The following is a 57,671-nucleotide window of genomic DNA, read 5'->3' as shown; positions in this document are numbered from 1 at the left end:
TCGTCGCTACGCTGGCGCAACAGCGCCGCGACGGCGGCGACATTGGCATGCTGGAACAGCTCGGCCAGGGACACCGGCAACCCCGCTTCTTCCAGCACGTTCACCAGGCGGATCGCCAGCAACGAATGCCCGCCCAGCTCGAAAAAGCTGTCATGCCGCCCCACCTGTTCCAGCTTCAGCACCTCGGCCCAGTGTTGCGCCAAGGCGTGCTCCAGGGCATCGGCCGGCGCTTCGAATTCACGGCTGATCAGCGCCTGCAACGGCGGCACGGGCAAGGCTTTGCGGTCCACCTTGCCATTGCCGGTCAACGGCAACCGCGCCAGCGCTACATAGGCCGACGGCAGCATGTACTCCGGCAATTGCTCGAGCAGATGGGCGCGCAACTGGTCGATCTCCAGGGGCTGCGCCGCCCAGGTGAAATACGCCACCAGGCGCTTGTCTCCCGGCACGTCCTCGCGGGCCAGCACCACCACGTCCTGGATACCCGCCAAGGTGCCCAGGCGCGCTTCAATCTCACCCAGTTCGATACGGAAACCGCGGATCTTGACCTGGTCGTCATTACGCCCGATGCACTCCAGCAGGCCATCCGCCGTCCAGCGGCCGAGGTCGCCGGTGCGGTACAGCAGCGCGCCGCCGTTGAAGGGGTCGGCGACAAACTTTTCGGCAGTCAGCGCAGGGCGATTCAAATAGCCCAGGGCCACGCCATCGCCACCGATGCAGATCTCACCGGCCACGCCCAACGGCACCGGCTGCAAGTGCGCATCCAACACGTGCACCTGGGTGTTGGAAATCGGTCGGCCGACGGGCACGCTGTCGGCGTCATCGGCCAACGCGCGCACCTCATGGGTGGTGGCGTAGGTGGTGCTTTCCGTCGGCCCGTAGCAATGCACCAGACGCAGTGCCGGTGCCCGCGCCAACAGCCGACGAAACGCCGCCGGGTCAGCCCGCTCGCCGCCGCACAGCAAGATGCGCAAACCCGCCAGGGCCTCGGGGATCAGTTGCACATAGTGGTTGAACAACGCCGTGGTCACGAACAGCACCGTCACCTCGGCCAAAGCCGCGCCAAACGCCACCGGGTCGAGCACGGTGGCGTGGTCGATCACCTGGATCTGCCCACCGTTGAGCAACGGCCCCCACACGTCCATGGTGCTGGCGTCGAACGCCGGGTTGGAGGCGAACGCCACGCGGTCGCTGGCATTGAAGTCGGCATAGCCATTGTTGAGCACCAGCCGCGTGATGCCGCGATGGGGCACCAACACACCTTTGGGCGTGCCGGTGGAGCCGGAGGTGTACATGATGTACGCCACGCTTTCCGAGGACTGCGACAGGCCGGGGTTGTGGCTCGGTTGTGGGTCGAGGGTCAGGGTGTTCAGGTCCAACCGTTGAACCGCGCCATCGACAACGGCATCGCTGCGCGTCAACACGCAGGCGGCCGCACTGTCTTGCAGCATGAACCCCTGGCGTTCGGCAGGCGCGTGGATATCCAGCGGCACATAGGCAGCCGCACACTTGAGCACGGCGAGTTGGCTAACCAGCAGGTCCACGGAGCGCGGCAACAGCAGCGCAACGTTATCGCCGGCACGCACCCCCAGCCCCAGCAGGTGATGGGCCAGACGGTTGGCTCGGCGGTTCAGCTCGCCATAACTCAGCCCTCGTGCACCCTCCACCACGGCCAGCGCGTCGGGACGCGCCTGGGCCTGGGCTTCGAACAGGCGCTGCACCGTGTGCTCCCGCGGAAACACGCGCGTGGTGGCATTGAATCCGGCCAACTGCCGGCGCTCGGCAATCGACAGGATCGGCAAGTGGCCGATGGCAACCTCGCTGTCGTGCTCCAACGCCTGCACCAGTTGCTCCACGGCGGTGTGCAGGTAGTCGCAGAGGCGCCGCGCGCCCTGCCCCACGGCCTTCAAGGCGAACCCATCCGCCAGGTCATCGACACTCAGGGACAAGCCGTAATTACTGTGTTCCTCGGCCTTGAGCAACTGAATGCCCTGCCAGCCCTCGCTGCCCACCGACGCGGCGCTGTGGCGATAGTTGAACAGCGTGCCAAACAACGGCGTACCCACCGGCACGCCGCTGCAACGCTGGGCCAGCGCCAGCGGCGCGTGTTCATGGCTGAGCAACTGGGTCAGGCGCCCGTGGGTCGCGCGCAACGCTTCAAGTACGCTGCGCTCACCCAGATCGACCCGCAGCGGCAAGGTATTGATAAACACCCCAATGGCGCGCTCGGCCCCTTCACCACCGTGCAAGCGGCCGAGCATTACCGTGCCGAACACCACCTGATCGCGGCCCGCAACCTTGCCCAGCACATGGGCCCAGGCCAGGTGCATCAGGCTCGCGGCACTGACACCCGCTTGCCGCGCCTGCACCCGCAGGCGCTGGCTCAACGGTGCATCAATCAGCCGCTGGACATGCTCATCGGCGCCCAGCGGTGCGACGTCGGTCGGCTCATCGATGGCGCCGAGCATCTCGCTAAAGAACGCCGCGTGATCATCCACACCCAGGCGGGTCTGGGCCACATAGTTGCGATACGGCACCGCCGCGCCGAGGGTGTGCGCGGTGCCCAGCAGGAACGCCTGCATTTCGTGTTGCAGGATGTCCAGGGCGATGTGGTCCATCACCAGGTGGTGGAACAGCAACGTGGCGACCACGCGCTGCGGTTCCTCGGCATACACCAGACGCATCAACGGCGCCTGGGCCAGGTCCAGGCGTAGCGGCAACGGCCCGGTTTCGACGCGCAACGCGGCCTCACGCCACACCACTTGCAGGGGTTCTTCCAGGCCATCCCAATGGAACGACGAACGCAACGCGTCATGCCGCTGGATCACCGCCTGCAAGGCCTGGGCAAACGCGTCCAGACGCGCGCGGCTGTCGAAGGCGAACTGCGCGCGCAGCACATAGTCATCGCTGCCCTGCGCGGCGCGGTGGTGGTAGAGCATGCCGGCCTGCAACGGCGCCAGCGGGTAGATGTCCTGCACATTCGCCGCACCACCCGGGATGCAGGCGACAACACGGTCGATGGCCGCTTGATCCAGGACGACCAGCGCCAGCATGTCCGGGGTGATCCGCGTGCAATCTTGCGCAATGCGATTGGCCGGCACCGCGACCTCGCGCCCGCCGCCCAGCGCGGCAGCCAAGGCCGCCAACGTCGGCTGGCCAAACAACACTTTCACATCCGCCGACAGCCCGAGGCGGCGCATGCGCCCCACCAGGCTCACCGCCAGCAGCGAGTGCCCGCCCAGTTCGAAGAAGTCGTCGTAACGCCCTACCCGCTCCACATTGAGCAACTCGGCCCACAGGCTGGCCAGGGCGATTTCCGTATCGCCCTGGGGCGCTTCGTAATCGCGTGTGATCACTGAATCCGTGCCCGGTGCGGGCAAGGCCTTGCGGTCGAGCTTGCCGTTGGGGCTCAGGGGCAGCGCGTCGAGGTGCACGAACAGCGCCGGCACCATGAACTCCGGCAGGTGCTGCAACAGATGGCCGCGCAGGGCATCGATCTCGCTGCGCACGCCGGTGTAATACGCCACCAGGCGCTCGTCGCGGGCGATCACGGCGGCTTCATCGACGCCCAGGTAGTCGATAAGACGCGCGTGGATTTCCCCCAGTTCGATGCGCAGGCCACGGATCTTGACCTGATCGTCATTGCGCCCAAGGTATTCAATAGTGCCGTCGGGCAAATAGCGGCCAAGGTCGCCCGTGCGGTACATACGCGCGCCGGTGAACGGGTCCTTGAGGAAGCGTTCGGCCGTCAGCTCAGGCCGGTTCAGATAACCCCGCGCCACTTGCACACCGCCGATAAACAGCTCGCCGACCACCCCCAGCGGTACCGGTTGCAACTGCCCATCCAATACGTACATGCGCGTATTGGCGATGGGTTTGCCGATGGGCGTGTTGTCCGGCGTCACGGCGCCCGCGCAGGGCCAGGCGGTCACATCCACCGCCGCTTCGGTCGGGCCGTACAGGTTGTGCAGCTCGCTGCCAGGCAACTGCTGCTTGAAGCGGCGCACCAGGCTGCCGGGCAAGGCTTCGCCGCTGCACATCACGCGCACCAGGCCAGCGGCCCGGGCCAGGTCGCCGTGGGCGAGGAACACGTCGAGCATCGACGGCACAAAGTGCAGCGTGGTGATCTGCTCGGCCGCGATCACTTCACACAGGTACAGCGGGTCTTTGTGCCCGCCGGGGCGTGCCATCACCAGCCGCGCGCCGGTGAACAGCGGCCAGAAGAACTCCCACACCGACACGTCGAAGCTGAACGGGGTTTTCTGCAAGACCGTATCGACGGCACTCAGACCGTAGGCGTCCTGCATCCACAGCAAGCGGTTGACCACCCCGGCGTGGTCGTTGATCACACCCTTGGGCTGGCCGGTGGAGCCGGAGGTGTAGATCACATAGGCGCCCACGGCGTTGACCTGCGGGTTGTCGATGGGTTGCTGCAGCCAGGTCGGCTGCTCCAGGTCGATCACCGGCACTGTGCCCAGCAACGTGCGCGTCGAGCCCTGAGCCAGCACCACCAGCGGCGCGCTGTCTTCGAGCATGTAGGCGATGCGCTCGGGCGGGTACGCCGGGTCCAGCGGCACATAGGCGGCGCCGGCCTTGAGGATCGCGTACAGGCCAACCACCATGTCCAGGCCGCGTTCCACGCAGATCGCCACCCGCGAATCCACCTGCACCCCCTGCTCCAGCAGGTGATGCGCCAACTGGTTGGCCCGTGCGTTCAGCTCGGCATAGGTCAATACAGCATCGCCCGCCTTGAGCGCAATGGCCTGCGGCGTGCGTGCCACCTGCGCTTCGAACATCCCGTGCAAGGTCTGCTCGAGGTTGTAGTCCACCGCTGTCGCGTTGAACTCAACCAACAGTTGCTGGCGCTCACGCTCGTCCACCAACGGCGCATGGGCCGGCACCGCCTGATCGTTATCGACCATGGCCTGCAACACACGGGTGAGGTAACCGGCATAACGGCGCACGGTCGCTTCATCGAACAAGGCCTGCGCATATTCCAGCGCGCCAAGGATGGAGCCCTGCACTTCGCCCAAGTCCAGGGACAGGTCGAACTTGGCGAAATGGCTGTGTTCCAGGATGCCTTCCAGCGCCAGGTCGCCCAAGGCCAGGGCCGGCGCGCTGCTGTCCTGCCAGGTCAGCAGGGTCTGGAACAGCGGGCTGTGGGCCAGGCTGCGGGTGGGCCGGGTGATTTCCACCACTTGTTCAAACGGCAGGTCCTGATGGGCCTGGGCGGCCAGCGCCTGGGCCTTGACCCGCGCCAACAGCGCTTCAGTGCTCATGTCGCCCGAGGTGTCGATACGCACCGCCAGGGTGTTGACGAACAGGCCGATCAGCCCTTCCACCTCGACGCGATTGCGATTGGCCACGGGGGAGCCGATCACCACCTCCTGCTGCCCGGACAGCCGCGTCAGCAGCGATGCCCACGCCGTCATCAGGATCATGTAGAGCGTGCTGCCATGGCGTTGGCCCAGGGCCTTGAGCCCAGCGGTGAGGCGCTCATCCAGGCGCACCTCGACGCTGCTGCCGGCGTAGTCCTGCCGTGCCGGGCGCGGGCGGTCGGTGGGCAGCGTGAGCAACACCGGCGCACCGGCCAGCGCTTGCTGCCAGTAAACGCTTTGCCGATGCAGCACTTCCCCGCTGAGCCACAGGCGTTGCCACACGGCAAAGTCACCGTACTGAATCGCCAGCGGCGGCAACGGATCGGCCTGGCCCAGGCTGAAGGCCTTGTACAACGCCATCAGCTCGCGGGTGAGCACGCCCATGGAGCCGCCATCGGAGACGATATGGTGCAGGGTCAGCAACAGCACATGGTGATCGTCGGCCATCACGATCAAGCGCCCACGCAGCAGCGGGCCGCGCTCCAGGTCAAACGGCGCCGACGCCTCGCCGTGGATCAACGCCTCCAGCGCCTGCTGCGGTTGCGGGTGGCGGCGCAGGTCCTGCACTTGCAGGGGCAGCACGTCTTCTGGCGGCAGGATCAGCACCCGCGCCTCGTCATCGTGCTGGGCGAAGCGGCTGCGCAGGGTTTCATGCCGCGCGACGATCCGCGCCAGCGCCCGTTGCAGCGCCTCCACATGCAATTGCCCACGCAAACGCAGGCCGATGGGAATGTTGTAGGCGGTGTTGGCCCCTTCCAGCAGCGCGAGGAACCACAGGCGTTGCTGGGCGAACGACAACGGCACGGCTTCGTCGCGATTGGCCGGAAGGATGTCCGGCAGGGTGCTGCGCCCGGCGCTGGCCAGCACGTCGGCGACGGCGGCCAGTTCGGCGTTGGCGAACAGGTCGCCGAGCAACAGCTCCACACCGAGGCGCTGGCGCACCTGCGAGACCATGCGCATCGCCAGCAGCGAATGCCCACCCAGTTCAAAAAAGTGATCGCGCCGCCCAACGCGCTCTACCTGCAATACATCGGCCCAGATCTGCGCCAGTACCGTTTCGATCTCGCCCTCGGGCGCGGCGTACTCGCGGCTGAACACGGCGGCCATGTCCGGCGCCGGCAGGGCCTGGCGGTCGAGCTTGCCGTTGGCGGTCAGGGGCAGCGCTGCCAGTTTTACGTAGGCCACCGGCACCATGGCGTCCGGCAGGTGCGCCACCAGGTGGGCGCGGATTTCTGCGACGGTCAGCGGGTCCAGTTGCGGGTTCTCGGTGAAGTACGCCACCAAGCGTTCTTCGCGCACCAGCACCACCGCCTCCTGGACGCTCGGCAGTTGGTTGAGCTGGCTTTCGATTTCCCCCAGTTCGATGCGCACCCCACGAATCTTCACCTGATCGTCGTTGCGCCCCAGGTACTCAAGGTTGCCATCGGGCAACCAGCGCGCCAGGTCGCCCGTGCGGTACATGCGCCCGGCGTTGAACGGGTCTTGGAGGAAGCGTTCGGCGGTCAACTGCGGGCGGTGCAGATAGCCGCGCGCCACGCCCTTGCCGCCCACATACAACTCCCCCGCCACCCCCAACGGCACCGGGTGCAGTTGTTCATCCAACAGGTACACCGTGGCATTCGCGATAGGTTTGCCGATATGCAACGCCTGCCCCGCCTCGACCTTGCCGGACGTGGCCACCACCGTGGCCTCGGTGGGCCCGTAGTTGTTGATCACCTCGAAGCGCTGCCCACGGCCAAACTGGCGCAGGCGATCACCGCCGATCAACAAGGTGCGCAACGTCGGGTGCTCAATGCGCTGGCTGAAGGCGTACTCGGCCACCGGCGTCGGCAGGAAGCTCACATCCAGCGGCTGCGCGCACCACCAGGCCAATAGTGCGTCGATGTCCTCATTGCCGTCCTGCGCCGGTGGCAGGTGCAGGGTCGCACCCACGCACAGGGCCGGCCACACCTCCCAGGCCATCGCATCAAAGCCGAAACCGGCGACGCTGGCGGTGTGGCGCCCGGCGCGCAGGTCGAAGGCGTGGCAATGCCAATCCACCAGGTTGGCCACCGTGTGGTGTTCCACCATCACGCCTTTGGGCTGGCCGGTGGAGCCGGAGGTGTAGATCACATAGGCGAGGTGCGCCGGCGTCATCGCTACCTCGGGGTTACACGCCGAGTGGTGCTGCCAGGTGTAGCGGTCGAGGTGGATCACCGGCACATCGAGGGCCGGCAAGCGCTCCAGCAATGCCTGTTGGGTCAGCACCGCCACCGGCGCGCTGTCGCTGAGCAGGTAGTGCAGGCGTTCGGCCGGGTGCGATGGGTCCACCGGTACATAACAGGCGCCGGCCTTGAGCACCGCGAGCAAGCCGGCCAGGGTGTCGAGGCCACGGCGGGCGACGACGGCCACGCGCTCGTCAGGCTTCACGCCCAGCGCCAGCAAGTGGTGGGCCAGGAGGTTGGCTTGTTGATTCAGCTCGCTATAGGTCAGTTGCCGACCTTGTTGCACGACGGCGATGGCATCCGGCGTGAGGGCGGCCTGGGCTTCGATGCGCGCGTGCAGCGTGCTGCCCTGGGGGAAATCGGCGCCGGTGGCGTTGAACTGTTCCAGCAACAATTGTTGCTCGGCAACGGGCACCACCGCGATCTGGTCCAGCGCCGTCAACGGCGCCTGCTCAAGCGCCGTCACCAGGTTTTCGAGGGCGGTTTGCAGGTAGGCACAGACACGCTGCGGATCGACCTCAGTGGTCGCCAGCAGCCGCAGGATAAAGCTGTCACCCAGGTCATCCACACTCAGGGTCAGCGGGTAATTGGTGCGCTCATCCGAGCGCAGCGTCGCGATGCCCTGCCACGCCGCCTGCGCTTCACTGTTGCCGGTGGCGCTGTGGCGATAGTTGAGCAAGGTGCTGAACAACGGCGTCGGCGCCAGCACGCCGCTGCAGCGCTGGGCCAGGGCCAGCGGCGCATGTTCATGGCGCAACAGCGCGGTGAGGCGTACGTGGGTGGCCTTGACGGCGCTGCGCACGTCCTCAACGCCCACATCCAGGCGAAACGGCAGGGTATTGATGAAAATCCCCAAGGCGCGCTCCGTGGCATGCCCGCCCTGCATGCGGCCCATCAGCACCGTGCCGAACACCACCTGGGACTTGCCCGCCAGCGCGCTCAACACCCGGGCCCAGCCCAGGTGGAACAGGCTCGCGACGCTCACCCCCAGCAGCCGCGCCTGGGCGCGCAGGCGCTGGTTGAGCCCGTCCGCCAGCGGCCAGTCGAGTTCGTTGATCCCGCGGCCATCGCCCTGCACATCCTGCAAGCCAAAGGGCAAGGTCGGCTCGACCACATCCCCGAGCATCTGCCGGAAAAACGCCTCATGTTCCTGCTCGCTCACCCCCAGCCGTGCCTGGGCCACGTAGTCGCGAAACGGCACCGCCGCGCCCAACTGCGCACCCTGCCCTTGCAGGAACGCCTGCATTTCATGGCGCACCACCTCCAGGGCGCTGTGGTCGAGGGCCATATGGTGGAACAGCAGCATCGCGACGATGCGCTGCTGCGCCGGGTCCGCCGCCCAAGCCAGGCGCAACAGCGGCGCCTGGGTCACGTCCAGGCGGTAACGGCGCGCGTCGAAACGGGCGTGCAGTTGCGCGGCAATATCGCCGTCGGCCGGGTCCAGTTCAACCGCCTGCACCGGCAGGCTCGCCTTGCGCCACACCACTTGCGACGGCTGCTGCACGCCCTCCCACACCACCCCGGTGCGCAGGATGTCATGGCGCTCGATCACGCCTTGCAGGGCTTGGGCAAACGCGTCGAAACGCTCGACGCTGTCAAACGCGAACTGCGACTGCATCACATAGGGGTCGCCCTGCGCGGTGCGCACATGGTGGAACAGGATGCCTTCCTGCAACGGCGCCAGGGGGTAGATGTCCTGGATATTCGCCACGCCGCCATCGACGCTGGCGACGATGCGCTCGATCTCGTCCTGGTTCAGGCTGGACAAGGTCAGCATGGCCGGCGTGATGTGCTCGGCATCGGCCGGGATGGCATTGGCCGGCACCGCGTTGGCGGCCGCGTATTCACCGGCTTTGAGCAACTCGATCAGCGCCGGTTTGTGTGCACGCAAGGCGGCGAGGATCAAGGGGTCGCTCAACGCCTGCTTGTTGCCTTGCACCGACAATTGCTCGCCCTTGAGCGCCAGTTGTACATCCTTGGTTTTCAGTGTCGCCAGCAGTTCGAGGATGCTCACAGGACGATCTCCATTCGTTCAGTTATTGCGGCGTAGCCCGCCAGGGTCGGCTGTTCGAACAACGCGCGCACATCGGCTTCCATGCCCACCTGGCGCAAGCGCCCGATCAAGCTCACGGCGAGCAGCGAGTGCCCGCCCAGTTCAAAGAAATTGTCCAGGCGCCCGACCCGCTCCACCTTGAGCAGTTCAGCCCACAGCTGCGCCAGCAGGATCTCGGTGTCGCCCTCGGGCGCTTCGTACTCGTGTGCATTCAGCGCCTCGACGCCCGGCGCCGGTAGCGCCTTGCGGTCGAGCTTGCCGTTGGGGCTCAAAGGCAACGCGTCGAGGTGCACAAACAACGCGGGCACCATGAACTCCGGCAAGCAGCGCAGCAGGTGTTCACGCAAATCGCGGGCCCCGGCGCCGGTGTAATAGGCGACGAGGCGCTCGTCACGGGCGACTACGGCGGCTTCGTTGACCTGAGAATGCTCCAGCAGGCGCGCCTGGATTTCCCCCAGCTCGATGCGCAGGCCACGGATTTTCACCTGGTCATCGTTGCGGCCCAGGTATTCCAGATTGCCGTCGGGCAGGAAGCGCCCGAGGTCGCCGGTGCGGTACATGCGGCCGTTGCTGAACGGGTCCTTGAGAAAGCGCTCGGCCGTCAGCTCAGGCCGGTTCAGATAACCCCGCGCCACTTGCACGCCGCCAATGAACAACTCGCCGACCACCCCCAGCGGCACCGGCTGCAACTGCGCGTCCAGCACATACATGCGCGTATTGGCGATGGGTTTGCCGATCGGCGTGTTGTCTGCCACCTCGGGGCGCGCGCAGTTCCACGCGGTCACGTCGACGGCGGCTTCGGTGGGGCCGTACAGGTTGTACAGGCCGATCCCCGGCAGTTGCTGCTTGAAGCGCCGCACCAGGCTGCCGGGCAAGGCTTCGCCGCTGCACATCACGCGCACCAGCCCGGACGCCTGGCGCACATCGCCGTGGGCCAGGAACACGTCGAGCATCGACGGCACAAAGTGCAGCGTGGTGATGTGCTCGGCCTCGATCACTTCGCACAGGTACAGCGGGTCTTTGTGCCCACCGGGGCGCGCCATTACCAACCGCGCACCGGTGAACAGCGGCCAGAAGAACTCCCACACCGATACGTCGAAGCTGAACGGGGTTTTCTGCAAGACCCGGTCGTGGGGCTTGAGACCGTAGGCGTCCTGCATCCACAGCAAGCGGTTGACCACCCCGGCGTGGTCGTTGATCACGCCCTTGGGTTGGCCGGTGGAGCCGGAGGTGTAGATCACGTAGGCGCCCACGGCGTTGACCTTCGGGTTGTCGATGGGTTGGTGCGACCAGGTCGGTTGCTCCAGATCGATCACCGCCGCCGCGCCCAGCAACCCACGCGTCGAGCCTTGGGCCAACACCACCAGCGGCGCGCTGTCTGCCAGCATGTAGGCCAGGCGTTCTGGCGGATAGGCCGGGTCCAGCGGCACATAGGCGGCGCCGGCCTTGAGGATCGCGTACAGGCCAACCACCATGTCCAGGCCGCGCTCCACGCAGATCGCCACGCGCGAATCCGGCTGCACGCCCATCGCCAACAGGTGGTGCGCCAGCTGGTTGGCTCGCGCGTTCAGCTCGGCGTAGGTCAATGCGACGTCGCCCGCCTTCACCGCAATCGCCTCCGGTGTACGTGCCACCTGCCGTTCGAACATCCCGTGCAGGGTCTGGTCTAGGTCATACGCCACCTCGGTGGCGTTGAACGCGCCGAGCACTTGCTGGCGCTCCTGGGCCTCCAGCACCGGCAGGCGATTGACCGGCAACTGCGGCGCCTGCTCCAGGGCTTCCACCAGGCCCTGCAAGGTCACTTGCACATAACCGCAGAGGCGTTGCGCGCCGATCGGCGTCGCCGCCAGGGCGGTCAGGCGGAAACCGTCGCCCTGATCATCCACGTTGAGCGTCAACGGGTAGTTGGTACGCTCTTCGCTGGCCAGTGTCTCGATGCCTTGCCACGCCGCGGACACCGGCGCCTGCCGGCTGTCACTGTGACGGTAATTGAGCATCGCGCTGAACAACGGCTGCGGCGCGGCGACACCGCTGCAACGCTGGGCCAACGCCAGCGAGGCGTGTTCATGCCCGAGCAGCGCGCTCAGCCGCCCATGGGTGTGCTTGACCGCAGCACGCACGCCGGTGGCGTCGATATCCACCCGCAGCGGCAAGGTGTTGATGAACATACCCAGCGCGCGGTCGCTGCCCTTGCCGCCTTGCATACGGCCCAACAGCACGGTGCCGAACACCACGTTTTCCTGGCCGGACGTGCTGGCGAGCACCCGCGCCCAGGCCAGGTGGAACAGGCTGGCCGCGCTGACCCCAAGCACACGCGCCTGGGCCCGCAGGCGTCTGTTGAGGTCGGGCGGCAGGTGCTGCTGGGCCTCTTCGATGGCCGTGCCGTCGCCGCGCACATCCTGCAGGCCGAACGGCAGGGTCGGTTCATCGATATCAGCGAGCATCTCGCGGAAGAATTTTTCGTGTTCCTGCTCGGTCACTCCCAGGCGCGCCTGGGCCACGTAGTTGCGGTACGGTGTGGCGTCCCCGGCGGGCTGCGGCTGCCCGAGCAGGCTGGCTTGCATCTCGTGGCGCACGCTGTCGAGGGCGGTGTGGTCGAGGGCAATGTGGTGGAACAACAGGATCGCATCCACCCGTTGCTGATCCGGGTCCTGGGCATACACCAAACGGATCAACGGCGCCTGATCCAGCGGCACGCGGTAGTGACGCGGGTCAAAACCTTGCAGGTCACCGGCCTGCACGTGCAACTGCGCCTTGCGCCACACCACTTGCAGCGGTTGCGCCAGGCCTTCCCAGACCACGGCGGTGCGCAGGATATCGTGGCGGTCGATCACCTGTTGCAGCGCCTGGGCAAAGGCCTGCAGGCGTTCCCGGCTGGCAAATGCCAGGTGCGATTGCAGCAGGTACGGGTCGCCCTGCCCGGCCGTGATGTGGTGGTACAGAATGCCTTCCTGCAACGGCGCCAGCGGGTAGATGTCCTGCACATTGGCGGCGCCACCGGGGACCTGGGCGACCACCTGGTCAATCGTCCCCTGGTCCAGCGTCACCAGCGACAGCAGGTCCGGGGTGATGCGCTGGCAATCGGCGGCAATCCGATTGGCCGGCACCTCGACCTCACAGCCACTGCCCACGGCAGCGGCCAGTGCCGCCAGGGTCGGTTGGCTGAACAGCACGCGCACATCGGCACTGAGGCCGGCCTGGCGCATGCGTTCGATCAAGCTGACGGCCAACAGGGAATGACCGCCCAGCTCGAAGAAGTGGTCATGCCGGCCGACCTGTTCCACCTGCAACACCTCGGACCAAATGGCCGCCAAGGTGGTTTCGACGGCACCTTGCGGCGCTGCGTACTCACGGCTGAGCAACGCGCCTTGATCGGGTTCAGGCAGGGCCTTGCGGTCGAGCTTGCCGTTGGCGGTCAGGGGCAGCGCGTGCAGCTGCACATAGGCCACCGGCACCAGGGCGGCAGGGAGTTGCGCTTGCAGTTGCGTGCGCAAGCGCTCGATATCCAGCGGTTGCCGGGCGGTGAACCAGGCGATCAAACGCTCTTCGCGCACCAGCACCACCGCTTCGCCAACGCCGTCGAGTGCGGCGAGATGGCTTTCGATTTCCCCCAGCTCCACGCGTATGCCACGCAACTTCACCTGGTCATCGTTACGGCCCAGGTACTCGATGTTGCCATCGGGCAGCCAGCGCGCCAGGTCGCCGCTGCGGTACATGCGCCCGCCGTTGAACGGGTCTTGCAGGAAGCGTTCGGCGGTCAGGTCCGGGCGATTCAAGTAACCCCGCGCCACGCCGCTGCCACCCACATACAACTCGCCCGCCACGCCCAACGGCACCGGGCGCAAGTGCGCGTCCAGCAGGTAGACGCTGGCATTCGCCATGGGCCGGCCGATATGCAACGCCTGCCCGGCACGCACGCGGCCGGAGGTGGCAACCACCGTGGCTTCGGTGGGGCCGTAGTTGTTGATCACGGCAAAGCGCCGTTCCTGATTGAACTGGCGCAGGCGGTCGCCGCCGATCAGCAGGATGCGCAACGTCGGGTGCAGCAGTTGCTGGCTGAAGGCGTACTCGGCCACCGGCGTCGGCAGGAAGCTCACGTCCAGCGGCTGCGTCAGCCACCAGGCGAGCAATGCGTCAATGTGTTCATTGCCCACCTCGGCGGGCGGCAGGTGCAGGGTCGCACCGGCACACAGCGCCGGCCAGACTTCCCAGGCCATCGCGTCAAAACCAAAGCCGGCGACGCTGCTGGTGTGGCTGCGGGCATCCACGCCAAACGCGTCGCAATGCCAGTGCACCAGGTTTTCCACGGTGTGGTGTTCGACCATCACGCCCTTGGGCTGGCCGGTGGAGCCGGAGGTGTAGATCACGTAGGCCAGGTGCGCCGGGGTCAGCGCGCTGAGTTGCGGGTTGCTGGTGGGCTGGTCCAGGCCCTGTTCATGCAGGTCGACAGGCACAAATCCGCCCAACAACTCGCGGGTGCTGGCCTCAGCCAGCACGGCCACCGGGGTGCTGTCTTGCAGCAGATAGGCAATACGCTCGGCGGGATACGCCGGGTCGACAGGCACATAAGCGGCGCCCGCCTTGAGGATGGCAAGCAAGCCCACCAGCATCTGCGGGCCGCGACGGCAGCAGATCGCGACACGGTCGTCGGGCTGCACGCCCAGCGCCAGCAGGTGATGGGCCAATTGGTTGGCGCGCCGGTTGAGCTGCTGATAGGTCAGGGAGGCACCGTCTTGCATCACCGCCACCGCGTCCGGCTGGCGCTCGGCCTGGACTTCGAAGGCACCGTGCACGGTGTGGCCGGTGGGAAAATCTGCGGCGGTCGCGTTGAATTCCCGCAACAGCGTTTCGCGCTCCGCCGCTGGCAGGCTTGGCAGCTGGGTGAGTGCCGTCTGCGTTGCGTTTTCCAGGCTGGCGACCAACTGCTCAACGGCCTGGTGCATGTAGCCACACAGGCGCTGGGCGCCGATCTGCGGCAGCGCCAGCACCGTCAGGCCGAAGCCTGTGCCGAAGTCATCCACGCTCAAGGTCAGCGGGTAGTTGCTGCGTTCTTCGCCGCCCAGCAACTGCACGCCGGCCCAGATACCGTGGCCGTCGCGGGCCATGGCGTCGGGGCTGCTGTGGCGATAATTGAGCAGGCTGCTGAACAACGGCGACCCCGCCGCCACGCCGCTGCAACGCTGGGCCAGGGCCAGCGAGGCATGCTCATGGCCGAGCAAGGCGCTCAGCCGCGCGTGGGTCGCCTTGACTGCCGATGTTGCGCTCGCCGCCAGGTCCACCCGCAGCGGCAAGGTGTTGATGAACATGCCCAGCGCCCGGTCCGCGCCCTCGCCCGCTTGCAGGCGGCCCATCAACACGGTGCCGAACACTACCTCATCACGCCCGCATACCAGCCCCAATACCTGCGCCCACGCCAGGTGCATCAAGCTCGCCGCGCTCACACCGCTGCGGCGCGCCTGCTCGCGAACCCGCTGGGCCAGCGCCGCGTCCAGGGCTTGCTCGGCCTCTTCGATGTAACGCCCGTCGCCCTGCACATCCTGCACGCCAAACGGCAGGCTCGGTTCATTGATGTCGGCGAGCATCTCGCGAAAGAACTGCTCGTGCTCCGCCTCGCTGACACCCAGGCGCGCCTGGGCCACGTAGTTGCGAAACGGCGCTGCCGCCGGCAACCCATCCGCCTGGTTGCACAGGAACGCTTGCATCTCCTCGCCGACCACCTCCATGGCGGTGTGGTCCAGCGCCAAGTGATGGAACAGCAGGATCGCCGCCACACGGCCATTGGCCGGGTCCTCGGCGTAGACCATGCGCAGCAGCGGCGCCTGGGTGAGGTCCAGCCGGTAGTGTCGGGCATCGAACCGCCCGTGCAGTTGGGCGATGACGTCGCCGTCGGCCGGGTCCAGGGCCACCGCCTGCACACTCAGTTGGGCGTCACGCCACACCACTTGCACCGGGCTGTCCAGGCCTTCCCAGACCACGCCGGTGCGCAGGATGTCGTGGCGCGCCACCACCTGTTGCAGCGCGCCCATAAAACCGTGCAAGCGCTCCAGGCTGTCGAAGGCCATGCGCGATTGCAGCAGGTACGGATCGCCCTGCTCGGCGCTGAGATGGTGGTAAAGGATGCCTTCCTGCAACGGCGCCAGCGGGTAGATATCCTGCACATTCGCCGTGCCACCGGGGACGCTGGCGACGATACGCTCGATGGCCGGCTGATCCAGTTGCAGCAGGGTCAGCATCGACGGCGTGATCTGCGCACAACCGGCGGCAATGCCATTGGCCGGCACCACCACCTCGCGCCCGCTGCCCACGGCCGCTGCCAACGCCGCCAGGCTTGGCTGGCTGAACAGCACGCGCACGTCGCAGCTCAGGCCGACCTGGCGCATGCGTTCGATCAGGCTGACCGCCAGCAACGAGTGCCCGCCCAGTTCGAAGAAATGATCGTGCCGACCGACGCGCTCCAGCTTGAGCACGTCCTGCCAGATCTGCGCGAGCAAGGTTTCCACTTCGCCTTCCGGCGCCTCGAAGCCTCGGCTGAGCAATGCGCTCGCGTCGGGCACCGGCAGGCCTTTGCGGTCGAGCTTGCCGTTGGCGGTGAGCGGCAACAGGGCCAGCCACACATAGGCCGACGGCACCATATAGTCCGGCAAGCGGCCTTGCAGGTGGGCGCGCAGGGCTTGGATGTCCAGCGCTGCCGGGGCGGTGTAGTAGGCCACCAGGCGTTTGTCGCCGGGCACGTCTTCGCGGGCCAGCACCACCACGTCTTTCACGCCGGGGAAGGCGGCGAGGCAGGTTTCGATTTCCCCGGGCTCGATGCGAAAACCGCGAATCTTCACTTGCAGGTCACTGCGCCCCTGGTACAGCAGGTTACCGTCGGCCTGCCAGCACGCAAGGTCGCCGGTGCGGTACAACACGCCCTCACCGAAAGGGTTGGCGATGAATTTTTCGGCGGTCAGTTGCGGCTGGTTCAGATACCCCGTGGCCACACCCGCGCCGCCGATGTACAGCTCGCCGGTCACACCCAACGGCACGGGTTGTTGGCGCGCGTCCAGCACAAAGGCCTGGGCGTTCGCCAACGGCCGTCCAATGGGAATCGCCGCCGTGCCCGCCGTGGTGATTTCAAAGGTGGTGGAAAATGTGGTCGCCTCGGTCGGCCCGTAGCCGTTAAGCAGGTGCTGCGGCTTGCCGTGGGCGAGTACGCGGTTGATCACCAGCGGGTCGAGCACATCGCCGCCGACGATCAGGTAACGCAGTTGATGGAACACCGGCAACAAGGCATCGGCGTACTGATGGAACAACCCGGCAGTCATCCACAACACGCTGACGGCTTGCTCCTGGAGCAGCGCGGCGAAGGCGGCCTGGGACAACAACACCGCCTGCTCGACCACCACCACGCAACCGCCGTTGAGCAACGGCGCCCACACGTCGAGGGTGCTCGCATCGAACGCCGGGTTGGAGGCGAAGGCCACGCGGTCGCGCGCATTGAAATCGGCATAGCCGTTGTTGAGCACCAAGCGCGAGATCGCGCGATGGGGCACTTGCACGCCCTTCGGCGTGCCGGTGGAGCCGGAGGTGTAGAGGATGTAGGCGACGCTCTCCGAGGATTGGGGCAGCTCGGGATTGCGGGGCGACTGTGTCTCCAGCGCCAGCACGCTGAGGTCGTCGAGTACCCGGCGGGCGCCGCTGTCCTGCACGATAAAGGCCTGGCGCTCGGCCGGCGCGTTGATGTCCAGCGGTACGTAGACGGCCGCACATTTGAGGATCGCCAGTTCGCAGACCAGCAGGTCCAGGCCCCGCGGCAGGGCAATCGCCACGCTTTCACCCGGCTGCACGCCTTCGCCGATCAGGTAGTGCGCCAGGCGGTTGGCGCGGCGGTTGAGGTCGCCATAGCTCAGGGACAACGGGCCGTGCACCGCCGCCACGGCTTCGGGGTGCGCCAGGGCCTGGGCTTCGAACAATTCGTGCACGGTGCGGTGCGCTGGGTAGTCGCGGGCGGTGACGTTGAAGTCCACCAGCAGTTGGTGACGCTCGGCGGGTGGCAGGATCGATACAGCCTGCAACGGCGTGGTTGGCGCCTGTTGCAGCGCCGTCACCAAGTGGCGCAGCGCGGTGAGCAGGTAGTGGCCGACACGTTGCACGTCGAGGGTGGCCACGCCTTGCACGGTGAGCGCAAAACCTGCGCCGAGGTCATCGACGTTGATCACCAGCGGGTAGTTGCTGCGCTCTTCGGAACTGAGGATCTCGATGCCCCGCGCCGCGAACGGGTTGGCGCCCGGCGCGTCGTCCACTGCGCTGTGACGATAGTTGAGCAGGGTGCTGAACAGCGGCAGCGAACCCGGCACGCCGCTGCAACGCTGGGCCAGGGACAACGACGCGTGCTCATGCCCAAGCAATTGCGCAAGTCGCGCATGGGTGGCGCGCACGCCCGCTTGCACGCCCGCCGCGCCGAGACTGACGCGCAGCGGCAAGGTGTTGATGAACATGCCCAGCGCCCGATCAGCGCCCTCGCCGCCCTGCATGCGCCCCAGCAACACGGTGCCAAACACCACCTCCTGCTGGCCGGAAACCTGCGCCAAGACCTGCGCCCAGGCCAGGTGCACCAGGCTCGCCGGGCTAACGCCCAGTTGCCGCGCCTGTTCGCGCAGGCCCAGGCTCAGTTCGGCTTCCAGCGCCAGGTGCGCTTCGATGATGCCGCTGCCATCGAGGTTCACGTCGTGCAGACCAAAGGCCAGGGTGGGTTCGTCGATATCGCCGAGCATCGCGCTGAAGAACGCTTCGTGCTGCGCCTGGCTGACGCCGAGCCGCGCCTGCGCCACGTAGTTGCGGTACGGCACCGCCACGGGCAAGTGCGCGCTGCGCCCGTCCAGGCTGGCGCTTATCTCCTGCACCAGCACCTGCAACGCTGTGTGGTCGAGCAGGATATGGTGCAGCAGCAGGATGCCGACAAAACGGCCCTGCTGTTCGCTGTAGGCGAAGTGCATCAGCGGGGCGCGGGACAGGTCGAGGCGAAAGTGCCGGGGGTCGAAGCGTTGTTGCAGTTGGGCAAGGGGTTCGTCGATACGCTCGACGGTCAGCGACGCCTCGCGCAGGACCACTTGCACCGGTTCGTCGAGGCCGTCCCAGAGGATCGCCGTGCGCAGGATGTCGTGGCGTTCGATCACGCTGTGCAGGGCGTGGATAAACGCGTCCACCGCCGCTTGGTCGGCAAAGCTGAACTGCACCTGCAACCCATAGGGATCGCCCTCGGTGGTTGCCAGGTGGTGGTACAAGATCCCCGCCTGCAACGGGGCGAGGCCGTAGATGTCCTGCACATTGGCCAGGCCGCCGGGCACGCGGTTGAGGATGTGGTCGATGGCGGCCTGGTCCAGATCAACCAGGGGCAGCATCTCGGGGGTGATGCGCGTGCTGGTCGGGGTAATACGGTTGGCCGGAACGTGCACCTCGTCGCCCACCGCTGCGGCCAGCGCAGCCAGCGTGGGTTGGCCGAACAGCACGCGCACGTCGGCGCGCAGGTCCACCTGGCGCATGCGTTCGATCAGCTTGACCGCCAACAGCGAATGCCCGCCCAGCTCGAAGAAATTGTCGTCGCGCCCCACGCGGTCGACTTTCAGCAGGTCTTGCCAGATGGCGGCAATGGCGATTTGCGCCGCGCCCTCGGGTGCCTGGTAGTCGCGGCGGGCCAACGCCTGGGCATCCGGTGCGGGCAGGGCCTTGCGGTCGAGCTTGCCGTGGGCGGTCAGCGGGAAGGCATCGAGCTGTACAAAGGCGCTGGGCAGCATGTAGTCGGCGAGGCTGCGCAGCAGGTGCTCACGCAAGGCGCCCGCGCTGAATGCGCCCTCGGTAATCACGTAGGCCACCAGGCGCTGGTCGCCCGGTTCGTCTTCGCGGGCAATGACTATGGCCTCACGCACGCCCTCGGCGGTGGCCAGATGGGCTTCGATTTCACCCAGTTCGATACGGAAACCGCGGATCTTCACCTGATCATCGTTGCGCCCCAGGTAGTCGACACTGCCGTCCGCACAGCGGCGACCAAGGTCGCCGGTCTTGTACAGGCGCTGGCCGCTGGCGGGGTCGGTGAGGAAACGTTCGGCGGTCAGCGCCTCACGGTTGAGGTAACCGCGCGCCACGCCGGCGCCGCCGACGTACAACTCGCCGACCACGCCAAACGGCACCGGCTCGCGGCGCTCATCCAGCACGTACAACTGCAAATCGGAGATGGCCACGCCAATCGGGCTGACGCCGACCCGCTGCGCATCCGCCGCTTCCAGGGCGCGGTAGGTCACGTGCACGGTGGTTTCGGTGATGCCGTACATGTTGACCAATTGCGTGCCGGCGTTGAGTGCGCGGGCATACCAGGGCTTGAGCATCCCCGGTTCCAGGGCCTCGCCGCCGAAGATCACCTGGCGCAGGGAATGGGCCTGCGGGTTGTGCTGTTGCGCCGCGATCAACTGGCGGAACGCGCTGGGCGTCTGGTTGAGGATGCTCACGCCGGCGTCGCACAGCAGCGCATAGCACTCATCCGGCGCGCGGCTGACCAGTTGCGGCACGATCAGCAACTGACCGCCGTGGGTCAGTGCGCCCCAGATTTCCCACACCGAAAAGTCGAAGGCAAACGAATGGAACAACGCCCACACATCGTTGCGGTTGAACCCGAACCAATGCCCCGTGGAGCTGAACAGCCGCGCGACCTGGCGGTGCTCGATCATCACGCCCTTGGGCTGGCCGGTGGAGCCGGAGGTGTAGATCACATAGGCGAGGTTGGCCGGGCTCAAGTCCAGGCGCGGGTTGACGATGGATTCATCGCGCAGGCCGTTGAGGTCGATCTGCGCCAGCGCGCCCACCAGATGGCGGGTGTTGGCTTGGACCAGCACCGCCAGCGGCGCGCTGTCTTGCAGGGTGTAGGCGATGCGTTCCCGTGGGTAGGCCGGGTCCACCGGCACATAGCCGGCGCCGGCCTTGAGGATGCCCAGCAGGCCGATGATCATCTCCGGGCCGCGCTCCACGCAGATCGCCACGCGGTCATCGGCGCACACACCTTGGGCCAACAGGCGATGGGCGACCTGGTTGGCGCGTTCGTTGAGTTGGCGGTACGTGAGGCGTTGTTGTTCGAAACGCAGGGCGATGGCGTCGGGATGGGCGGCGGCGTGGGCTTCGATCTGTTGGTGGATCAGCGGGGTGTCGGCGTAGGTCTGTGGGCTGTGGTTGAAACTGTGCAGCAGGTGCTGGCGTTGGTCTTGAGTGAGGATCGCCAGGCTGTCCAAGGGCGTATCCGGGCGTTGCTCTAGCGCCTCGGCAAGGCTGTCGAGGGCCGTGTGCAGGTAACCGGCCACCTGCCGGGCGTCGAGGGAGGCGTGCACCATCACCGTCAGCGCAAAATCTTCCCCCAGGTCGTCGACGTTGACCGTCAGCGGGTAGTTGGTGCGTTCTTCGGCGCCCAGCACCTGGATGCCTTCGGCGACCTCGATGATGGCCGCCATGTCCGTGGCCGCGCTGTGACGGTAATTGAGCATGGCGCTGAACAACGGCGCGGGTGCTGCCACGCCACTGCAACGCTGAGCCAGCGCCAGGGACGCGTGTTCGTGCTGGAGCAAGGTGGTGAGGCGCGCATGGGTCGCCTGGACCCCGGCCCGCACGCCCTGCCCGCCCACATCCACGCGCAGCGGCAAGGTGTTGATGAACATGCCCAGGGCCCGTTCACCGCCTGCGCCGGCGCCCATGCGGCCGAGCATCACCGTGCCGAAGACCACGGCGTCGCGCCCGCATACCACCCCGAGGACACGGGCGAACGCCAGGTGCATCATGCTCGCCACGCTGACGCCCAGAGGGCGTGCCAGGGCGCGCAGGCGCCGGCTCAGGCTGCTATCGACGGGGATGCGCGCTTCGTTGATGCCGCGGCCGTCGCCCTGCACATCCTGCAAACCGAAGGGCAGCGTTGGCGCGTCGATGTCTGCGAGCATCTCGCGGAAGAACCCTTCATGGGCCCGCTCGCTGACGCCATTGCGCACTTGGGCGATGTAGTTGCGAAACGGCACGGGCTCGGCCGCTTGCGCTTGCTGGCCCGCGAGGTACAGCTGGATTTCTTCGCGCACCACATCAAGCGCGGTGTGATCGAGGATGGTGTGGTGGAACAACAGCATCGCGTCCACACGCGCGTTGCCGGGGGTTTCGCGGTACACCAGGCGCAACAGCGGCGCCTGGCCGAGGTCCAGGCGCACGTTGCGTGGGTCAACGTGCGCCGCTTCGCATACCAGCGGCGCCTTGCGCCACACCACTTGCAGCGGCTCGTCGAGGCGTTCCCAGGCCATCGAGGTGCGCAGGATGTCGTGGCGGTCGATCACCCATTGCAGCGCCTCGGCAAAGGCGTGCAGGCGGGCGCGGCTGTCGAACACAAACTGCGCGTGCAGCACGTAGGGGTCGCCCTGCGCCGCCGACAGGTGGTGATAGAGCATGCCCTCCTGCAGCGGCGCCAGCGGGTAGATGTCCTGCACGTTCGCCGCGCCACCGGGGATGGCGGCGACGATGCGGTCGAGCGCGGCCTGGTCGAGGCTGACCAGGGCGAGCATGTCCGGGGTGATGCGATACGCCGGGCTCAGCCAGTCACCGCCATGCTCGGCCACCAGCGCCAGCAGCCGGGGCTTGTGGGCGATCAACTGATCCCACACCCCCTCCTCCAGCGCCTCGTCGTCGCCCAGGACGATCAGGTCGCCGTCTTCCCGTTGCAGCCGGATCGCATGGGTGGAAATCACTGCCAATAATTCGCTGAACTGCATGGGGGGTAACCTGCCTGGTAAGTCACGGTTGAGGAGAAAGTCCGTTTTCAGCTGCCGCTTGGTTCGGGGTATCGATAAAAAATGCGGACGCAGCCGGGTGCCTGAAAGGGCTTCCGGTAGAGGTGAAAAACTAAGGGATTTGGCGGGAGGGTGGTGACATGGGAAGCGGGGACAAGGGGAAATCGGTGCAATGCCGAGGTTATTCGCACGCCCCCACCTGCGGCACCAGTTGGATATCCACACGCCGATTGGCCGCGCGTCCGGCCTCGGTTTGGTTGCTCGCAATCGGTTGGCTCGCGGCCAACCCCTGCACCGCAAAGCAGCTGTCGGCGAGGTCGCCCATGCGTTGCATCCAGTCCCGCACCGCCGCGGCGCGGGCGTGGGACAGGACCAGGTTGTGCTCAAGCGCACCGCTCCCATCGGTATGCCCGGCAATGACGATCAACCAGCCCGGCCGGGCCTTGATGCCGACCAGGGCGTTGATCAGGACCTTGGTCGAGTCGGGCTTCAGGGTTGAGCTGCCGCCTTCGAACAGCGCCAGGCTGTCCAGCCGGATCGGTTCGGGCATCGGGGTTTCAGTCACAGCCTGCGTGTGCCATAGCTGCCATCCCGCCCCCATCGCGATAGCGAGCGCGCCGGCGTACAACCACAAGCCCCGGCGCGGCCTGCACGTGGCCAGGGTGGGCGGTGGCAGAACCATCACCGGCGCCAAGGGTATTTCGCCTGGGGCGGGCGGTGGTTCCAAGCGTTGGCTCATCTGGCTGATGTGCTGCCGCAGCGCCGCCAGTTTCACCAACGGCGCACTGAGCTGAGGAGACAAGCACGCTTGCAAACGCGCCAGTTCGGCGTCCAGTTGCACCAGCACGGCAACGCTTGGCGACGTCACCGCGTGACTGCGCAACAGCAGGTGCAGATGCTCGAACAGCCACTCCAGCAGCCCCACGCGCACCGTGGCCATGGGCGGCCAGACCCGTGACCATTCACCACTCAGCGCCGTGATCAACACCACGCCTTGGAGTGCGCCCTCGGGCCCGTATCGCTGGCCGCGCGCCAGGGTGTAGAAGCACGCGCTATTGAGCTCCACGCCATGTGCCTTGAACAGCGCCAGGCAACCTTGCTCGACTTTTGCCCAGTCCACATCAGGCCGGGCAGGATGGCCGAGCTTCGCCATCTCGGTGTGCACGGCCGTGAATTCAGCGCAGTGGCGTGGGTCGCCACCGACCTGGATATGCATTTCAAACAGTGCCGTCATTCGACCGTCCTTATCGGTTGAGCGTGACTTTGCCCGCTGGCGCCAGGGTGGTGCCGACACTCACGTGCTGCCCGTCTTTCAGCTGCAACTCCATGGCGTATTCAAGATGCCCCGGCAGCACCTGGGGTAGCAGCTCGATGGCGAGCGCCTCCAGGCGCGGTTCGTGCTTGAGCAAGGTGTCGCGCATGATCCCCATCAGGCTGTGGGCCGTGGCGGGCAGGCCTTGCAGGATCAGGCCCATGTCCGGCAGGCCGTAATCGGGTAAATGGCCGAGGGCGCCCGCGCGGCTGTTGAGGATGCGTTGCAGGTTGTCCAGGACGGACAGGCTGTACTGGTCGGCTTCGCTGGCGTGATGCAGGGGCAACTCACCAGCAAAATTTTGCAACAGCAATTCGTACAGGGAGGGGTTGGATTCGCCCATCGGTCAGTCCTCCGCCAATGGGCGCAGGGTCAAGCGGTTATCCGCCAGTTCGATCACCCGTGGCCGGTCAGGGTCCAGGTCGGCGCGGGCCAGTGTCAGGCGCCAGCTGTTTGTGCGGGTATCCGGGCTGCGAAACAGCGCCACCACCGTGACGAACCGTGCCTCTTTGTCCATGGGCACGCTGAGCGGCGCACCCGCTTCGGGCTTGACCACCACCGTGCGTTTGTCCAGCAACGCGCCTGCCAGCAGTTGCGCGTCATCGCCCAGCAAGCGGTCGTAGGTCGCTTGCGCCACGGCGGTGTCGTCACGCAATTGATACACCCGCACCAGGGTCGGCACCGACAAGGCATTCATGTCACCGCCGTCGGTGTTCAGGGCCGTGCGTGCACTGAAATCCAGGTGCAGGGTTTTCACCTGCTTGTAGAAAATCGCCTGGGTGGTAGCGACCGTGCCGTCGGCCACGGTCTGGACCAGCCCACAGCCACCAAGGGGTAGCGCAAGCATCATCAGGCTAAAAAGAGTACGCGACATGCTGACTCTCCCGCTTGCAAGGGTTTATCGACAGGCCCTGGTAGCGGCCCATGTTGATGGTCAGGCACTGCTGCTCTGGCGCTTGCCAGGCATCGGCGCCCAGGCCCAGCACAGCGGTCATGCCCAGCCGGATCGGCGCGTGCCCCAGCACCGGTACCGGCAAGCTGCGCAGCGGCAGGGTCAGTTGCAGCTTCGCCGTGCAGCGCCACCCCAGGTAGACGCGCAACAGCACCAGCAGATCCTTGTGCAACGGGCCCGCTGGCAACCAATCACGCGCTTCCTGCGGGTCGTCGGCGTTGATTTCCAGCCGCAACTGGCTGGTGGCATCGCGGCCAACACGGCCCAGGGGCGCTTGCTGGGTCAGGCGCACCGGACGCTGCGGGCAAAGACTTGCGGGCCACGCCAGCACGATGTCCTGGGGCCAATGCGCGGTGACGTGCACCCCGGTGTTGGGGGCCAGCAACTTGACCAACGCACGGATGCCTTCGGCATTGCGCGTGGGCAGGCGCATCACGCTGAGCAAGGCCAGGAAACGCGAAAGCGGCGTGCCGACCTGTTCGGCTGTGCCGGGAATGCCCAGGCCGATAAGCCCCAGCAGGCACTGCGAGGTCGCATCAACACCCCCCGGCTCAAAGGTGGCCGGGTAGGAGTACTTGCGCCAGATCCGATAGAACTGGGTGAAGATGCGGTGGTTGAACATGTCCAGGAAGGCTTCCAGTGCCTCATGCCCTTCACGGCGTTGGGCAATGTCATCCAGATAGGTGCCCGGCAGCGGTGAATCCACCCCGTACAAGCCAAGCAGGCGGGTGCGCACCGTGGCCGGGCGTTCGGGGTGATCGGCATCCGTTTCAATCCCCCGCAACTCAGCGCCGGGAAAGCCCATGCCGGGGTCGGGCCGAAAGCGCACCGCGTCATCGCCCGGATGCGCGGTACTGCCCAGAGGCGGATGGCCGGGCAAGGCCTGCTCCAGCAACTGGCAAAACCGGTACAGGTTGGCTTCGGCCACCGGCCCGCGCAGCACCTGTAGCAAACCGCTGGCGGTCAGCCGGGAATACGTTGATTGTGGTTCTCGTTCCATCGCAGGCACTTTCCGGTGGGTTGCAGGACCAGCGTGAGCTGGGTGTATAAATGCACATCCGCGTAGAGCGCAAAAAAGCGGTTGAGCATCTCGCCAAACAGGCTGATATCGCCCTCCCCTGAAAAGCCGTTGGCATCCAGGACGATTTCGATATCCACGCCGCGTAGCAGGAAGCCCTTTTCAAAGCGCTGCACCAGGTGATGGCGGACCTCGGCAATTGCCGCCAGGCGTCGCCGATTCAGCTCGCTGCCCGTCCAGTCATAGAGCGCCAGCGTGCCGCGCAGCACTTCGGCGTTGTCGAGCATCGGCAGGAAGTTCGAACCCAGGTGGCTGAGCACCCGCCAGTGGAACCGGTCGCGGTTCGGCGGGTAGCAGGGCATGGTCGGCGCACACAGGTTGCGCACGCGCACGCCGGCCTGGGTGGATTGCACCACGGTGTCGAGCAAGGTGCTTTGCAGGGCCTTGCGGGGCAGTTGGCCGTGGGTGCCGGTCAGGCGCAACGACAGGCTTTTGTGGGCCAGCAAACGGTCCTTGTCGAAGCCCTCGCCGCCGAGGATCAGCCAGGTGTCGTGCAGGCCATTGGGCGCACGCTTGAGGCGCGAATGGAAATACCGCTCGGGCGCTTCGTCGCGCAACATGCCGCCCTTGTGCCGAAAGCTGGTGAACGGTACGTAGTCCTCGCGTTCGGCGTTTTCCGAGACGGTGACCCGATCCACCGAATAGATTTCCGTGTGGCCGTCCTGGATTCGCATGGGACGCAGCAGGTAGTCGGTTTGCAGCGGCGCCAGGGTCAGCGGGTCCGCTTCCAGCGTAAACAGATTGATCACCGGCACGGCGTGCAGGCGGATATGTTCGCTGTTCAGCTCGAACGTCGCTGGCCAAGGCTCGCGCAACACCACTTCAAGCTCGAACCAGGCAATGTCCGGGGCGATCTGCAGTTGCTCCAGCCCGCACAGGGTCACGAACATGAACTTCTCGTGAAAGGCGAAGTACTCCAACAACAACTGGTAACCGCTGAAGGCGCTGTCGCCCTTGGGCCACAACCGGTCCTCATCGGCAAAACCCTTGGGGCTGAAATGCCCCGCCAGCGGTTGACGTTCGGTCTGGCCCGGCCAACGCACATACAACCCGTGGACATTGAGGGTCAACGCCTGGTGCAGCGCGCTGGCCAGCGGCGCGTCGGCGTTGAGGTACAACGGCAGGCAGCTCAGGTCGATCTGGCTCCAGTCGCTTTGCGGCCCACAGGCAAACCGCAGGCGCAGGCGTGAGCGGCCGTCGGCGTCGTAGCCGCGCCCTACGGCCGTCAGGGCCAGTGGCCGCAGGGTCAGGTCCTGGGTGGTGGTGTAACGACACCGGGTGCCCTGCGGCCCAATCGGCTGCGACAGCACTTCAAAGCCCTGGGCGATGGATTCACTGCGCTTCATCTGTTCCAGTTCGGGCACCAGTTCGATCACCGACAGTGACGGAATCGTGCGCAGGTAATGCGGCCATAACAGGCTGACCAGGCCTTCGGTCAGTTCTGGCAGATCGTCGTCGAGCTTTTCCCGCAGGCGCCCCATCAAGAATGCGAAGCCTTCGAACAGGCGCTCCACATAAGGGTCCTGCGCGCCCGGCCGATCCAGGTTGAGTTGCGCCGCACGGTCGGGAAACGCGTCGGCGAACTCCTTGCCTGCCTCGCGCAGGTAGCGCATCTCGGCGTCGAAGTAGCGCAGTGTCAGATTGTCCATGTCCATCGCTATCCTCCTGATTGTTGACGTTTAGCCACACAGCACGGCGGCGCGTACCGGGTCGATGACCACCAGCGCCGCCAGCAAGGCGTCCATCCTGCGGGCCAGGCTGGGTTTGTCGGCGTCGTTGCGCTGGGCTTTGATGCGCAGCAGTTTGAGCAGCCGCGCCTTGACCTCGAAATGCAGCTCGGGCTCCCACTCGGCCAGGGCCTGGCGTTGCGCGGTGGCATCCAGTTCGCCCAGCAGGTGGATGGCCAGGTCGCCCTTGCCGTGTTGCTCGGCGACACGCGCCATCAACAGCCGCAGCAGCCAGCGCTGGCGCCCGGTGTTGATGCCTGGACGCGCCGCCAGCCAGGCCAGGGCCTGGTCCACGCCGTCGCTGTCGGCCTGGGCCAGTGCTTCGCTTTCCAGGGCGAGGATATCGGCGGCGTCCGTCGTTGGCGCGACGGGTGCAACCGGAAGCCAGGCCTGGGGGCGATTGCCGCAGACGTGCTGGGCGATCCACTCGCGGGTGGTCTCATCGGCGAACGGGCTGGCGTCGCTCCAGCGCAGGTCTTCCAACCCCGGCAGGCGCTCCAGGAACATGCCCAGGTCACGCTTGGCAATCTCCGCCCAGCCATCCTGGGGCGGCGGTTGCCGGCTCAGGGCCTGGTACAGGTACCATTGCAGATCGAGCCAGAAATGGTTCACGCCCTCGGCGTAGATCCGCTCGACCTGATCGAGCAGTTCGGTCCAGCCCTGTTGCAGGTACAGGCGCTTGAGCTGGGCGCGATAGTCCGCACGCGGCGGCGCCAGGCGGGTGTTTCCATTGGCCTCTTGCGGGGGCGCCTGGTGCACCGTGTCCCAGCGCAGGCTTTTCATCAGGCGGTGGGCGGCCAGCCAGCCCTGGGGTTGCTCGCGCAGGTAAGCCGCCAAGGCGCGGCCGCTGTCTAGCAGGTCGCGGCCGGAGCGGATCATCGGCGCGGGCGCCGCCGGGCTGGCGCTGTTCTGCGGCACCAGTGCGTCCATGCCACCGGACTGCGCGAGCCGGGCGGTCAACGCCGCATAGAGCGGGCCCAGTGCCGGGCGCTGCGCCTGCGGCCACGCACTCACGCCCCGCTCCAGCCAGGCCAGCGCCGCGGCGGTACGGCTGGCCTCGGCCTTGACCACTTCCGGGTACAGCAACAGCGTGTCCAGCACCTTGGCGCTGGCCAGCCATTCCAGTGCCAACTTGCGGCTGTTGGCGCGCACGGGCAACACCTCGGCGCCGAAGCGTTCCACCAGGGCCGCCAGCAGACACAGACCGTCGGCCAGCCCGGCTTCGCCGTCCTGCTGCAAGCGCGCCCACAAGTAGTACGTGGCCACACGCAGGTCCTTGCAATGGTGGAGCAACAAGTTCTGCGCCAGCTCGACAACCTGTTCGGCGTCCGCCCCCGAGAGCTTGTTGACCTCTTCGCGCATGTGTTGGAAGTCGTCGTTATAGGCCGGGTCTTCGCCAACGGCGCAGTCAGCGTTGATCGGCAACAACCAGGGCTGCCAACGGCCTGCCTCGGCCCGGGCAATGGACAACGCGTCAGCCTCACCCAGGCAGCGATCGATCAGGTTTTGCAGGCTCATGGCACGCTCCAGTTTTGCGCATAGGGCGTGTCCATCCCTTGCTCGCCGAGAAATATCTGCCGGGGCAGTTTGAACCCTCGCAACTTGAGCAATGCCAACGGCCCTGCCTCAAGCTCGGTGCGCAGATGCCAGACCAGGTTCAAGCCATCCGGCGCCTTGAGCACCACGCGGTAGCGGCTGTCGACATCGTCCAGCGGCGTGACCTGGGCTTTTTCCAACAGGCGCAACAGGCCCCAGGTGCCGGGATAATCGCCGAACAAGCGTTCGCCGGTATGCACGCTGGTCCAGCTCAGGCTCGCGCCGGGATAGTCACCGCGCCCCGGCCAGTTGAAGCGCTGCCAGCTCTCTTTTTGGTTGAAATAGTCATGTGTCTCGCCATTGAGGATAAAGCGGGTTTGCACCACATCGCGCACCGGCTTGCCTTGCAGCTCAAAGCGCAGGCCCATGCCGCCATCGGTGTAGAGCACGTCGGCCAGTTCGCTGAGCTGGTTGATCGCACTGAGGAACTGCGGGTTGAAACGCAGGCCCTGGCTGTGGCGCGGATCGGCTAGCCAGCGCTTGCCCTCTTTGCGTAACACGCCGCCCAATTGCTGCTGCAAGAACTGTTCGATGCGCCCGGAATCCGCGCGGATCATCTGCCCCAGCATGGGCAAGGATGCATCGCTGGCGGTGGCCGCAAACGGATAGCGGCTGGCAAAAGCGCTGTCCCAATGCTTGACGATGGAGCGTTGCCACTGGCCGTTGAGCCCGGCAGCCGAGGGTTGCAGCACACGCTGCCAGGCTTGCTCAAGCGGCTGCACAAACACGGTTTGCGCCACGCCGCCCCACTGCGCACCCAGGCTGGCGGCCAGCAGGCTGCCGTAGGACTGGGTGTCGGTGAGGTCGATGCTGCGGCCCTGAAACACGCTTTGGGCCAACGTTTGGGTCATTTTCAGTGGGTCGGGGGCGGTGCTGACTTGTTGCAGTTTCAGGCGTACCCGGGTCACGCGGGTAAGGAAGGTTTGCAGACTCAGGCCGTCATCGTTGCGCTTGTCGAGCAGTGCCAGGAGCGGGCCGAAGGTTGTGTCCAGCGGGCTGCCGGGGACATCGGCCATTTGGTCGATCCGCGGCGCGTTGTCCTGCCCGATCAGCTTTTGTGCGGACTTCACCAATGAGTCAGCCAACGCCTGGGTTCGCGCGCCCGCCTGCCCCTGGTAAGCGAGGGTGTTCATCAACGCAATCAGCGGCGACTGGCGCACATCGCTCATCAGCGTCAACTGGTCGATCACCTCATCAAGACTGCCCGCCGCCTGCCAGCGCAGGCTGTTGAGCATGTCCAGCCAGGCGCTGGCGTAGTCCTGGAAGTAACGCTCGGTGAGACGCTCGCGCAGTTGCGCCGGGCTCAGCCGGGAGTCGAGGTCAGCGGGGTGATCACTGAGCACCCAGTCAATCTCCTCACGCCGCGCCTCGGCGATCCTGTCGATGGCATCGCGCACCTGCCCTTCCCAAGCCTGGCGGGTGAACACGCCGGGCACGCTGGCGTCGGTGGCGAACAGCGCGAAGGCCTCGGTGTCGCCCACCAATTGGCGCAGGCCCAGGGCGGGATACTGATGGGCGGTATCATCTAGGACTTGCTGGTAAAGGCTGGCCTCGGCGTTGCGTTGGCCCAGCTGGCGCAGCAAAAGTTGCCGGACTTGCGCAACCAGGCGAGGGTCGAGCGGAATGCGCCAGGATGGGTTGGCGGGCAGGTGCTCGGCATAGAACGGGCGCAGGCCGGGCGGCATGCCTGGGCGTGCGGGTTCAAGTGCATTGAGGGTTTTGAGCAAGAATGTGGCGTCGGTTTTTTCGGGGCGCGCCATCATCAGGTAGGCCTTGAGTTGGGCGTAGGCGTCCTTTGTCCGCCCGGGGTTGTCCGGTGCCAGTTTGAGCAGCGCAGTGAGCTGCTGCTGCAGGATGGCGGCCAAGGGATCGCGGATCAGGCGGTTGTTGGCTTCGACGTAATGGGGCCAGAGGGTTTCCAGCAGTGGTTGATTTTGATCGAGGCCGAAACGTTGATACCACGGCGTGCCGTGGGCGGCTCGGTAGTCCAGGCGGGCTAGCTCGTGGACCAGATCGTTGAGGGCCGGTAGTTGGGCATCGCCTTGGGGAATGCTTTGCAGGGCGTGGAGAACGGTTTGTACGCGGGTGATCTGCGTACGGTTGTAGGTGAAGGACAGGAGCAGGCCTGCGGTCCACAGTAGCGTCAGGGATAGGGTCAGGGTGTAGGCGATTCGGGTGGCGCTCCAACCCAGTCGGCGCTTGACGGGTTTGTCGCTGAAAACGCCTTGCCAGGCGTTGTCCATCTCGAAGCTGCTCCCGGTAGGCGGCAACGGCGGGCTGAACCACAGGCCGCGCAACGGCACGCCTCGGAAAAATACGCCGAGCAGCGGGGTCAGGGCGTGGCGCCAACGGGCAATGCCTTCGGCCTGCAAGTCCCGGGACAGGCGGAGGAGGAAGTCATGATGAGAAACATCCTGCATCTGCGCCAGGCCGGCGCTACGCAGAGGGTCGATCAGGTTTTCCAGGCTGCTTGCCAATACCTCGGGGGTGAGGCGTGGCGGAAGGAGGCAGCCGATGGGTTGGCGATTGCGGGTGGGTTGGGGAAATGGGGGGGTGGTGATTTGCCAGAGGTGTAGGGGGAGGTGCCAGCGTAGGGCACTGGCCAGGGCCTGTAAGTGGCGACTGCCGGTGCCCATAACCGCCGCATCCGTGCATTGCTCCTTGCTCACAGCCCAGACCACGCCCTCCAGCGCACACCTGCGGGACAGCCACCGCCACTCTGCAACCAAGGACTCGCCCCATGGATTTTCAGGGCTACCAGCCCACAGCAATACGGTATTTTCCCCTTCAAGCCAATCTTCCAGGCTAAGGCCAGGAGCAACGGCTGCGATCTGTGCCGGATCACCCACTACCAGGAACAGGCGGACCTTGCGATACCAGAGGAACCCGTAGCGCTTGCGCAAATGGCTATGCAACTTACGCGACCATTGTTGATCCGTCGACGGGGTTCCAAGGCTTGGCGACGAGGCCTGCACTGGAGTAATCGCCTCAATGACTCGCTGCACACGGCGAACAGCCAGAACGTCCCAGCCCAGCAGAATCAACGGGCAGAGCCAACACAATGCCAACCATAGGCCGATGCCCCACACGATCAATTGCTTGGCCGACAATCGTGGCCAGCCAAAATAGTCGCCCCCTAACCCGTACAACAGGCACCCCAGCATCACCAGCAGCATTGCCACCAACAGGTAGACCCACACCGCGCCCAACAGTCTGGGCTTAAGCTCATCGTTAACTGTCGCCATAAGGCACCGCCATTCCAATAGCCAATCGTTTGTTTCCATCCTGACTGAGCCAACCACATGCCTGCCCTGACTCCCCTGCCCCCAACAACGCGAGGGACATACCGATGAAAGGTGCAAGGTTCGTCAGCACACCCCATTGCCCGGCCAGCAGATGTTCACCGGCCAACCAACCACCTTCTACAAAAGCCTCTTGGCTGGCCTTATCCAGCGACAAACACGTTGGCGGCGGCGCATCCAGCCCAGCGCTTCGCTGTAGTCGGGCACAGAGTGCTGACGGCAACTCGGTCACCTCTTTCATCAGGTACTCACCACGATGCAACGCCTGTTGCCCCTGGCGGCTGATACGCCACAAAAAAGCCGCTTCACCGGGCTGTTCAGTCCCCTCAGCGCTCTCGACCGACATCACGCCGGCGCACAACATCCAATCGAGTTCGTTGCGGCAGTCGCGATGAAAGGCGTCAAACAAGTCATCCAGATCGGCCAAGTCACGCATGGGCAAGAAGGTCTCGGCGATTGTTTTCACCCCACCATGGGCCAGCGTTTGCAGGAACGCCTTGTAGCTACAGGCATCTCCTGCCCAAGCGACGGCGCGTAATTGCGGCCAACAGTCACCAAGACCTGGGTGTGCAAGGCATTGACGAGCCAGGTGGCGGGCCAGCGATGAGCCACGTGTATTGATCTCGCTCAATGACAATGGGCAGCGCAACATGGGTTGCGTGGCGCCGACGGGGATCAATGGCTCGGACGGCGGAGCGTCGACCATCAGGCGTCTGTAATGGGTTTGCTCATCTCCCGCGGGTCCCAATAGCAACACCTCTGCCACAGGCAAACGCAGGCACCGCCACTGCCACCAATGTTGTGTCGCAACATCTTGCGCGCGGCGATACGTGGCGTGGCCGAACATGCCGATCTGCCACGTCAGAAAACGAAGCGCTAAGGCCAGAGCCCAACACAAGGGCAATACAGCACTCCACAACCACAGTTCCAAGCGCGGCTGTTCATTCGGCACTAGCGTCAGCAGGACAGCCGACTGCAAGCTCACCAACAACAGCAAAGCACCCCACCAGCGGCGCAACCGGGGTTCGCTCGGTTCGATTGCCTCAGGATATTGCGGTGGGGCGCTCACGGCGCCACAACCATAAACGCAGTGGCCAACGTGCTCACCACCTGACAGCCACAGGCGCAACGGTGCCCATCCAAAGCCACCGGTTTACCGTCGATAGTTGAACCTGAGGCGCCTTCGGCAATGCGCGTCAAACCATGTAGCGTGCAGCGAGCTTGGTCACCCACACAGGCCACCGCTTTGCCAAACGCCTCGTAGTGCCCTTCCAGCACTTCACCGCCGAAGGGCCGCAACGGATCCCCAATACGCACGATTGGCAACATCAGGCTACCCCCCTTCCAGGTTCGAAAAGACTGCCCGCCGCTCGCAACATGGCGCTGGTCTGCTCAATGCGCTGCCTCAAGTCATCCTGGACAATCTGTTGCTTCAATTCGCCCGCTACCTGGCCGATATGCGTGGTGGGCTGCAGCACTTTCTCGGCATCCGGCAGGAACGGCACCACAACACCCCGCGCCTTGTCGATGACCTGATAGCCAATAGTCGCGCCACCGATTCCAACAGCCAATCCACCCAGCCCACCCACTGCACCTTTGCGCTTGATGCCATATGCCGTCGCGCCAGCGATCATCGCAATACCCAGCACCCGACCGGCCACCACCACAGGCGACAGCGCGCGGCTGTTGTCGTTGCCAAAATAGGTCATGCGGTAGAAGAAATAGCCTGCCCACAGCTCGCGCGTATCAAGCGCGTCGTGCATGAACCACGCGCGTGAATCGTGTATCTGGTCATCGAACAGCGCGACCAACTGCGCCATCTGCGGGTCCGCGCTGGGTGTGCCGTGGGCATCGCGGAACAGTTGCCGGCTGCGCCGCTCACCTGCGGCCCTGAGCGTCGCGTGATCCTGGGCTTCATCATCCGAGTTGAGCAGGTAGATCGCGTCGCGCAGCACCACGTCGGTGAGCGTGCCAACCCAGCTGGTTTGCTCGCGTTTGCGGCCAAGGTAGTCGCTCTTGAATTCAGCTGCAGCCTGGCTGAGCTGGGTCTGGTCGATCTGCGGTTCGTAGATCGGCGGGCCAGGGTAATTCGTGGCGGCTTCGGGCGTTCGCAAGCGCAGGTCGGCGAGGTCTTTTTTATGTTGTTCATAGGCCTTGAGTTGTTCACTGGCTTGGTGAGGCGTGGCTTCCACCGCCTGCCTGAAGAATGGCTGATGCTTGTAGCTGTCGTTGGTGCCGTCGCGATCATTGGCGTAACGACCGATGCGCCAGCCGGTGATCCAGGCGAGTTGGTCGGCCAACACGGCTTCGACGGGGGTGTTAAGGCGCAGGGGTTGGTAGAGCTCGGGGGAATCGGGGATGGGCTCGTCGGCGGGGATGCCGGGTAGGGTTTTTCGCCAGGTGTTGAAGCGTTCGACTAGCTGCTCGCTAAGCCCAAACTCTCCATCTGTCGTGGAACTCATTACCCGCCAGGCCCTCTGCGGCTGTAAGGTTTTCGGTAACACCTCCTCCGGTACTTGCAAGGGTGCACCAATAGCAAAAGCCGAGGCATACAGATCATGCAAAACGATCTGCGACACCAATTCCTGGGTGCTACCGCGCGCCTTGCCCTGATCGTTCTGCGGATAACCGCCACCGACATCAGAATGAACCCCGGGGTACACCACTTCATAGGTGTTGTCGGGATATTGGCCGTCCTCGTTACGGATTGAATCCAACGGGAAGCAAGAGCGCTGCTCGAACGCCGCAACAAAGTGCCGACAACACTTGACCAGGCCCGGAAAACGCTGGGCATCCGGGAGCAGTTGGGTGTCATCTGCCCAATCCATATGCCCGGCAAAAAAAGGGGCCGCATGGGCAATGCCTACCGAAGCGACCGTATCCAGCACCCCGAGAAACTCAACACTGACGGGAAGAGCAATCAGGCTCTGCGTCGGCCTTTCGGCCCCCGGCGGGGTATCGAACAGTTCACTCAACCACGTGACGAACGTGCGCGCCTGCGCGGCGCCCCGGGAGAAGCCATATACATACAATTTGATACCCAGCACGCGAGGCCTGGCTCTCCCCGTGAGGTCTTGCAATGGGTTGAGCAGTTTGTTCATTGTGCGCCGACGATTGCCCTTGCCCATTGCAATCATCAGAGGGGCTTTCCAGGTGCTCATGGACTCGACGTAGCGCTTGGCAACAGGATCAAGTATTCGATTTTTAGTCAGCGCAAAGGTGAGTGCACTGGCCAGCTGCACCAAAGCCCAATTGATGCGGTCTTCGCCTCCAGAGGCATACTTCAATCCGCCCGCGCTGTAATCCAGCTCTCCGATCTCTGGAAATGCAGTACCAACGCCAGGCATGTAATAAGAAAAATAACCACGTCTTTCTGCTTGCTCGCCTCTCAACGATGCATGAAAAAGCTTTGCTATGTTGCTTGGATGATTTTTCTTGCTGTCGTTATCATCATTGTTATTGGTGCCATCGAAGAACAGACTGATATGTAGGCTATGGCAGCACTCAGAATGCTGTTTGCGCCCATCGCTGTTAGTCGACTGGCGAAAGCGCTTCTCTTCCGCAGTCTGCAGCTCATAATTTTCGACCACTTTCAACGTGTCGCGCGGCAAGCGACCTGCGATCGGAAAATTTGATGGAGCCCAAACGTTGTTTTTTGAAATCATAGTTACTCCGGGCATACGGTAGGCTCCTGCATATCATCGAGATCTTTAATAGGATAATTAGGTGAGCTCGGAGCCCAACACGACGTAGTGACTTTTACTTTATTGCATACCAAAAAATGAACACTTAACCCACAGCGCTCTATTCCTGGCCACTCGGGTATATCTACGATGGTGCTGTGACGCCGAAAATTTTCTACATGCTGGCGCCATGCATCTTCGTCATAACCATACCCAGTTTTTTTCCGTTTTATTTTTGCATAGGGTTCAGGATCAACCTCCCACTCAATGGCAGCCTTTAAACCAGGTCGCCATACAGCCGGCATAACAATGCAACACGACCGCCCGCCTCCGCCATCTGCCCGATAACCATTCACAGACAGCCAGTTAATCGCTCCCGTAGTGTGGTTAATCGCCTGTATGTTACCCGCGACCATTTCAGTGCTACTCGAAGAGCAACCGAGCATCAACAACCCTAGCAAACTATATATGCCATACCCCAATAACGTTTTTAAAACCTGCATAATCACCTCCCTTCACCACGCTGTAATTTCACCGCCACATCAAGCGTATTAACCCATCCCTCCAAGGGGACACTTTCGTGGGCCCGCCACATAAAAAACAAATTCCCGGACTCGACTTTCAAACCGACTTATAACCCCTTGGAGTCGCCGAACCGCAAATGAAAATCCTGGCACATTTTGCACTTTAGTCCGTGAACTCACGTTGACTTCTCGCATACGGCAGGCTCCTGCATATCGTCTGGATCTTTGATAGGATAATTTGGTGAGCTAGGAGCCCAACACGAGTTGGTAACTTTGACTTTCTTACACACCAGAAAGTGAATTTTTAATGCGCAACGCTCTTTCCCTGGCCATTCAGGAATATCAACCACAATACTATGGCTCACGTAGTTTTTGGCATGTCTTTCATACGCCTGACGAAACTCAATAGATGTCACAGATGGCATTTTCGCAGTTGGATTAGGATCAACCTCCCACTCAATGGCAGCCTTTAAACCAGGTCGCCATACAGCCGGCATAATAATGCAACACGACCGCCCACCACCTCCATGCGCGCGATAACCATTCACCGAAAACCAATTAATCGCTCCCGTGGTATGGTTAATCGCTTGTATGTTACCCGCCACCATCTCAGGACTATTCCCAGAGCAACCCAACATTGTTAGGCCAACACCACCCCACACAACTAGCATCACCAACCGAATGAATAGTTTCATAACTTTCAGCTCCTAACTCACGACTCACACACCATAAACATCAGGCTTAACGACATCACGCAATCTAAAATCCACGCTTAAATTTTCCGCTTCACGTACTCGCTTAGCCTGCCAAAATAGTTTTCCTGGCACGCCTGCACCGCATATGAGTACAACAAAGTAAAACGCCGCTCTTGACTGCCTTTAAAATCATCAAGCACACCACTATTCAGAAGTTCCTGTGCATCACTAATCGCACCGATGAGGTCGCACTGCTGATCACTCAGGTCCAGGGCCGGACGGAATGCAATATCCCCCTGTTGCGACGGGCATTTCCCCTCCAACCATTGCGGTTGTTCATCCCGATCAAGCCAACCCCAGTAGCACGCAACTTCCAAGTACTTGTCACGCTGCTCATTGGTCAGGATTGAGGACATCAACAGGGGAAATATGCGCGGGTCGTAATAACGCAACAAACCGGGGCAACCGCCCCAGTTGAACTGCAACAAGGCGCGTAACGCATGAGCAAGTGCGTCAAAATCCAACGCAGATACCAACACCAGTAGCCTAGCGTCGGTGGCGCAGTGGGTTATCAACTCTTCCAGCCAGGCTTCATGCTGCCAGTGGGCAAAATCCAGACGCATCAATAACGGGGCATGATCGAGCATGTTCTCTTCCGGCGTACCACTGAACAGTGAGAACCAGGGCACTTGCGGGTTGATTTTGCGTAACCCGGGCAGCGCATAGTTATGCCATGCAGTTTGGTCGAGTAGTAGATCAACGTGCTGTATGCCAACCTGAGTGCATATCTGTTTAATCTGCACAAGCCACTGAGTAGATGTACTCATTCGTATAACACTCCCGTTAACCTTCACGCCGTAACAAACCGATGGCATTTTCCCGTGCCTTTTCCAGGCACTCCTCACAAACAGATTGCGGTAGTTCAGGCATCGGAAAGTTTCGACTCTCTGGTTTCTCCCAGACGTGTTGGCCCTTTAGGGTCAACTTTCCTGGGCTATAGATATCAATAGCTCCGCTGGGCGTGATGCGGATATATCCACCTCCACACGCCAACGTGATGCCGTTTTTAGCCGTCAGTTGCACTTGGCCCTGCACGGATTGCAGGGTGAGGTCTTGTTGGGCAGCCACGTTCATCAGGCCGGCATGGGATTCGATTTCCAGTGGACCTTTGCCGGAGACGAGGCGCATCCCTTCTTGCTGGGCCAACAAAGATATGGCCTGGTTCGCGTTCACAGACAGCCGATTGCCAGCGGTCAGGTTGATCTCGTCATTACTTTGCACGTAAAGCGCTTCACCGCTTTTAAGCAGCAGGCTCGCAGGTGTAACCGCGCCAATGCCTTTGGGTGCACTGAGCAAAATCGCCGCAGCGCTCAGGTTCGTTGCATCAACTTGAAACTGCTCAAGGCCGGCTACGCTGGGCATACGGCTATGGTGAGCATCGGTAATCCTCAGCCATTCCGTCAGCTGTACTTTTGCACCTTGAACCAGATCAGAAGCCGGCTGCATCGCAAGCACATGGCCCGTCGCTTTAGCCTGCTCATCCGCACTGATAAACACCCCCTTCCCACCCCGAACCGCCCCCCAGCCATCCGTGCGCAGCTCAAACCCTTCGCCGCGTTTTTGCTTCCGTGCATCCACCAAATGCCCCAGATTCAACTGACTCTTGCCACTGTGCTCCGTACTCAACTTGACGTGCTCCTGCCCCCGCGTGTCGTCCATGCGCAACTTATTGTTGGCCGGGGTGCGCAGCACGTTGCGTTTGTAGTTGCGCAGGGTCACGTGGTCCACATGCTGGCTGTCATGCAGGGCGTGAGCGATGTAGGGGCGGTCCGGGTCGCCTTGTTCGAAGGCGATGGCGACTTCGGTGCCGGGAATCAGAGGCAGGTGCAGGCCGTGGGTGTCGCCGGCGTAGGGGCGGGCCAGGCGTAGCCAGAGGCTTTCTTCGCCGGGTTTCCAGGTGTCGCGGTCGAAGAGGAAGCTCACGCGGTAGCGGCCTTCGAGGTCGATATGGGCGTAGGGGTCGTTCGCCTGGGGGCTGGTGACGCGGGCCGGGACGGTGCCGGCGATTTGTGGTTTGGCTTGTGGGGCTGGGCGAAAGCAGACGGTTTCTGAATAGGGGATCGCTTCGAATGTGGCTTCGAAGCTGCTGTCGCGCGCGGCCTTGGTGGTCAGGCGGGTAATGACTGCACCGGGCTTGAACGCATGGAGGGCGCCGCCGCTGATCTTGAGGACCTGACCCGGCGCCAGGGTGGCACTGCTGCTGACGCCACTCAAAAGCGTCTGCTGGTTCAGGTACTGTTCGTGGCGCAGGCGTGCGTAGAAGTAGCCGCTTTCACTTGGCAGGTCTTCGTTTTCATCCAGCCGATTGCCGAGGGCCGTGTAGGGTTCGGCGTAGTGGTAGGCATCGCCGTAGGTAGTGGTGGCGCCACGGCTATGGTCGATCTCGCCGTTGAGCTGGGCGCTGGCGTCACGGTGGTGGTAGGCGCGCACGCTGACGTGTTGCTCGACGACTTGGTGGCTGGATTGCAACGCCCACACACCGTCCTGTCCGCTGCTGCCGAGCCCGGATTGCGGGCGATGTGGCAGTTCAATGTCGAACTGGTAACCGCGCTGGCTATCGAAAAACTCAACGACATCGATGCGCAGGCGTTCGTCGCTGGTGAAGCGATACCAGATGCCCACGTCGGCCAGCAGCCGGCTGATGAAGGCCAGGTCGCTTTCGCCGTATTGCATGACGTGTTCGCGCCGGGGGTAGTCGCACTTGAGGTTGAACAGGAAGTCCTGGCCTTCGAAGCCATGACGGCTGCGCAGGATGTGTTCGACGATTTCGGGCACGGATTGGTGTTGGTAGATGCGGAACTGTCGGCCGCGTTCAAGCAGGGCGATTCGGGGTTGCAGGGTGAGTGCGTAGGTGGCCTGGTCGTTGGAGCCGGACTGTCGCGCGAAGTGGGTGACCACGCCGTGCAGGGTGCGCAACGGTTTGATCTTGGGCGGGGTCACGCTCAGCAACGGGAGTTTTTGCGGTGGGGCGTGCAGGCTGAAGCTGGCCGTTTTGCCAAGCATGGAGTCGGCGGCGAGGTCGAGGTCAGTGCTGGTGAACTCCACGCAGTAGCTAAAAGGTTGGCTGAGCCGCTCTTCACCCTCGAAGGCCAGGACGTCAAGCTGCGCTGCAACGTTGCTCACCCACAGTGTGTGCCGGCTGTGATCGAAGAAAACACTCATCCTCAGGCCTCCATGACGGCGGTTTGAGAGTCAGGATCGCCACCCGTGAAGCTCAGGCTGATGCCGTCTGCTTCGCTGTACTCAAGGCTGACGCTTTGGCAGCGCTGTTGCGCCGCCCGCCGCTCCAGCAGTTGCTGGCTGAGTACGGGCAGGATCTGTTCGTTGAGCAGGCTGTCGATGTTGCGTGCCCCCGTGTCCGGCAGCAGGCAGGCGGCAACCAGGGCGTCGTTGAGTGAGTCGCCCAGCCGGCAGTCGAGGTCGTAGTGCAAGCGCAGACGCTTGGCCACCTGGGCCAACTTGAGCGCAACGATGCGTTTGAGGGCGTCGGCTTGCAGCGGGCGATAGATCAAGGTCTGGAACCGTGCGAGCAACGCCGGCTGAAAGTGCTCCCGCAGGATTGGCCGCAGTTGTTCGTGCAGCACGCTGTCGGGGGCGTCGGGTTGGGCCTGCAAGCAGGTGTGCAGGAGATCGCTGCCGAGGTTGGAGGTCATGAGGATGACGGTGTTGCGAAAGTCGATCTCGCGCCCTTCGCCATCGCGCATGAAGCCGCGATCAAACACTTGATAGAACAGGTTGAGCACGTCGCGGTGGGCTTTTTCGACTTCGTCCAGCAGCACGACACTGTAGGGCCGCTGCCGCACGGCTTCGGTCAGGACACCGCCCTTGCCGTAGCCGACGTAACCGGGCGGCGCGCCTTTGAGTTGGCTGACGGTGTGGGCTTCCTGATACTCGGAAAAGTTAAGGGTGATCAGAGATTTTTCACCGCCGAACAGGCTGTCGGCGAGGGCCAGGGCGGTTTCGGTTTTACCCACGCCGCTGGTGCCCACCAACAGGAATACCCCCAGTGGCGCATGCTCATGGGTCAGCCCGGTCTTGGCCGCGCGCAGCCTTTGCGCCAATGCATTGAGCGCAGGGGCCTGGCCAATCACGCGTTGCGCCAGGTGTTGCTCCAGCGCCAGGAGGTGGGTTTGTTCGTCCTTGAGCAGACTGCCCAGCGGAACCCCGGTCCAGTCGGCAACGACGTGTGCCACGCTGCGCACATCGACATCCAGTGACAGCAACGGCTGAGCGCCTTGAAGGCTGTGCAGTTGTTGTTGCAACTGCGCACACTTGTCCCGCTGCAATGGCTGCGCTTGACGCGCTTCAAGCAGTTGCTTGATCAGGTCGAGCTCTTGCCGGTGTTGCTGTTGCAGTGCGGTGTACGCACGTTGCAAATCCGCGGACTGCGCGTCAATCAATGCCAGGCGCTCATCGATGTTCTCGCCACCGAGGGCCTGGTCTTGCTCCAGTGCCTGGCGCTCCAGTTCCAACGCCATACACCGGGCGTGCAGACGCACAAGCGCTTGCGGCTCACAGTCCAGGCTCATGCGCACACGGGCGCTGGCGGTATCCAGCAGGTCCACCGCCTTGTCCGGCAGTTGACGCCCGGTCAGGTAGCGCCGCGACAGGCTCACTGCGACCTGCACCGCCGCGTCCTGAATATGCACGCCGTGATGGCTGGCGTAGCGCAACTTCAGGCCGCGCAGCATCAGGCTGGCGTTGGCGTCGTCCGGCTCATCGACCTTGACCATTTGGAAGCGTCTTTCGAGGGCCGCGTCGCGCTCGAAGTACTGCTTGTATTCACTCCAGGTGGTCGCGGCGATGGTGCGCAATTCGCCACGGGCCAAGGCCGGCTTGAGCAGATTGGCTGCGTCGGCACCGCCGGCCTGGTTGCCGGCGCCGATCAGGGTATGGGCCTCGTCAATAAACAACAGCACGGGGATCTCGGACTGTTGCACGGCATCGATGACGTTTTTCAGGCGTTGCTCGAACTCACCTTTGACACCGGCGCCTGCTTGCAACAAGCCCAGGTCCAGGGTGCGTACGCAGACTGATTTGAGGCTGTCAGGCACGCGCCCTTGGGCTATGTTCAAGGCCAGGCCTTCCACCAAGGCCGTTTTGCCAACCCCGGGTTCGCCCACCAGCAGCGGATTGTTTTTCCGCCGCCGGCTCAGGATGTCGATGACCTGACGGATTTCATCGTCACGGCCAAACACCGGGTCGATCTTGCCTTGTGCAGCCTTGGCGGTGAGGTCTTGGGTGAACCGGTCGAGCGTTGCCTGCCCTGCGGTATTTTCCGTCGGTTCAATGGCTAGCGGTTCAGTGGCACTTCTTGATTCGGGGCACTCCTCAGAGGTTTGATCCAGCAGCACCATCAAGCGCTGCAGTTGCGCCTGGCTGAGACTGAGCAACGGCCATGCGGCTTCGCATGCCAGCAGGCTGGGCGTCTCCATCAAGGCCCCCAGCAGGTGTGCCGAGCGCAGGCTGTCGTTGTTATCGTCGAGCGAGGCAAGGAGCCAGGCATTCCTGATCAATTGCTGCAAAGGCTCGGACAACTGCGGCTTGCCCTGCATGCTGCGTGGCAGGCTGTCGAGGTGTTCAAGCAAGCCATGCCACAGCGCTTCCAGATCCCATTCGTAACGCCGCGCGATGACCGTCAGGTCACCCTCCCCCTGGCCCAGCAGCTTGAGCAGCCAGTGCTCGATGGTGATCTGCGCATGCGCACTGCCGTGGCACAACGAGGCTGCCGCACTCAACGCCTGGGCACAGTAGGGATTGAGTCGTCGCAGCAATCGGGTGGAGTGATGAGCCATACGAAATACGTCCTCGCCAAGGGGCTGGTTGTGTCATCCGTCTTGAAGCGCGATGTGTTCGGTTGAGCGCGCGCAAGCACGCTCAACCCATCACCGCCATCAAGCGCTTTGGCGTTCGCTCCAGGCATCGGAGTGAATGATGTTGCCGTCCTTGTAGGTCCAGGTGACCTTCTCGTAGCGCAACTCGATCTGCTCAAGGTGGTTGTGTTTCTCTTTGCCGGGGTCTTTGACGTCATGCATTTTCGGCGCGACCTTCACCACCTTGACTTGCTCCAGCTTGGTGATGAAGTACTCGACCTCCTGCCCCGCATCATCGATGCGGTACCACTTGAACTCTGCACTCTTGAGGGTCTGTCCGGTGGTGACCGCTTTGTAGAGGTACGGGCTGGAAGCATCGATCTCCTTGCAGAACAGAAACGGGGTATGCACCCGCGTCCCGGTCAACTTGCCGGTGTTGTTGTCCGTCGGGATGTACAGGCTGTGGTCCTGGGCGATCACTTCGATACTGCCCTCGCGCTTTTGCACATCCACCGAACCCTTGATGTCTGCACCGCCGTCGTCTTGTAGCCAGAGGTAAACGGGAATTGCCATGTGAAGCTCCTTTTCTTGGGAATCAAACGTCGCGATAAGCGACAGGGGGTTGCCTGTCGGGTGCCTGCGCCGAGTGCGAACACGCCCCCGCCGAAGGCACCAGACGGATATCGACGCGGCGGTTGGCTGCTCGCCCCGCGTCAGTGTCGTTGCTTGCAATCGGCTGGCTGGCGCCGAAACCCTGCACCGCAAAGCAGCTGTCGGGGATCCCGCCCATTTGCTGCATCCAGCCATGGACGGCAGCGGCGCGGGCGTAAGACAGGCGAAGATTGTTCTGCGCATCGCCGGTGGCATCGGTGTGCCCGGCGATCACAATCAGCAGGCCTGGTTGCGCCTTGATGCCGACCAGTGCGTTGATCAGGACCTTGGTCGAACCCGGCTTGAGCCGGGCGCTGCCGCTGGCGAACAGCGAAAGGCTGTCCAGCCGCACCACATGGGCCGGCCCCGTGGGCAAGGCAGTCATGGGTGGCTCGACATGTGCAGCCAGCACGGCGAACAAAGGCGCGCGCAAATGCTCACCGCGATACAAGCCCAGCCCCAGGGCCAGGGGCTCGCCCTGTCGGTAGTAGGTGTCCAGGCGCCGAGCCGCATGACGCAGTGCGGTGATGGCGTCTTCACGGAGCAGGAACGCGCGTTGTTCACGGTGTGTCGGTGGCGGGATCGAGATATAGCGGCGCAGGTCATCGCTGACCTGGCGTAGCAAGAGCGTGTTCTGCCAAGCGGAGCTGGCCAGGGCAACGGCGCTGGCGATCACCCATAACCACACCGCCACGACGCTTGCACGTTGCAGTGACGTGTACGCGGGGCCGCGCTTGAATACGCTGAGCAAGGCATCAGGAAAGGGCAATGCCGCGCTCGCATCGCCCACCCGGCTGTCGACCAGCGCCACCTTCTGCGCAAGCCATTGGCACCACAGGTTCCCTTCCACCCCATGGGCAAGCGCCGGGACCATTTTGATCGCACACACACAGGCTGCATCCGTGTCGTGCTGACCGAGGCTGGGCAACACCCCATCGTGCAGCCACTGCGCGACACTGTTCAGTTGAATGCACGCGTGCAGTCGTGCGGCGCGGCTGGGCGTATCAACGGCTTGCTGCTGCCACTCGTCCAGCGTGGCGCACTGGTTGTTGTCCCGGGCGTAAGGCTGGGCTTCACTCCGCTCCCAACTGAACCACGGATCAGCGCCTTGTGCGGTTTGCAGGTAACTCACCAGCAACAGCGGCAGCGCGATCCCTCGCTTGCGTGCCAGGGCAGCCTGGTAGCCAAAGGTTCGCACCCGGCCCTGCAACGCAGCGCTGTCACCATGGGCACTGGGATTGACGACAAACATCACGCAAAGTTGAGCCCCCCAACCGGGACGCAATGCGAGGATGGCGTCGCTGATCGCCGGCAATTGTTCCAGGCTTGGCACGCGCACATAACAACCCGACGGAATCACCCGCAGGGCCAACCGATCGGCGCAGGCCTGGGTAAACAGTGCATCGAGCCCATCACCACAGACCAGCAGCACCGGATGCCGAAAGGACGCCGCCGGCAAGGCCGCTGTATCGTCAAGCTGCACGGATGCGCGTAATGCGGCTGCCCTGCGGCTCACGGCGATCCAGGCCAAGCCGATGCCACCCAGCCCGAGTACCCCCCCGGTGGCTCGCGCCCAGACGCTGAGTGGAATGATGGCCAGCAGCGCCAGGAGCAATCCCCCAGCCCACAGGACGAGCATTCGGTGAGAAGTGATGCTCATCTGGCCCTCACGCTTGATCAGGCAAGAGCGAAACCAGCGTATCGCTCAACAGTTGATTCAATCCCCACCACATTGCCGCCAGCACCACGACGGCAGCGAGCACATGCAGCAACGGCGATTGCAGCCAGCCCAGCCCCGCGACAACGCCACCACGCGCCTGGGTAATCAGGCCCTGGCTGGACCTCAAGGGCGCGACATGGGCATTGAGCGCGTTCAACAGGCGTTCGCGTTCGGGGTCGTTCGGGTCACGGTAACGGCCTTGGAACCCGAGCATCAGCACACGCTGGAAAACCGTCAGCACCTGCCGATCAGGCGCGGGTTCGCCCAATACGGCCTGCATGTCCTCGTACAGGAACTCGCCCGCCTGATGGTGGTTGAAAAACTCGGCCTGGAGCGGTTTTGCCCACGCGGCCTGATCGTCTTTTTGCGCAAAGGTGAGCACCGTCTCGTCCAGCAACGCGCATTGCGCGTGGGAGATGTAGTCGATGGCGCGCGGCGCCATGCCTGCCGCTGTGAGACGCTGCCGCACCCGTTCGACCTGCTCGACGCAAAGCGGCCACAACTGCGGTTGCCCCTCGGAGCAAGCGCCCTGGCGCAACTCGACCACCAGTAGATAGGTGTCCTGCAACAGCTCATCGGTGTCCACAGGCAACACATTGCGCCCGTTCGAATTGGCCCGGCTCATGTGCGCAACACCGCAAACAGTTCGAGTCTGACCTCGACCAATGTGCTGGGGACGTAGAACGCACACACCCCTTCGGCCAATACCGCCTGCCCTTTCGGATGCGCGAAATTGAGCGCGAAATACTGGTTTTCCAGACGCAGTGGAATCGCCGCGGGCACATGAGCGAGCGCCAGCAAGGGCACACCGTCGAGTGCCGCGTTGATCAGGTAATCGACTTCGTCCGGCGTGCCGACCTTGCACAGCTGCGGGAACTGCTCCTGCAACTGCGCAGCCGGCAAGCGGCTGCGCACCGACAGGTAGAAATCAGCGCCGTCCCGCTCGCGCAGGCGCGGGTCGTTCAATTTCACCTGCCAACGATTGGCACCGTGCACCTCCAGTTCCAGGGCAACCACCCGCGACGGCAGGCTGGCTTCCAGCAACAACGAAATGGTGTTCATCAACGGCGCGAACACCGCCTCCAGCTGAGCGTGGCGGTAGGCCGGCACCTTGTCGATATCGTGTTCCAACGAAAACGTCAGCAGGCTGCCTGCGAGCTTGATCAGTTCCCCGTAGACCTGCTCGGGGTGCCTGGCAGGAAAGTCCCGCAGATCGGCCAGGACCGGCTGATAGGTATTCAGCGCATTGAGCAGCCAGAACAACGAAACGTCGGCCACTGCAAAGTCGGCCATGCGTTGGTTGCTCTCACGCCGCATGCCCATGAGCCGTTGCCGTTTGGCGGCCAATTGCGTCAACAGGTTGTCCAACTGGCGCAGCAAGCCTGGATGCGCCGCAAAGTTCAGCAGCGGCGGTACATAGAGTGGGTCAAGGCACCAGGCGCCCTGCCCGTCGCGGGCCAGGCGTGCAACGGGACAGGTGACATAATCGGCGTTGTCATCGCTGTGCAGGCGCAGGCTCAGCGTGTGTTCCAGCACGCCGATGGACTGCTTCTCATCGGCATAGAGGTCCTGGACTTCACGCCAGTCCTGGCGATAACGGGTCGGCCGCTCGGGGTTGCCACCGTCAAACTGGCAGTTGTTGCCATTGGCCTGTTCCAGCGGCAACGCTACGTGCACGAGCAGCGCTTGAGCTTCATCGGCCGGCAACGGTGCCAACGCCAAGGCAGGTGGCAGGCGGTCCACAACGTCGGTATCGACCCACGTACCGTCAGGCAGGCGCACGCACAATTGGGTGGCCTTGAGTTTGCCCAGGCGCAAGGCGTCCAGATCAAACCCCACCGCCTGGACACCCCAAGGGTGCACCAGGCTCAGGTGAGCGAGCTGTTCGTGGGCCCAGGCCTCCCAACGTGCCTGTTGCTGAAATTGCTGCGCCGACAGCAATACGCCGCTGGCCCACAGTGGGCGATCGATCTTCATGGCATCGTTTCCCTACGATTGACTCAAGCCTTGGCCTTGGGCATTTGCGAGACCAGCGAGAGGTTCACGTCCATGCCCTCCACCTGAAAATGCGGCACGGCGTACAACTTGACGCGGAAGAAGCCCGGGTTGTCGTCAATGTCCTCCACCGTCACCTTCGCCTCGCGCAACGGGTGCGACGCCTGCAGGTCGTCGCCCGGGTCAGTCATTTCGGTGACGAGCCCGCCAATCCATTTGTTGAGCTCCAGCTCCAGCAGGCGCCGGTCTTTTGTGGTGCCGATGTTTTCGCGCTGGATCAACTTCAGGTAGTGGGCGATGCGCGACAGCAAAAAGATGTAGGGCAGCCGCGCGTTGATGCGACTGTTTGCCGTGGCATCGGCGGTGTCGTACAAGGCGGCTTTCTGCGCGGAGTTGGCAGAAAAGAAGCACGCATAATCGCGATTCTTGTAGTAGGACAGTGGGATAAACCCGAGGTTGGCAAATTCGAACTCGCGGGTTTCCGGAATCATCACCTCCGAGGGAATCTTCACCTGGTTGCCAGTGCCCAGGTCGTACAAGTGAATGGGCAACTCCGTCACCGCACCACCGGACTGCGGCCCACGGATCTGCACACACCAGCCATTGGCGATGAAGCTCTTGACCATGTTGGCGGCGAACGCAAAGGACGCGTTCGTCCACAGATACTTGTGGTGATCCGGCCCCTTGACGCTTTCGATGTAATTGAAACTGCGCACGGGAACGGTGTCAGGACCATAGGGCAGCCGCCCCAGCACACGCGGCATCGTCAAACCGATGTAGCGCGCATCATCACTGTCACGGAACGACTTCCACTTGATGTATTCGGCACGGTCAAAGTAATTGCCGATGTCCTTGATCGCGGCCACTTCTTCCATGGACGCCTTGCCAAAGAAAGCCGGCCCGACAGCCCCCACAAAGGGCATATGGGCAGCGGCCGCCACTTTCGAAATATTGCGCAGCAGGGCGATGTCCTGGGGGCTGCGGTCGAATTCGTAGTTGGAGATGGCGGCAGCGATGGGCTCGCCGCCCGGCGTGTCGTACTCCTGGGTGTAGGTATGCAGGTAAAGACCACTCTGGGCAATTTCCGGCGCGTCTTCGAAGTCCTGTACCAGATGCTCTTTGCTGATATCCAACAGTTCTATGCGCACGTTCTGGCGAAAATCCGTCTGGTCGATCAGCGATTTCACTCCACGCCAGGTAGACTCGACCCGTTGAAAGTCGGGGTGGTGCATGATTGCATCGAGTTGACGGCTTATTTGCCTGTCCAGCGCGGCAATATGTTCATCCAGCAGCACCTTGTCCAAGCGCTCGACTTTATGGGCGGACTGTTTCAGCAACTGCAGAAATACATTAACTGCCGCAGTCACCCGCTCATCAACAGAGACTTCGGAAAGTGCTTCAGTATTTTGAAACACGTCAAGCCCGCCCAACTCCATCACGGGACTCAAGTTGATCTTGCTGAACAGCGCGGCGTAGACCCCGCCACTGTTTTCCGACACGACGGCACTGCCGTGGGATTGAGAACCAGAATGTTCTACCGACATAGTCAAACCTCCCTTTAAACCGATAGGAATGAATTAACGGCTTGGCGCCAGTGCGGCCAACTCAGCTCGAAGTTCGTCACTGAGCGCATCGTCCTTGAGAATGCGTTCCAACTCATGGCGAAAGGTCACGTTATCCAACAAGTTGGATTTGAGATCGCGCAACAGATTGCGCATTGCCAGGAGTGCACGTAACTGCGGGACCTGCCGCGCGACCTGCTCCGGCTCGAAATCCTTGAGGCGCTGGAAACTCAACTCGACGGCGGTGTCGGCTGCCTCATCCGGCAAAGTGTTTTCCACCACCAGTTTGAGCCCGGGCGAGAACTCGCCGAGGACACTGTCAACGTTGTTCTTATTGATATTGATCTTGCCCCGCTCCGACAGCGGGCGCTGTTCGCTGCCGTTGCTGTAATCGCCCATCACCATCAACTTCAAGGGCAACTCAACTTTTTTCTGGGCGCCGCCGGTATGTAAGTCCAGCTTGATATTGACCCGCGCCTTTGGCACTTCATTTTGAAAACTATCGAGCGTCATAACTCCATCCTTGCTGTATGGCGAACTAATTATTCGGCCTGAGCAGGACTTTTTTCGCCCCTGCCGCGCCGATCTCTTGTCGCCGCAAGAATGGAGTATCCCGGATATTTTTTACCAGTCCCCGAATCACGCACGGGAACTTTCGCCAAAGCTTTAAGGACACTTCCTACAAATCACCCAGATAAACTTTATTTCAACTTTTCACTTATCCACAAACAACAAATCGCGAAATATCTGTAAGAAGAAGAGCCATCCCCTAGATAAAAAACCACAACTCGATTATTAAATTTTGACATGAGCAGATCTTTCCTAATATCAACAGGCTTGAATCCTACAAATATAAGAAAGCTCAGCGAGGGGCAGCAGAGGGAGAGAATGACCGGCCGCCTTTCAAAGGCGATACACGACCGATGCCGCAGTGAGCACATTAACGCCCCACTGCGGTTCATTGACATCGTAAAAGTTGTAGTTGGGTGCAGCGCAATCAGGCCTCTGGCCGCTTCACCTTCAAATGCCGCGCATACCAGGGTCGTTGCGGCACCCGCTTGAACAACCCTTGCAGCACGTCATCCTCCGCGCCAAAGGTAATGCGCAACGCCAGCTTCATGGTCTCCGGGTCCATCTCCATCGACCGTCCCATCTGCAACCCGGGTGTGGTGCTGCAACCATGGGTATCCGGGCCCAGCCACGGGTCGCCGACTTCCACCCAGCGCCCCGGTGCAAACCACGCCACGCCGTTGACCTCAAGACGGCTGACTTCGCCCGGATTGAAGCGTTCATGGGCACGGAACCAGTCTTCGATACGGTCATCGATCCAGCCGTGGAAATGCCAGAACACCGGGTTCACATGGGACGAAAACGGGTCGCCGAGAAAGTCGTTTTCCGCCGCATACCACCGCGCGGCAAAGTCCGCGGGGTCGCGGGCGAACGGCACCGGGCCGCCGTTGGACGGGTCGCGGGGCACCGAGGCCCAGCGCATGTGCAGCCAGTCGTGCAAGCCCAGTTCCATTTCGGAGCCGAGCTGGCCCAGGGTCAATTTGGCCAGGTAGCGCGGGTCGCGGTATTGGGATTCCCACACCTGGAAATTGCTGTGGTAGGTCTCGGCCGCCTTGATGTCGCTGACCCACTGGGTGTAGTCACCGTCCTCCGGCGCCGACCAGGTGGGGGGCAAGGCGAAGCCGTCGTGGTTGTCGAAGTAACGCACAAACCCCAGGCGATCGCGCTCCAGCGCCGGCTGCGGCTCGGGAAACTGCGGCCAGGAAGGCAAGTCTTGCATCGAGCGCGCGGTGCCGAGCATATGGCGGTGCATAAAGAAGAAGTCGATGCCCGAGCCGTTGCGGTCCTTGCGTTTGCCCCGTGCATCACGCTCCTGGCCACGCGGGCCGGGTTGCCAGCCGATGCCGCGCAGGGCGTCGCGCTTTTCTTCAGAGAGCTTGTGCCATTGGTCACGGGTCGCGTGCCACAGTTGGTGAAACAAGCGGTGTTCAGCGGAGATCAGCCAGGCCAGTAGGGTTGGATTCAGGCCAATGCGCTCGCGGGCTTCGGGGAACAGGTGTTTGTGCGCGACGAAACGGTTGTCGCGCTCGACCAGGGCCAGCGGGCGATCAAGGTTGAGGATCTGCCCGCTGAGGGTGCCGCTACCAGCGTTGCCGAACACGCCCCAGACTTCGTCGAGGGTCATCTTGAATTCATAGGCGGGCACGCCGCCGGGAGCGTCGCGGTCGATCAGGCGCCAATAGAGCGTGGCGCCCTCCCCCGTGAGCAGGTCGCCGAGGATGCGGTAGCGCGGTTCCCCGGCCGCGCGCAGGTTGGCGGCGGTGTCGAGGTAACCGCGCAGGCCACGGCCACGCGGGGCGATGTCCAGCAGGAGCTCCAGTCCTTGCAGCGGCAGGCCCTCAAGGCCGGCATCGCGACCTTCCAGGCGCAGGCTCCAGACCCCGCGCAGGCTGTTCGCCAGGTGCTGGCCGGCGGTGTCGGCCAGGTCCACCGTGGCTTCGCCGGGGGTGATCGGGAACTCTTCTTCACGCGTCAGCTCGCGATGGGCATAGAAGGCCGCCGGCACGGCCGCGCCGGTCAGGGCCAGGCCTGCGATGAACCCACGTCGAGAGATGGTCATTGTCTACCTTAGGAAACGGCTTAATCAGAGCTAGAACGTTTGCTGGCCAGGGAAATTTACCGCGCACCCTGCGGCGCCTAAATTTTTGCGCGCAGCGCTCGTTCTTCCCTGATAGCAAAGGCCTCAACTGACTGAGATGGCAATGACAAAACCACGTTCGAAAAAGGCGCTGTACATCGGCTTGCCGCTGGCACTGGCCATCGGCGCCGGGGCCGGCTTCCTGGCCTGGGATCACTGGTTCAGGGGCAACGCCGGCTACCCGCTGGAGGTGATCAAGCAGGCCAATGAGATGCAGGATCGCCTGTTGTCGTTCGACAGCCATATCACCGTGCCCCTGGATTTCGGCGGCGTCGGCAGCGAGGCCGACAAGGATGGCAGCGGCCAGTTCGACCTGGCCAAGGCGGCACGCGGGCGTTTGTCGGGCGCGGCGCTGACGATCTTCGGCTGGCCGGAAATCTGGAACGGCGATAACGCGCCGCACAAGCCCACCGAGGGTTTTGTCGAAGAAGCCCGCCACGAACAGGAGGTGCGCTACAAGATCATCTCCGGCATGGTCCGCGACTTTCCCAACCAGGTGGGCATCGCCTACACCCCGGACGACTTCCGCCGCCTGCATGGCGAAGGCAAGTTCGCGATCTTTATCAGCATGCTCAACGCCTACCCGCTGGGCAATGACCTGAACCAGCTGGATTTCTGGGCGGCGCGCGGCATGCGCATGTTCGGCTTCAGCTATATCGGCAACAACGCCTGGTCCGACTCGTCGCGGCCGCTGCCGTTTTTCAATGATTCCACCGATGCCCTTGAAGGCCTGTCGCCGATTGGCCAGCAAGCCGTGCACCGCCTCAATGACCTGGGGGTGATCATCGATGTGTCGCAGATGTCGACCAAGGCGCTGGAACAAGTGGCACAGCTGAGCCGCACGCCGATGGTCGCATCCCACTCGGCGCCGCGTGCTTCGGTGGATATTCCGCGCAACCTCAGCGACAAGGAACTGCAACTGATCAAGCACAGCGGCGGCGTGGTGCAGGTCGTCGGCTTCCCGGCGTACCTGCGCCCGCTGAGCCAGCCGACCCAGGACAAACTCAACACCCTGCGCGCGCGTTTCGACTTGCCGCCGCTGCCCAACCTGGCGATGGCCTTGATGCCCGGCGACGCAATCATCGCCGCCTGGCCCGAGCAGAAGTTCGGCCAGTACGCCCAGGGGCTGTACGGCATCCTCGAGGAAGAACCCAAGGCCAGCCTCAAGGATTGGGGCGACGCCATCGACTACACCGTGCGCAAGATCGGCATCGATCACGTCGGCATCTCGTCGGACTTCAACGACGGCGGCGGCATCGACGGCTGGGAAAACGTCGGCGAGGTGCGCAACGTCACCGCCGAACTGATCCAGCGCGGCTACTCCGAAGCCGATATTGCCAAGCTGTGGGGAGGCAACTTCCTGCGGGTGTGGGACCAGGTACAAAAAGCCGCCAAGCCCTTGGCCAATCGCTAATCACCTAGAAGCAAGTCCATGACCGACCGCCGTACGTTTCTCAAGCAGGCCGGCGTCTTTGCCGCCAGCCTGCCGCTGCTGCCCGAGGCGCTGGCTGCCACTGCCGCGCCTGCGACAAAGACCCCATGGACGGACCTCAAGCAACTGTTCAACCAGGACCCGAGCTACCTGCACTTCTCCAACTTCCTCGTCGCGTCGCACCCAAAACCGGTGCGCGACGCCATCGAGCATTACCGCAACCAGATCGACCGCAACCCCGGGCTGGCAATGGATTGGGGCCTGGAGGAAACCTGGAAACGCGAAGGCCAAGTGCGTGAATGGGCCGGCCGCTATTTAAAGGCTGCACCCGCGCAGATCGCCCTCACCGGCAGTACCTCCGAGGGCCTAGCGATGATCTACGGCGGCATCCAGCTGCGCGCCGACCAGGAAATCCTCACCACCGTGCACGAGCACTATGCGACCCAGAACGTGCTGAATTTTCGCGTGCGCAAGCAAGGCACCCAAGTGCGTCGGTTCAAGCTGTTCGAGAGCGCCAACCGTATCTCGGCCGATGAAGTGCTCGGCAATATCCAACGCAATATCCGCCCCAACACCCGCGTGCTGGGCATGACCTGGGTACAGTCCGGCAGTGGCGTGAAGTTGCCCATCGGCGAGATCGGCCAACTGGTCAATGAACACAACCGCCACCGCGACGACAACGACCGCATCCTCTACGTAGTCGATGGCGTGCACGGTTTTGGCGTGGAAAACCTCGATTTCCCGGACATGCACTGCGACTTTTTTATCGCCGGCACCCACAAATGGATGTTCGGCCCGCGCGGCACCGGGCTGGTCTGCGCCCGCGACAGCCAGAACAAATACGTCACGCCGATGGTGCCGACCTTCTCCGAAGACACCAACTTCGCCACCACCATGACCCCCGGCGGCTTCCATGCGTTCGAACACCGCTGGGCGGCGGATGAGGCCTTCAAGCTGCACCTGCAATTGGGCAAGGCGCCGGTGCAGGCGCGCATCCATGCCCTTAACACTGAATTGAAAGAGCACCTGCTGGCCCACCCGCAGATCGAACTGGTCACGCCGCGCAGCCCTGAGTTGTCGGCCGGTTTTACCTTCTTCCGGGTCAAGGACCGGGACAGCAATGACATCGCCGATTACCTGATGAAACAGCGCGTGGTCATCGATGCGGTGAACCGCGATGCCGGCCCGGTGATCCGCACCGCGCCTGGCCTGCTCAATTCCGCCGACGAGATCCAGCGCTTCATGGCCCTGTTGAGCCCGCGCCTGTGACGCCCATTTTCCCTGTTGACGAGAGGCCCCTATGATCCCATCCCGTTTCAAACCCCTGGCCGCCCTGACGCTGGCGACCCTGTGCGGCGCCCTGTTGCCGGGCCTGGCCCAGGCCGCCACGCCGCAGCCGGGCAAGGTGTTCAAGGACTGCAAGGACTGCCCGGAGATGGTCGTGCTGCCCGCCGGCACTTTCACCATGGGTACGCCCGAGGACGAAGTGGGCCGCGAGCCCGACGAGGGCCCGCTGCATGACGTGACCTTCGCCAAGCCCTTCGCCATGAGCCGCTTCCATATCACCGCCGGCGAGTGGGACAGCTACGTGCGCCAGACCGGCGTGAAGATCGCCAACGGCGACACCCGCCCCGGCCGCGAATGCATCGCCAGCAAACCCCGCTACCCGCAAGGGCCGCGCCAGCCGGCGGTGTGCATGGACATGGACGACATCAAGCAGTACGTCAGCTGGCTGTCAAAAAAGACCGGCCAGCAGTACCACATGGTCAGCGAAGCCCAGCGCGAATACGCCGCGCGCGCCGGGACCAAGGGCCCCTTCCCCTTCCCGTTTGACGCGGGCAGGGGTTACAGCATCGCCGAGCACGCCAACACCTACGGCCCGGCGGACGGCTACAGCTATTCCTCGCCAGTGGGTAGCTACGCGCCGAATGGGTTTGGCATGTACGACATGCACGGCAATGTCTATGAACGGGTTGCCGACTGCTATCACGAGAACTATGTGGGCGCGCCCACCGATGGCAGCGCCTGGTCGGAACAGACGTGCGAGGCCTACATCATTCGCGGCAATGATTGGGGCGAGGCGCCGGTGTTTTCGCGCTCGGGTAACCGTAACAATATCTACCCGCAGACGCGGGGGGATTGGATTGGTTTTCGTGTAGTGCGCGACCTTTGAGCCACTGAAGATTCAAATGTGGGAGCGGGCTTGTGTGGGAGCGGGCTTGCTCGCGAAAGCGGTACATCAGTCACTATTTCCGGTGACTGATACACCGCTTTCGCGAGCAAGCCCGCTCCCACATTTAGAACTGTGTCTGCCTTACGCTTTCGCCAACAGCGCCAGCCCTTCATGCAACGCCGGGAACAGGCTGTTATTGAAGTTGTTCCAACGCAGCTCGAGAATCGTGTCCTCAGGCGAAATCTCCGTCTTCAACACGTCATGAAACACCTCCCCCGAATCAATGCCGTTATCCACGTAATGAAACGATGCACCCGTGAGGTACAGCGGCTCCGACGGCGTGGTGGCCTTGGTCGCCCAATCCGTCACTGTCAGCCCGCGCGCGCCGTACAGGGCATTCCACGTGGCATACGCGCCGCGACGCTCGTAAGGCGATTCGATGCGGGTAATGCCCGGGTGGATATTCATGATGCGCCGCGCAAATGGCGCACCCGGTCGCACCAGCTCATCGAGGATCACCAGCAGGCCATCGAGCACCACGATGTCAGCCTTCAATTCCACCAGCGTGTCATGCAGGCGGCGTTCGAAGTCCTGTTTGCCGGCGATGTGTTCCGCGCTGCCCCGTGGCAAGCGGCGATAGGTGGATGGCACGCTCAGCAACAGGTCGTTGACCAGATTGCCCTGCACCCGCAAGTCCGCCGGGTACAGCCACTGGCGGCCAGGCTGGTAGGCAAACCCGTAATCCTTGACCAGTTGCTGGTCCCGCGGGTTCTGCTCGTCATCGTCATACACCACACCGACCAGGTTGTAGGCCTCGCCCAGCGGCGTGTCGTTCAGCGAACCCGCGAGAAATTCCAGCACCGACTTCATATACCGCTCGTGGTCCTTGTAGGCCACCGGCTGCCCGGCCTTGTCGGCGGCGGCGTTTCTCAGGGACCACACGTACACCAGATTCTTTTTCGTCATTGTTTCGCTCTCGCTGGATGGACTGCGCGCTGCGTCGATACGCGTGCGCCTACACCACAAGAACGAACCAGCCCGCCGCCAATTTATCCACGCCGGCCACCGCCTGGCACGCCGCGCTAAATACTCGCCCCGATGCTTCGTTTGTCATGGGTAAGGGTCTGTGTGCCCAGCCCCTCTATTCACTCTCCGGGAAGTATTTATGACCGACCCCAAGCGCGGCGCCTTCAATGGTCTGCTCGCATTGCTCAGACCCTTTCGAACCCTGGTGACGGTGTCCGTCGCCCTGGGCATGGCGGGTGGCCTGGCCATCACCTTCTTGCTGGCCACTATCAACAACGCCCTGCACTCCTCCACCGGCATGACCCAAGGCGTGGTGCTGACCTTTGCCGCCCTGTGTGTGCTGGCCCTGACCAGTTCGATCGTGTCCGACATCGGCACCAACTATGTCGGCCAGCGCATCATCGCGGCGTTGCGCAAAGAGTTGGGTGAAAAGGTGCTGTCGGCGCCGATTGAACAGATCGAACGCTATCGCTCCCACCGCCTGATCCCGGTGCTGACCCATGACGTCGATACCATCAGCGATTTCTCCTTCGCCTTCACCCCGCTGGCCATCGCCACCACCGTGACCCTCGGTTGCCTGGGTTACCTGGCGTATCTGTCGGTGCCGATGTTCCTGCTGATGATTGTCGCCATCGCCATTGGTTGCAGCGTGCAGTTCATCGCCGGGGCCAAGGGCATCCGCGGCTTTGACGAAGCCCGCGACCTCGAAGACGAGTTGCAACGCTACTACTCGGCAATCGCCTCGGGGGCCAAGGAGCTGCGCATCCATCGGCCACGGCGCTACCGCATGAACACCCACCGCATCCAGGAAACCGCCGACCAGATCAGCGACATCCAGGTGCGTTCGGTGAACATCTATATCGTCGCCAAGACCTTTGGCTCGATGCTGTTCTTCGTGGTTATCGGCCTGGCTCTCGCCCTGCAGGCCTACAGCCCCAACCCGGACCCGGCGGTGATCACCGGTTTCGTGCTGGTGCTGCTGTACATGAAAGGCCCGCTGGAACACGTGGTGGGTTACCTGCCGATCATCGGCAAGGCGCGTATCGCCTTTGCACGCATCACCGAACTGGCCGACCGGTTCTCATCGCCGGAACCGCACTTGCTGATGGACGCCAGCGAAGCCCCACACCCGCAGGTGCACAGCCTGGAACTGCGCGGCGTGAGCTACAGCCCGCCGCCGGTGGAAGGCAGCGAGCCGTTCCATCTGGGGCCGATCAACCTGAGCATCAAGCAGGGCGATATCGTG

29 protein-coding genes (2 of these 29 cut by a window edge) are annotated in these 57,671 nt (G+C 63.4%); 4 read left to right on the top strand and 25 right to left on the bottom strand.

The annotated features are described in order from the left end of the window. The 24 genes from ACZRMO_RS24550 to pvdP all read right to left on the bottom strand — a co-directional run. On the bottom strand, positions 1 to 9,596 hold the 5' portion of the coding sequence (locus ACZRMO_RS24550; RefSeq protein ID WP_463974526.1) for an amino acid adenylation domain-containing protein. It extends 1,708 nt beyond the left edge of the window; the window shows 9,596 of its 11,304 coding nt (coding positions 1–9,596); it begins with the start codon at positions 9,594 to 9,596; its stop codon lies off the left edge, out of view. Then, positions 9,593 to 22,399: an amino acid adenylation domain-containing protein gene (locus tag ACZRMO_RS24545; protein ID WP_463974525.1), complete on the bottom strand. Its 12,807-nt coding sequence runs from the start codon at positions 22,397 to 22,399 to the stop codon at positions 9,593 to 9,595. Before ACZRMO_RS24545 ends, ACZRMO_RS24550 begins: the two co-directional genes overlap by 4 nt. 199 nt (positions 22,400 to 22,598) lie before the next feature. Continuing rightward, positions 22,599 to 23,651, bottom strand: coding sequence for an OmpA family protein (locus ACZRMO_RS24540; RefSeq protein ID WP_463974524.1), 1,053 nt, complete (start codon positions 23,649 to 23,651; stop codon positions 22,599 to 22,601). A 10-nt stretch (positions 23,652 to 23,661) separates the two neighbouring features. Then, on the bottom strand, positions 23,662 to 24,072 hold the full coding sequence (gene tssE, locus ACZRMO_RS24535) for a type VI secretion system baseplate subunit TssE (protein ID WP_463974523.1): 411 nt from the start codon (positions 24,070 to 24,072) through the stop codon (positions 23,662 to 23,664). 3 nt (positions 24,073 to 24,075) lie between these two features. Further along, positions 24,076 to 24,603 carry a type VI secretion system lipoprotein TssJ gene (gene tssJ, locus ACZRMO_RS24530; RefSeq protein ID WP_463974522.1) on the bottom strand — a complete coding sequence of 176 codons (528 nt, stop codon included), beginning with the start codon at positions 24,601 to 24,603 and terminating at the stop codon, positions 24,076 to 24,078. After that, positions 24,584 to 25,681, bottom strand: coding sequence for a type VI secretion system baseplate subunit TssG (gene tssG, locus ACZRMO_RS24525; protein WP_463974521.1), 1,098 nt, complete (start codon positions 25,679 to 25,681; stop codon positions 24,584 to 24,586). Before tssG ends, tssJ begins: the two co-directional genes overlap by 20 nt. Next, positions 25,645 to 27,414, bottom strand: coding sequence for a type VI secretion system baseplate subunit TssF (tssF, locus tag ACZRMO_RS24520; RefSeq protein ID WP_463974520.1), 1,770 nt, complete (start codon positions 27,412 to 27,414; stop codon positions 25,645 to 25,647). Before tssF ends, tssG begins: the two co-directional genes overlap by 37 nt. Positions 27,415 to 27,438: 24 nt before the next feature. Further along, positions 27,439 to 29,004, bottom strand: coding sequence for a type VI secretion system protein TssA (tssA, locus tag ACZRMO_RS24515; protein ID WP_463974519.1), 1,566 nt, complete (start codon positions 29,002 to 29,004; stop codon positions 27,439 to 27,441). Continuing rightward, complete coding sequence (locus ACZRMO_RS24510) at positions 29,001 to 32,327, bottom strand: ImcF-related family protein (protein ID WP_463974518.1); 3,327 nt, start codon at positions 32,325 to 32,327, stop codon at positions 29,001 to 29,003. The genes tssA and ACZRMO_RS24510 overlap by 4 nt, the downstream gene beginning before the upstream one ends. After that, on the bottom strand, positions 32,314 to 33,309 hold the full coding sequence (locus ACZRMO_RS24505) for a hypothetical protein (protein WP_463974545.1): 996 nt from the start codon (positions 33,307 to 33,309) through the stop codon (positions 32,314 to 32,316). The genes ACZRMO_RS24510 and ACZRMO_RS24505 overlap by 14 nt, the downstream gene beginning before the upstream one ends. Positions 33,310 to 33,449: 140 nt before the next feature. Next, on the bottom strand, positions 33,450 to 33,713 hold the full coding sequence (locus ACZRMO_RS24500; protein WP_448186795.1) for a PAAR domain-containing protein: 264 nt from the start codon (positions 33,711 to 33,713) through the stop codon (positions 33,450 to 33,452). Next, a complete protein-coding gene (locus ACZRMO_RS24495; protein ID WP_463974517.1) occupies positions 33,713 to 36,064 on the bottom strand; it encodes a T6SS phospholipase effector Tle1-like catalytic domain-containing protein in 2,352 nt (783 codons plus the stop codon). The genes ACZRMO_RS24500 and ACZRMO_RS24495 overlap by 1 nt, the downstream gene beginning before the upstream one ends. Further along, on the bottom strand, positions 36,052 to 36,570 hold the full coding sequence (locus tag ACZRMO_RS24490; RefSeq protein ID WP_463974516.1) for a DUF3304 domain-containing protein: 519 nt from the start codon (positions 36,568 to 36,570) through the stop codon (positions 36,052 to 36,054). Before ACZRMO_RS24490 ends, ACZRMO_RS24495 begins: the two co-directional genes overlap by 13 nt. A gap of 197 nt (positions 36,571 to 36,767) precedes the next feature. Then, the gene (locus ACZRMO_RS24485; protein ID WP_463974515.1) at positions 36,768 to 37,286 is read right to left on the bottom strand and encodes a DUF3304 domain-containing protein; all 519 of its coding nucleotides are present in this window, start codon (positions 37,284 to 37,286) and stop codon (positions 36,768 to 36,770) included. 77 nt (positions 37,287 to 37,363) lie between these two features. Next, on the bottom strand, positions 37,364 to 38,119 hold the full coding sequence (locus ACZRMO_RS24480; protein WP_463974544.1) for a DUF4123 domain-containing protein: 756 nt from the start codon (positions 38,117 to 38,119) through the stop codon (positions 37,364 to 37,366). A gap of 10 nt (positions 38,120 to 38,129) precedes the next feature. Next, positions 38,130 to 40,508 carry a type VI secretion system Vgr family protein gene (locus tag ACZRMO_RS24475; protein WP_463974514.1) on the bottom strand — a complete coding sequence of 793 codons (2,379 nt, stop codon included), beginning with the start codon at positions 40,506 to 40,508 and terminating at the stop codon, positions 38,130 to 38,132. A 2-nt stretch (positions 40,509 to 40,510) separates the two neighbouring features. Then, a complete protein-coding gene (gene tssH / locus ACZRMO_RS24470; RefSeq protein ID WP_463974513.1) occupies positions 40,511 to 43,141 on the bottom strand; it encodes a type VI secretion system ATPase TssH in 2,631 nt (876 codons plus the stop codon). Between the two features lie 99 nt (positions 43,142 to 43,240). After that, on the bottom strand, positions 43,241 to 43,732 hold the full coding sequence (locus ACZRMO_RS24465; RefSeq protein WP_017735580.1) for an Hcp family type VI secretion system effector: 492 nt from the start codon (positions 43,730 to 43,732) through the stop codon (positions 43,241 to 43,243). A 22-nt stretch (positions 43,733 to 43,754) separates the two neighbouring features. Beyond that, positions 43,755 to 45,470, bottom strand: a complete 1,716-nt coding sequence (locus ACZRMO_RS24460) for an OmpA family protein (RefSeq protein ID WP_463974512.1) — start codon at positions 45,468 to 45,470, stop codon at positions 43,755 to 43,757. 7 nt (positions 45,471 to 45,477) lie between these two features. Then, entirely contained in the window at positions 45,478 to 46,155 is a 678-nt protein-coding gene (tssL, locus tag ACZRMO_RS24455) for a type VI secretion system protein TssL, short form (protein ID WP_463974511.1), read from the bottom strand. Continuing rightward, the gene (tssK, locus tag ACZRMO_RS24450; RefSeq protein WP_463974510.1) at positions 46,152 to 47,507 is read right to left on the bottom strand and encodes a type VI secretion system baseplate subunit TssK; all 1,356 of its coding nucleotides are present in this window, start codon (positions 47,505 to 47,507) and stop codon (positions 46,152 to 46,154) included. Before tssK ends, tssL begins: the two co-directional genes overlap by 4 nt. 23 nt (positions 47,508 to 47,530) lie before the next feature. Beyond that, positions 47,531 to 49,069 carry a type VI secretion system contractile sheath large subunit gene (gene tssC, locus ACZRMO_RS24445; protein WP_463974509.1) on the bottom strand — a complete coding sequence of 513 codons (1,539 nt, stop codon included), beginning with the start codon at positions 49,067 to 49,069 and terminating at the stop codon, positions 47,531 to 47,533. A gap of 33 nt (positions 49,070 to 49,102) precedes the next feature. Next, a complete protein-coding gene (tssB, locus tag ACZRMO_RS24440; RefSeq protein ID WP_463974508.1) occupies positions 49,103 to 49,600 on the bottom strand; it encodes a type VI secretion system contractile sheath small subunit in 498 nt (165 codons plus the stop codon). Positions 49,601 to 50,084: 484 nt separating this feature from the next. After that, positions 50,085 to 51,716, bottom strand: coding sequence for a pyoverdine maturation tyrosinase PvdP (pvdP, locus tag ACZRMO_RS24435; RefSeq protein ID WP_463974507.1), 1,632 nt, complete (start codon positions 51,714 to 51,716; stop codon positions 50,085 to 50,087). Between the two features lie 142 nt (positions 51,717 to 51,858). Between pvdP and pvdM the strand changes: the two genes are divergently transcribed. The 3 genes from pvdM to pvdO are packed head-to-tail and all read left to right on the top strand — an operon-like array spanning position 51,859 to position 55,399. Then, positions 51,859 to 53,208: a pyoverdine-tailoring dipeptidase-like protein PvdM gene (gene pvdM / locus ACZRMO_RS24430; RefSeq protein ID WP_124529420.1), complete on the top strand. Its 1,350-nt coding sequence runs from the start codon at positions 51,859 to 51,861 to the stop codon at positions 53,206 to 53,208. Between the two features lie 18 nt (positions 53,209 to 53,226). After that, on the top strand, positions 53,227 to 54,495 hold the full coding sequence (gene pvdN, locus ACZRMO_RS24425) for a pyoverdine-tailoring periplasmic protein PvdN (RefSeq protein WP_463974506.1): 1,269 nt from the start codon (positions 53,227 to 53,229) through the stop codon (positions 54,493 to 54,495). A 31-nt stretch (positions 54,496 to 54,526) separates the two neighbouring features. Beyond that, complete coding sequence (gene pvdO / locus ACZRMO_RS24420; RefSeq protein ID WP_463974505.1) at positions 54,527 to 55,399, top strand: dihydropyoverdine dehydrogenase; 873 nt, start codon at positions 54,527 to 54,529, stop codon at positions 55,397 to 55,399. Between the two features lie 141 nt (positions 55,400 to 55,540). On the opposite strand, the gene ACZRMO_RS24415 is transcribed toward pvdO, so the two are convergent. Then, positions 55,541 to 56,365: a N(5)-hydroxyornithine transformylase PvdF gene (locus ACZRMO_RS24415; RefSeq protein ID WP_463974504.1), complete on the bottom strand. Its 825-nt coding sequence runs from the start codon at positions 56,363 to 56,365 to the stop codon at positions 55,541 to 55,543. A 199-nt stretch (positions 56,366 to 56,564) separates the two neighbouring features. Between ACZRMO_RS24415 and ACZRMO_RS24410 the strand changes: the two genes are divergently transcribed. Beyond that, positions 56,565 to 57,671: the 5' portion of a cyclic peptide export ABC transporter gene (locus tag ACZRMO_RS24410; RefSeq protein ID WP_463974503.1), read on the top strand. 546 nt of this gene lie beyond the right edge of the window; the window shows 1,107 of its 1,653 coding nt (coding positions 1–1,107); its start codon is at positions 56,565 to 56,567; its stop codon lies beyond the right edge, outside the window.

The sequence above is a fragment of the Pseudomonas sp. B611 genome, from assembly GCF_055407965.1.
Note: the sequence above shows the minus strand (reverse complement) of the source record. Positions and strands in the feature narration are given on the sequence as shown.

Excerpts from the sequence above, each read along its gene's own strand:
- ACZRMO_RS24495 (WP_463974517.1), bottom strand. The coding sequence starts at position 36,064 with ATGCCCGGAGTAACTATGATTTCAAAAAACAACGTTTGGGCTCCATCA.
- ACZRMO_RS24475 (WP_463974514.1), bottom strand. The coding sequence starts at position 40,508 with ATGAGTGTTTTCTTCGATCACAGCCGGCACACACTGTGGGTGAGCAAC.
- ACZRMO_RS24540 (WP_463974524.1), bottom strand. The coding sequence starts at position 23,651 with ATGACGGCACTGTTTGAAATGCATATCCAGGTCGGTGGCGACCCACGC.
- ACZRMO_RS24485 (WP_463974515.1), bottom strand. The coding sequence starts at position 37,286 with ATGAAACTATTCATTCGGTTGGTGATGCTAGTTGTGTGGGGTGGTGTT.
- ACZRMO_RS24510 (WP_463974518.1), bottom strand. The coding sequence starts at position 32,327 with ATGGCGACAGTTAACGATGAGCTTAAGCCCAGACTGTTGGGCGCGGTG.
- pvdP (WP_463974507.1), bottom strand. The coding sequence starts at position 51,716 with ATGACCATCTCTCGACGTGGGTTCATCGCAGGCCTGGCCCTGACCGGC.
- tssB (WP_463974508.1), bottom strand. The coding sequence starts at position 49,600 with ATGACGCTCGATAGTTTTCAAAATGAAGTGCCAAAGGCGCGGGTCAAT.
- tssC (WP_463974509.1), bottom strand. The coding sequence starts at position 49,069 with ATGTCGGTAGAACATTCTGGTTCTCAATCCCACGGCAGTGCCGTCGTG.
- ACZRMO_RS24545 (WP_463974525.1), bottom strand. The coding sequence starts at position 22,399 with ATGCAGTTCAGCGAATTATTGGCAGTGATTTCCACCCATGCGATCCGG.
- pvdN (WP_463974506.1), top strand. The coding sequence starts at position 53,227 with ATGACCGACCGCCGTACGTTTCTCAAGCAGGCCGGCGTCTTTGCCGCC.
- tssE (WP_463974523.1), bottom strand. The coding sequence starts at position 24,072 with ATGGGCGAATCCAACCCCTCCCTGTACGAATTGCTGTTGCAAAATTTT.
- tssK (WP_463974510.1), bottom strand. The coding sequence starts at position 47,507 with ATGAAGATCGATCGCCCACTGTGGGCCAGCGGCGTATTGCTGTCGGCG.
- tssH (WP_463974513.1), bottom strand. The coding sequence starts at position 43,141 with ATGGCTCATCACTCCACCCGATTGCTGCGACGACTCAATCCCTACTGT.
- pvdO (WP_463974505.1), top strand. The coding sequence starts at position 54,527 with ATGATCCCATCCCGTTTCAAACCCCTGGCCGCCCTGACGCTGGCGACC.
- tssG (WP_463974521.1), bottom strand. The coding sequence starts at position 25,681 with ATGGAACGAGAACCACAATCAACGTATTCCCGGCTGACCGCCAGCGGT.
- tssL (WP_463974511.1), bottom strand. The coding sequence starts at position 46,155 with ATGAGCCGGGCCAATTCGAACGGGCGCAATGTGTTGCCTGTGGACACC.
- tssJ (WP_463974522.1), bottom strand. The coding sequence starts at position 24,603 with ATGTCGCGTACTCTTTTTAGCCTGATGATGCTTGCGCTACCCCTTGGT.
- ACZRMO_RS24460 (WP_463974512.1), bottom strand. The coding sequence starts at position 45,470 with ATGAGCATCACTTCTCACCGAATGCTCGTCCTGTGGGCTGGGGGATTG.
- ACZRMO_RS24490 (WP_463974516.1), bottom strand. The coding sequence starts at position 36,570 with ATGCAGGTTTTAAAAACGTTATTGGGGTATGGCATATATAGTTTGCTA.
- ACZRMO_RS24465 (WP_017735580.1), bottom strand. The coding sequence starts at position 43,732 with ATGGCAATTCCCGTTTACCTCTGGCTACAAGACGACGGCGGTGCAGAC.
- ACZRMO_RS24500 (WP_448186795.1), bottom strand. The coding sequence starts at position 33,713 with ATGTTGCCAATCGTGCGTATTGGGGATCCGTTGCGGCCCTTCGGCGGT.
- pvdM (WP_124529420.1), top strand. The coding sequence starts at position 51,859 with ATGACAAAACCACGTTCGAAAAAGGCGCTGTACATCGGCTTGCCGCTG.
- tssA (WP_463974519.1), bottom strand. The coding sequence starts at position 29,004 with ATGAGCCTGCAAAACCTGATCGATCGCTGCCTGGGTGAGGCTGACGCG.
- tssF (WP_463974520.1), bottom strand. The coding sequence starts at position 27,414 with ATGGACATGGACAATCTGACACTGCGCTACTTCGACGCCGAGATGCGC.
- ACZRMO_RS24415 (WP_463974504.1), bottom strand. The coding sequence starts at position 56,365 with ATGACGAAAAAGAATCTGGTGTACGTGTGGTCCCTGAGAAACGCCGCC.